Origin of the sequence: Sodalis praecaptivus, assembly GCF_000517425.1 — a bacterium.
GTDB lineage: Bacteria > Pseudomonadota > Gammaproteobacteria > Enterobacterales > Enterobacteriaceae > Sodalis_A > Sodalis_A praecaptivus.
On sequence record NZ_CP006569.1, the window covers coordinates 3,222,293 to 3,279,963 of the forward strand.

A 57,671-nucleotide genomic window follows, 5' to 3' on the forward strand; every position below is an offset into this window, starting at 1 on the left:
GATATTGACGACCCGGGCACCATTCAGTTTCTACTGAAATCGTTTGATCAGGGACAATGGCGTTTCGCTCTTGACAGCATCCAGCATAATTACGCCGACATTATCGGCTGGCGAACACTGCCCCCCTGGCCGGGGCCGATACTGTTTATCCGCGGCGGTAATTCCCCCTATCTGGATGATCGCTACCGCGAGACTCTCCGCCGGCAATTTCCCCGCGCCCGCGCCCATGTGGTGGCCGGCGCCGGCCATTGGGTGCATGCCGAAAAACCGCAGGCGGTAGTGCGCGCTGTCGCGCGTTTTCTGACGGAAGCATCAGCCGGACGCGGCAGTTAGCCATTGTCGCCACCCGCTTCACTGGGGTAAGATGACGGGTTTTTGGATGCCGGCTACCTCCAGGGACCGGTGAAACTAACGCTACGGAGGACGCCGGCCAGGGCTCAGGCCAGCCGCCGGCGACCCCGCCGCTTACGGTTGCATATTCCCTTCATCAACTATGGCAAAAGAACAAACGGACCGCACTACGCTGGATTTATTTACGGATGAACGCCGCCCGGGAAGGCCGAAAACCAGTCCTCTTTCTCGGGATGAGCAGCTCAGAATCAATAAGCGTAACCAGCTGCGGCGTGACAAAGTGCGCGGGCTGCGTCGAGTGGAGTTGAAAATCAATGCGCAGGCGGTGGATGCGCTGAATAAACTGGCCGATCAGCGGGATATATCCCGCAGTGAGCTTATCGAACTTATCCTGCTGGCGGAGCTTGAACGCCAGCGGCCCGCCGGCTGAAGGAGGGGTCCCGCGGCGGCAGAGCGTCATTTGTGGCACAGGCCTTAAACAGACCGATCGCTGGCCGTAAAGCAGGCCGCGCGTCTGCCTGCCGCTAAACCGTGGCACAGGCATTAGGCCGGCACGCCTTTGCACCTGCGGCGTACACGTCACGGCGGGCGCAATTGACGCAAAAAGCCCCCGCCGGCAGGTATCTCCTTAAGTGAGGGTCTGCTATCATTGCCCTTATCAGCTTAAGGTTGACGATTGGGCATACCCTTAATTTTTATGAGGTTTTGATATTCATGGCGAGTGTAGGCATTTTCTTTGGCAGTGATACCGGCAATACCGAAAATATTGCCAAGATGATCCAAAAGCAACTGGGTACCGATGTTGCTGATGTTTTTGACATCGCCAAAAGCAGCAAAGAAGATCTGGAACAGTATGACCGGCTGCTGCTGGGTATCCCGACCTGGTATTACGGCGAAGCGCAGTGCGACTGGGATGATTTTTTCCCGACGTTGGAAGAGGTCGATTTCAGCGGCAAGATAGTTGCGCTATTCGGCTGCGGCGATCAGGAAGATTACGCGGAGTATTTCTGCGATGCGATGGGCACCCTGCGGGACATTATTGAACCCCACGGCGCCACGCTGGTCGGCCATTGGCCTACCGCCGGCTATCATTTCGAGGCGTCCAAAGGGCTGGCGGACGACGACCACTTTATTGGTCTGGCCATTGATGAGGACCGCCAGCCCGAGCTTACCGCCGAACGCGTCGACGGCTGGGTCAAACAGGTTCGCGAAGAGATGAATTTGGCTTAACGCCTTACCGCCGTCCGGCCTCCCCGGACGGCATGATGCCGCATTGTATGCTTGATAAATAATTCCTTTCAAATTGATAGCTACAATTTTGTAACTTTTTCCGCCAAAGCAGTACAATGGCACCACACTTTGTGTGATTTTTTAAACCTAAAGAGGTAACATAGTCCTTACTCGCTGAGTGGGCTATAATGAAAATGAGTCTCTTTTTCATTTCTGACCGCGAGTTCTATAATGAGACAGTGATACATTTTTCGGGCCGACGATTGTTATAGGCTGTGTTAGCTTATAACTTGATTATCAAGTAACAGGACCAAACCCGCATGACTGACAATAACATCGCATTAAAGAAGGCCGGCCTGAAAGTGACCCTTCCCAGGCTCAAAATCCTGGAAGTGTTGCAAGACCCGGAATGCCACCACGTCAGTGCGGAAGATCTGTATAAAAAGCTGATCGATATGGGTGAGGAAATCGGGCTGGCCACCGTTTACCGCGTACTCAATCAGTTCGATGACGCCGGCATTGTCACCCGCCACAACTTTGAGGGCGGCAAATCGGTTTTCGAGCTCACCCAGCAACACCATCACGATCACCTGATTTGCCTGGATTGCGGCAAGGTCATCGAATTTCGCGATGAGTTTATCGAGGCGCGCCAGCGCGACATCGCGAAAAAGCACAATATCAAACTGACCAACCACAGCCTCTATCTTTATGGCCATTGCGCGGAAGGCGACTGCCGTGAAGATGAAACCTTGCATGATATAGATGATCCGCACGTCGTAAAATTCTGACACCCGTCCTACGCCGTCACGTTACCGCCATACAATCACGACCGTATAAAGAGAAACCGCCGCCGGCGGTTTTTTCTCGCCTTGCTTTTACACTTCATAACGCCCCTTTTTTCTTACTTGCCGCCATCCCGCTATTCTCCCGTACTGAATCAGCCTTTCACCCGATGACGGCGGGGAAGTTAACTTCTTAGGCTATTGGGCAGTGGGCTTATAGGCCGATAAATTATTATCAGCCCCTAGCCCGGCCCTGCCCCCAAAAAAACAGGGGAGCAGGGATCCGTTCACAGCGCTTACCCACCGAGCCCTCCCTGGAAGCGGTAACGCTGTCTCCTAACGTCTTTGGTCGACCTACAGGTATCCCGATGATGAAACCTATCCTGCAAGACACCCCTGTGCCGCCCGCGGCTGTGGCATCGCTGGCAGCGCCTCCCGCCACGCGAACGCCGCTCACGTCTGAACCCAACGGCGTAAGGCAAGCAAAATGGTTACGCCCAGCCACCGCGGCGAGGAGCACACCCCCGGCATCCCCGCGCCCCGTGCGTATTGATGCGGCGCTTGCCAACGTCACCACCCTGCTTACTCCCGTACCGTCGCGCCCCAGCAAAAACGCCCAACGCGACGCCGCGACCGGTTGGCAGCCGGCCACGCCATCTGGCTCCCTGCCGCGACGGTTACACAACCCGCAACGCGATACCGCGGCCGGTGCATACCCGTCTAGACAATCGCCCTCATCGCCGGTGACCCTCAGACGTCCGCGGGATCCCGTCGCGGCAGTGGCGAGCCAGGCTCCGCCGCGGCCGCCGAAACCTTCGCCGTTGACGGCAGGCACCTGCGGCGATAGTTCCCGCATGTATGCGCAAATCGATCATGAGGCCCTGCCCACGTTTCGCTCAACGGGTATCACGTTCGTTCCCTACGACAAAACCGTTTACGCCACTCTGCACGGCCCTGAGCCCCTCATCTCTGACGCCCACGGGGCCCCAGAGGGGAGGGTGCATTCCTGGATCGATTTTAGCGTCGAGAGAAAAAAGCATGCGGCGTTCGCGGCGTTGACATCCCGCGTTAAGCAACTGGTGGGTGACAAGGTGATCCCGTGCAAATATGCGCCGCCGGCCGATGCGTTAGATAACAGCTACATCTGGGCCGACAGGCCCAACCATTATCAGCTACGCCTCAGGCACCATCCGCACGCCTATAGCTTGGATAAGCTTGAAAACTTGCCGCAAGCGTTGCAGCGCGGGCAGCAAGAGGAATAAGCGGCGCAGCGTAACCGCTTCCCCCTGCGCCAGAAACGGAAAGATCACGGCGCGGGGGGCAAGATCACATCCCGGCTTTCGCGGCCCAGGTGTCGCGCAGCCCCACGGTGCGGTTGAACACCGGATGGGAGGGGCTGGAGTAGCGGCTGTCGGCGCAAAAATAGCCTTCGCGCTCAAACTGGAAAGGTTCATCCGCATTGGCTGCCGGTACGCCGGCTTCGACAAAGCCCTGCCGGATAACCAGCGAATCCGGGTTCAGCGTAGAGAGAAAATCTTCCGCCGCCGCCGGATTGGCCTCGCTAAACAACCGGTCATACAGACGAAACTCCGCTGCGACGCCGCGGGTGGCCGATACCCAGTGGATCACGCCTTTCACCTTGCGCCCGTCGGCGGGATCTTTACTGAGCGTATCGGCATCGTGGCGGCAGATGATGGTGGTGATCTGCCCCTGGGCATCTTTTTCCACGCGCTCAGCCTTAATCACATAGGCATTGCGCAGACGGACTTCCTTACCCAGCACTAAACGCTTGTATTGCTTATTGGCTTCTTCACGAAAGTCGGCGCGATCAATATAGATTTCGCGGCTGAACGCAACCTGGCGGGTCCCCATCTCCGGTTTATTGGGATGGTTTGGCATCGTGATATCCTGTTCATGCCCCGCCGGCAGGCTTTCGATGACCACCCGTACGGGGTCGATCACCGCCATGGCGCGCGGCGCGCGCTCGTTCAAATCTTCGCGAATACAGGCTTCCAGCGCGGCCATCTCCACATTATTGTCCTGCTTCGTCACGCCGATGCGGCGGCAGAATTCGCGAATCGAAGCCGCCGTATAGCCGCGGCGGCGCAGGCCGGAAATGGTCGGCATACGCGGATCGTCCCAGCCCTCGACAATTTTTTCCGTCACCAGTAGATTCAGCTTACGCTTGGACATGATGGCGTATTCGAGATTCAGCCGGGAGAATTCATACTGCCGGGGATGCACATCAAGGGTGATATTATCCAGCACCCAGTCATACAGCCGGCGATTATCCTGAAACTCCAGGGTGCATAACGAATGGGTTATCCCTTCCAGCGCATCGGAGATGCAGTGGGTAAAGTCATACATCGGATAAATGCACCACGCGTTGCCGGTCTGATGGTGATCGGCGAATTTAATGCGGTACAGCACCGGGTCGCGCATCACCATAAACGGCGACGCCATATCGATTTTCGCCCGCAGGCAGGCGCTGCCCTCGGCAAATTCGCCGTTGCGCATTTTGGCGAAGAGCGCGCGGTTTTCTTCCACGCTACGATCCCGATAGGGGCTATCTTTACCCGGGCGCGTCAGCGTGCCGCGATGTTCACGAATTTCGTCCGGCGACAGTTGGTCGACGTAGGCCAGCCCTTTGTCGATAAGCTCCAACGCATAGTCATGCAGCTGGTCGAAATAATCGGAGGAGTAGTGAATGTCACCGCTCCAGTTGAAACCCAACCACTGCACGTCGTACTTAATGGAATCGACATATTCCCTATCCTCTTTCACGGGATTGGTATCGTCGAAACGCAAGTTGCATTGGCCCTGATAATCCTGGGCGATGCCGAAATTAAGGCAAATGGACTTTGCATGGCCGATATGCAAATAGCCATTGGGCTCCGGCGGGAAACGGGTATGCACCGATGTATGCTTCCCCGAAGCCAGATCTTCGTCGATAATTTGACGAATAAAATTAGTTGGGCGGGCTTCAGCCTCACTCATGTTGATATTCCTCTACACAACAGCACGACATTCATTGCTCTTATGTTCCAACATGCCACGCCAGGACACAACCGTTTGTTAGAGAAATTCTCCATTACGGTTTACCGGCACGGCCGGTGGGTGCGGTTAAGGCATCGCGCGCGGCGAGGGAAAGACAGAACGGAAAACGCCTGGCCCCCTAACGGCAGCACAGGCGCTTGAGCAAATGATTGCGGATAACGCCGCGGCCGCGGGCGTTGCGCCGCGTGGCCGCGCACCGGGCGCGATTACTTGCCGGTGAGGTCCAAAAGCCGGCTTTGACCGGCCACTACCGTGGTATTGGCGGTGGCGGTCAGGGTGCCGAACTCCTCCATGTTGCTCACGACCACCGGGCTTATCATCGAGCGCGCGTTAGCGTTCAAGTAGGCCAGGTCCAGCTCCAGAATAGGCTGTCCTTGTGTCACCTTACTGCCCTCTTCCACCAGGCAAGTAAAACCCTGCCCGTTAAGGGCCACGGTATCGATACCGATATGCACCACCACTTCAGCGCCGCCGTCGGTTTCCAGGCAGAAAGCGTGATGCGTATTGAATACTTTTACCAGCGTGCCGTTCGCCGGCGATAGCACCAGTTTATCGGTGGGGCGTACGGCAATACCCTCACCCACGGCACGGCTGGCGAACGCTTCATCCGGCACCTGGTCCAGCGGAACCACTTCACCGGTTATCGGCGATATCAGCGATACCACCACCGGCTTCACCGCGGCGGGGGCCGATTCCACGCGGGGCGCGGGGGCCGCGACCGGCGCGGGCGATACCGCGCGCGCAGCGCTGACCGGGCCGCTCGCCAGCACGGTACGCATGGCGCCGGCGATAATTTCCGCGCGGGTGCCGACGATGATTTGCAGACTTTCTTTATTCAGTCGGATCACACCCTGAGCGCCAAGATTTTTCGCGACCGCATCATTGACCAGCGAGCTATCTTTCACGCTAAGACGCAGACGGGTTATACAGGCATCAATGCCGGTCAGATTATCCGAGCCGCCAATGGCGCTGATATACCGACGCGCCAGAATTTGCGTCTCATCCCCTTTGCCCTCGCCGGCGGCATCAATGTTCACGTCGTAGCCATCGGCCTCATCGCCGGCCATTTGCAACTCGCGGCCCGGGGTGAGCAAATTGAAGCGTTTGATGGTGAAACGAAACACCAGATAGTACACAACGAAGAACACCAGCCCTTGCGGGATAAGCATATACCACTGCACCGCCAGCGGGTTGCGGCTTGAGAGCACCATATCCACCAGGCCGGCGCTAAAGCCGAATCCGGCAATCCAATGCATACTGGCGGCAATAAATACCGACAAACCGGTCAGCAGCGCGTGCAGGAAATACAGCACCGGCGCAACGAACATAAAGGAGAATTCCAGCGGTTCGGTGATGCCGGTAAAGAACGAGGCGAAAGCCGCGGCAAGCATAATCCCCGCGACTTTACTGCGGTTCTCTGGCCGGGCGCAGTGGTAAATCGCCAGCGCCGCGCCGGGCAGACCGAACATCATGATGGGGAAGAAGCCCGCCTGATAGCGGCCGGTAATACCGATAATACCGGTACCGGCTTCGATGGACTGCTGGCCGCCGAGGAATTTGGGAATATCGTTAATACCGGCAACGTCGAACCAGAATACCGAATTCAGCGCGTGGTGCAGGCCGACCGGAATCAAGAGCCGGTTAAAGAAGGCGTAGATACCGGCTCCCACCGAACCCAACTGTTGGATATGCTCGCCGAACGCCACCAGCGCGTTGAAGATCAACGGCCAAATGTACATCAGGATAAAGGCGATGAAGATCATCACGAACGACACCAGGATCGGCACCAGGCGGCGTCCGCTGAAAAACGACAACGCTTTGGTGAGCTCGACATGGCTGAAACGGTTGTAAAGCTCGGCGGAAATGATCCCCACCAGGATGCCGACGAACTGGTTATTGATTTTGCCGAACGCCGCCGGGACGTGATCCAAGGGAATTTTCTGTATCATTGACACCGAGGCCGGCGCGCACAAGGTGGTGACCACCAAGAAGCCAACGAAACCGGTAAGCGCCGCGGCGCCATCTTTGTCTTTCGACATGCCATAGGCAACGCCGATGGCGAACAGCACCGACATATTTTCAATAATCGCCGAGCCGGATTTAATGAAAAAGGCCGCCAACGCATTGCTGCCCCCCCAGCCAACCGGGTCGATCCAATAGCCCACCCCCATCAGGATAGCGGCGGCGGGCAGTGTCGCCACCGGGACCATCAGCGCCCGGCCTATTTTCTGCAAGTAACTGAGTATATTCACCTTTTCCCCCTATTAGCATGACTTTTTTTACCGGCAGGTCTGCTGGCACCCCGCCTTTGTTGTGGCAATCGTCGGCAGCGCGTTTGCACCGCCGGCGAAAGATTTAATTCTCTTCGCAAAATAATAGCCGTTTTCCTACTAAAATTTCATCTTGAATCGCTCTATTTTGTGACTTATTCTATTATTTAGCGCAAACTTATTTTGCAATACAAAAAATCAATGTGCAGTTGCCCCGAAGAGAGGGACGATACGTCGGATATCGGCGTCGGCGCCCAGCGGTTATACTCCCCGGTCATACACTGCCCCGCAACATTTTACGAGGTAAAACATGAGACTGATTCCATTACATACCGCCGCTCACGTTGGCCAATGGGCCGCCCGTCACATTGTCAACCGTATCAAGGCGTTCAATCCCAGCGCCGATCGTCCGTTTATTCTCGGCCTGCCCACCGGCAGCACGCCGTTGGAGGCCTATAAAAGCCTGATTGAGATGCATAAAGCGGGCCAGGTCAGTTTCAAGCATGTGGTGACATTCAACATGGATGAATATGTCGGTCTGCCCGCCGAACATCCCGAAAGCTATCATTCCTTCATGTATAATAATTTCTTTAATTATATCGACATTCCACGGGAAAACATCAATCTCCTGAACGGCAACGCGCCGGATATTGACGCCGAATGCCGCCGTTATGAAGAGAAGATCAAATCCTATGGCAAAATCCACCTGTTCATGGGCGGCGTCGGCAATGACGGTCACATCGCCTTCAACGAACCCGGTTCTTCCCTGGCGTCGCGCACGCGCATCAAAACCCTGACCCAGGAGACCCGCCGGGCCAACTCGCGCTTCTTTGATAACGACATTGAGCAAGTTCCCCGCTACGCACTGACGGTGGGTGTCGGTACGCTGCTGGATGCGGAAGAAGTGATGATTCTGGTGATAGGGCATAATAAGGCCCAGGCGCTACAGGCCGCGGTAGAGGGGAACGTCAATCATATGTGGACCATTACCTGCCTACAGTTGCATGCTAAAGCCGTGATGGTGTGCGATGAACCGTCCACTCAGGAATTAAAGGTGAAAACGGTCAACTACTTCCGTGAACTGGAACAAGACAATCTGAACACCGCCGACTAACCCCGGAGCTGACTATGTATGCTTTAACCAATGGCCGCATTTATACCGGCAGCGAGATTCTCGATCACCACGCCCTGGTGGTCGCGGACGGCGTTATCGACGCCATTTGCCCCGCCGACAGCCTGCCTGCCGGCATTGAACGCCGCGATCTGGCCGGTGCCGCGCTGGCGCCCGGTTTCATCGATCTGCAGCTAAACGGCTGCGGCGGCGTGCAGTTCAACGACAGCCTGGCGGCGTTGTCTGTCGAAACGTTGGAAACGATGCAGGCCGCCAACCAGCGCTCCGGCTGCACCAGTTTCCTGCCGACCCTGATTACCAGTACCGATGAATTTATGCGTCGAGCGGTGGAAGTGATGCGCGCTTTTTTGGCGCAGCATAAACATCAGGCGCTGGGACTGCATCTGGAAGGCCCGTACCTCAGCCCGGCCAAGAAAGGTACCCATGATCCGGCATTAATGCGCGCGCCAACGGAAGAGATGGTGGAATTTCTTTGCGCGAACAGCGATGTGATCAGCAAAATGACCCTGGCCCCCGAGCAGGTGGACCCCCAGGTGATCCGTCGGATCAGCGCTGCCGGTATCCGCGTTTCCATCGGCCATTCCAACGCCACCTATGATCAGGCCAAGGCGGGTTTCGCCGCCGGCGTCAGCTTCGCCACCCATCTGTTTAACGCTATGCCGCCGCTGGTCGGACGCGAACCGGGGGTCATCGGCGCCCTGTTCGACGCCCCCGAAATTTACTGCGGCATTATCGCCGATGGCCTGCACGTGAACTGGGCCAACGTACGCAACGCCAAACGCATCAAGGGCGATCGCCTGGTGCTGGTCACCGATGCCACCGCCCCGGCCGGCGCCGAGAATATTGATCGGTTCATTTTTGCCGGCAAAACAATATACTATCGCGATGGCCTGTGCGTGGATGAGCACGGTACCCTCAGCGGCTCGGCGCTTACCATGATTGAAGCAGTGCGCAATAGTGTCGAATACGCCGGTATCGCGCTGGATGAGGCGTTGCGCATGGCCACCCTTTACCCGGCACGGGCAATGGGCGCGGACGCGAGGTTAGGGACGCTGACGGTGGGCAAAATCGCCAATTTAACCGCCTTCACCCGCGATTATAAAATCAGTAAAACTATCGTTAACGGCAACGAAGTTTGACCATAAGCGAGTAAGCGATGACACCAGGCGGACAGACCCCGATAGGCAATATTGACCTTGTTAAACAGTTGAATAGCGCGGCGGTCTACCGTCTCATCGATCAAATGGGGCCCATTTCCCGCATCCAGATAGCCGAACAGAGTCAGCTCGCGCCCGCCAGTATCACCAAGATTACCCGCCAATTGCTGGAACGCGGCTTGATTCGCGAAGTGGATCAGCAAGCGTCCACCGGCGGCAGGCGGGCGATCTCTATCGTGGCCGAGACCCGCGCCTTCCAGGCCATCGGCGTGCGCCTCGGCCGGCACGATGCGACGATCATGCTCTATGATCTGAGCGGCAAGGCCCTAATGGAGGCGTACTTCCCGCTTCCGCAGCGGACACAGCAGACCTTGGAGCTGGCGCTCATGGAGGCTATCGCCGACTTCCTCGAACAGGCGCAACGTAAAATCCGCGAACTTATCGCTATCTCGGTGATTTTACCGGGGCTGGTCGATCCTTTCTCCGGCATTGTCCGCTACATGCCCCACATACAGGTTCACCATTGGCCCCTGGTCGAGCAGTTAGAACAGCGCTTCAATCTTACCGCGTTTGTAGGCCACGACATACGCAGTTTGGCGCTGGCGGAGCACTATTTTGGTGCAACCCAGGACTGCGCCGATTCTATTTTAGTACGTCTGCACCGCGGTACCGGCGCGGGGATTTTGATTAATGGCCAGATATTCCTTGGCAGCAACGGCAACGTCGGTGAAATGGGCCATATTCAGGTCGACCCGCTGGGAGAGCGCTGCCACTGCGGCAATTTTGGCTGTCTGGAAACCATTGCCGCCAATGCCGCGATAGAGCAACGGGTGCGTCTGTTGCTCAGCCAGGGTTATGCCAGCAAACTGACGGCGGACGACTGTCGGATAGACACCATTTGCCAGGCCGCCAACCGCGGCGACGGGCTGGCGGTGGAAGTCATCGAACAAGTGGGGCGCCAATTGGGCAAGGTCATTGCTCTGAGCATCAACCTGTTCAATCCGCAAAAAGTGGTGCTGGCGGGTGAAATCACCGAAGCCCACAAAATTTTGCTACCGGCCGTGCAGCGCTGTATCGACAATCAGGTGCTGAAAGCCTTCCGGCAAAATTTACCGGTCGTCATCTCGGCGCTGGACCACAGTTCGGCCATCGGCGCGTTTGCCCTGGTCAAACGCGCTATGCTTAACGGCGTGCTGTTACAGCGGCTATTGGAAAACGATTCGCCCGCGCACCGCTGATCGACCCAAGCGCGGCACGTGGCGCGGTGCGGACATCGCCTCTTGGCCAAGAGTGTAATACCGCTGCGCCTTACCTTAAGGACCGCCCGGCGAAGCAACCCGTAGCCGGTTTTTCCTATGCTTTCCCGGCGCTGCCCGGCTGGGAGGCCCCTGCCCGGCGAACGCGGCCCTGACCGGTTTGCTCCGTGATGCTTTCTTTATTCCCTCGTTCAGAGGCCCGTTTGGCCTGCCGGATCGGCAAGGCGGTCACGTGCTGCACCCGGCTCATGACCGCCGGCGGTAAAAAACCCATTATCGAATTCGCAATGAACGCGCCTTTTTATTCCGCTTTGCTGCTTTTTATGTAATTTATTGCCCATTTTATTAGATATTATTTGGCTGTTAGGGTTTATTTCTGCATGGATATTGAATTGTTAGGCCGTTTTGGTGCTAAATCGTTGCTAACGTGACGGCGCAAGCGGCGACCGCCGGGATTAATCATGAGGGAAAAGCTATGTGTTCTATTTTTGGGGTGCTGGATCTGAAGACCGATCCGGTCGAACTGCGTAAACAGGCGTTGGAATGCTCCCGCTTGATGCGTCATCGCGGCCCCGACTGGTCCGGTGTCTATGCGGGCGATAAAGCGATACTGGCCCATGAGCGTCTGTCTATCGTCGACGTCAATACCGGCGCCCAACCCCTTTATAACGCGGCGCACACCCATGTGCTGGCGGTCAATGGCGAGATCTATAACCATCAGCTTATCCGCGAACAGCTAGGCGATCGCTACGCTTTTCAAACCGGTTCCGATTGTGAGGTGATCCTGGCCCTGTATCAGGAAAAAGGTCCAGAATTTTTGGATGAACTGCGCGGCATGTTCGCTTTTATCCTGTACGACACGGAAAAAGACGCCTATTTGATCGGCCGCGATCACATGGGCATCATTCCTCTGTATATGGGTCATGACGAGCACGGTAACCTGTACGTCGCATCGGAAATGAAAGCGCTGGTTCCGGTCTGCCGCACGCTACAGGAATTTCCTCCCGGCCACTATCTCTGGAGCCAGGACGGCGAAATGCGCCAGTACTATCAGCGTGACTGGTTCGACTATGATCGGGTGAAGGACAACGTTACCGATAAGGCGGCGCTGAAGGCGGCGCTTGAGGAGTCGGTGAAAAGCCATCTGATGTCCGACGTGCCTTACGGCGTACTCTTGTCCGGCGGGCTTGATTCTTCCATTATCTCCGCCATCACCAAAAAATACGCTGCCCGCCGGGTGGAAGACCAGGCCAAAAGCGAAGCCTGGTGGCCGCAGTTGCACTCCTTCGCCGTGGGCCTGGAAGGCTCGCCGGACCTGAGCGCCGCCAGTAAAGTGGCGGCAGCGCTGGGCACGGTGCATCATGAAATCCATTTCACGGTGCAAGAAGGGCTGGACGCGATTCGCGACGTGATTTACCACATCGAAACCTATGATGTCACCACCATTCGCGCTTCGACGCCAATGTATTTAATGTCGCGTAAGATCAAAGCGATGGGCATCAAAATGGTCCTGTCCGGCGAAGGCGCCGATGAAGTTTTCGGCGGCTACCTCTATTTCCACAAGGCGCCGAACGCGAAAGAGTTCCACGAAGAGCTGGTGCGTAAGCTACAGGCCCTGCATATGTATGATTGCGCCCGCGCCAACAAAGCGATGTCCGCCTGGGGCGTCGAAGCGCGTGTTCCCTTCCTGGATAAGCAATTCCTGGACGTGGCCATGCGCATCAACCCGCAGGATAAGATGTGCGGCAACGGCAAAATTGAAAAACACGTGTTGCGCGAGTGCTTCGCCGATTACCTGCCGGAGAGCGTCGCCTGGCGGCAAAAAGAGCAGTTCTCCGACGGCGTGGGCTACAGCTGGATCGATAGCCTGAAAGTCATCGCCGCAGAGCAAATCAGCGATCGGCAGTTGGCCAATGCGCATTTCCGTTTTCCATACAACACCCCCACCTCCAAAGAAGGTTATCTGTACCGGGAGATGTTTGAAGCGCTGTTCCCGCTGCCGAGCGCCGCAGAATGCGTCCCGGGCGGTCCGTCCGTGGCCTGCTCTTCCGCCAAGGCCATAGAATGGGATGAATCCTTCAAGAAAATGGACGATCCCTCCGGTCGCGCGGTGGGTGTACACGCTTCGGCCTATTGACGGGCAGCCGCCCGCCCCGCCGTTCTGCCGAACAGGCCGCGGGCAGCTATCCCCTGGGCCTTTGCCCCTCGACGCAGGTCGGCAGCCGAACGGAGCCCCAGCGCCGTAGGGCAGGCACGGCTTCCGCTGGCGTTTGCATGAGGTGAGGCGGGTGTCGCGCTGAGTTTCGTTCGCGGGTAATCACCCCCGCGAACAGGGGCTCTGCCGCCCGCGTTAATCCTCCTTGTTGCCCCGGTTAAATAGCCCCCATGCCGACCCGCGATTTACGCCCGGGAGCGTGGGAAAATCATTGCGTTAGCCGCTTTTATCGTCAGGTTGTTCATAAGCCAGACAAACGGCCCGCGCAATGCCGGTTTAGCGAAAAAAAGGGGTTGACTGAAGTTCGTCAACTCCGCATAATGCGCCCCGCAACGCCGAATGTAGGTCATGCGGAAAGTTGGCTACGTAGCTCAGCTGGTTAGAGCACAGCACTCATAATGCTGGGGTCACAGGTTCGAATCCCGTCGTAGCCACCATACTTTGCGGGAGTGGCGAAATTGGTAGACGCACCAGATTTAGGTTCTGGCGCCGCAAGGTGTGCGAGTTCAAGTCTCGCCTCCCGCACCATTGTTTCGGTTAGCAGCAAATGGGGTATAGCCAAGCGGTAAGGCAGCGGGTTTTGATCCCGCCACGCCCAGGTTCGAATCCTGGTACCCCAGCCATCTCGCTTAGTTTCACGGGCGAAAAGCGCTGCAATTGCGGCTTAGATGGGATATAGCCAAGCGGTAAGGCAGCGGGTTTTGATCCCGCCACCCCCAGGTTCGAATCCTGGTATCCCAGCCATGATCTGCCGAATTCAAGGTCTGTTGCTAAAAACGGTAATAAAACGGCTACGTAGCTCAGCTGGTTAGAGCACAGCACTCATAATGCTGGGGTCACAGGTTCGATTCCCGTCGTAGCCACCATATTTTTGGGGTATCGCCAAGCGGTAAGGCACCGGATTCTGATTCCGGCATCCCAGGTTCGAATCCTGGTACCCCAGCCAGAACATGACGTAAAAAATTGGGGTATCGCCAAGCGGTAAGGCACCGGATTCTGATTCCGGCATCCCCAGGTTCGAATCCTGGTACCCCAGCCATATCTAGCCCGCTCAGGCGGTAATAAGAGAACGCTCCTTCGGGAGCGTTTTTTTATGATTTAATATATTGAAATTAGAGGAATTTAATTTCATTGCGCCCCTATAATGTCCCTCTTTGACCACAAGCCCCGTTTTTCGAGGCGGCAATTTTTGAAAATCTCATAGACGCTTATGATTCTTAGGTGGGTCAATCAAATTGTAACAAGTTTTGACTGGTATGATCCGGAGGGGATGTGACGGGCTCAATCTGCTGGGGCACGCAAACAGAGCGTGTAAAAGTTTCATGTGAGCTGAAGGTGTGCCCACGATTGAGGTTGGCACATTGATTGTAACGCGCTTTCGTCGTGGTAATAAGGTAGGGGCTGGTTCGGGCGTGTGCGGACTGACCGCACAGAGGCTAATGCATCATGACGTGAGTACTCTCCATCACGCACCCAACGAGTGGCAGCGGTAGAATTCACTCTATCAATTCGTTATCCGTTATCTCATTTCAAGCTCATCGATTTTTAACGCCAACTCCAGCGCAGAAGTGAATCCGCTGCCGAGCGCAGTATGTGTCACCGTGACCAGCGTCCAGGCGGCCTGCTGTTTGGCTTTGACAAATTCTTGTCACTGCCCTGACTGCTTGGCCTGCTGCAGGTGGGTGATTTACACGTACTGGAGCCTGACCACGATAGCGAGAACCACTATGATGGCGAATATTGCGGTAGCAAGAAGCCTTTTCGCAAACATAAAACGTCTTGCCCCGCTAGTGATGACTAATTAATAGTTCACTAATTTCACTTCGCCGTTACAGCTTTAACCATGGGGAAGCCGAGGGAGGGGTAGTAACTTGGGGCTCTTGTCCGACATTCCACCATTTTGCTTCCCATTCGTTACTTTCCCAGCTTACCCTATCGCCAAGTTGATATTTGGTGTTCTTATCCCATACTGGATAGATTGAATTATTGACTTCAAAAGAGGTACTTTTTACATTTGAATCATCATTAAAGATGCTTGTAATTTTCAGTGTTACAAAGTATTTTCCAGGTATCAACTTGTGTGGGAGTTTAATATATGCCAATCTCTGATGTGGGATAATTTTTGATTCCTTCACTATAAGAGTGCCGTTAACCTCTTTCTCTCTCAATTCTATGGTGTAAGACAATTGTGGCGATAAACCATCATCAATGGTCCAGCTCACTTTCAAGGTGTCAGATAACAGCTCAGTAGAAATTACATCTATTTTTGGTGCTTTTGTTGGTTTCGGCCTGTCATCGAACTGATTAACTCTAAATTCTTTTTCTTCTTTGTCATTTTCAAAATCACCACCAGCAATAAGCTTGATATTGGTGTTGCTGTTGACAGACTCAGCATTCCATGTTCTCGGCGAACCACCCGCTGTTGCTTTATAATACAAAGGTTTTTCCCAAGAACCATCTGAATGCATTTTAAAATGTTGTCCATAAATACCGTGGTATCCCAGGGCATTACCCGCAAAACGTTCAAGGAAACCCACTACGGTTTGATTCTTTATAAGGACATCTTTATTTGGAATTATCACGGATGAAAAATGCACCCATTTCTTAGTTTCATAAGAATACATAAACATCCCGGCATGAGTAACATCTTCCCCTTGTATATACCACCGTCTGACTGCCGTTGCATACCACTGATTGGTTTTCCAGGGCATGGGATGTGACGTATGTAAGCCTGTTCCTTCCCCGCCAAAGCGATTTGTATATAATCCAGGGCATCCGTATTCTAACTTTACTTCTGTAGGCTCGCCAGGTGTGGTTTCTTTCATATCCCACACAGAGAATATGTTATTATAAACAAATTTAACCCCCTCTAATATTTTATTTTTTTGATGCTGAATACCTGCATAACTGCCTCTTTCCCCAAAGTAAGGATTGCATGTAGACCAATATATATGTTCAGCATCGCCTTCAGAAGGGACATATTGTTCCGTGTAAATCAGTTCTGCATAGGTTGATTTAAATATTGATCTAATACTAGGCCCAGAGGTAGGTACTGACTTGTAAGGAAATTCTGACAAAAAGTTTTTGCTTTCTTCCATTATTTATTACTCTTATTAATGTTACCGACTATTTTGGTAAAGCGCTCGCTCTACCCTCCACTGACTGACCCGCTGTTTAGAGACGACGGCACTAATAGACTTCCTGTGCCGTATCTCATCACAGGTACGGGTCAATTCATTTACTCTCCTGGCTTAAACAACGCTTTCTCTTCCTGTCGGCGCTTAATCAGGCCCGGTAACGGCGCGTGTTTACTGTCGATGCTCGCATAGCACCATTTGGGAAATTCTGCCGCTGCGCCAGTCGCATCACCCTCATTGATGATGTTAAGCAACGTCGAAGCGGTAAACTCCCCAATGCCGATAGTGAAAACCAGTGAACATAATGCATCGAACTGATTTTGCGTCACCGGCACCGTTATCAGAACATTCAGCCGTATAACCACAGCGTCGATATCGTCACGCTTCAAAGTTTCCGCTTGTGCTGGCGCGAAGACTTCCTTTTTCAGGTAACGCCTAAAAAGGGGGCGGTGGACGGCGCGTGTTGGCAGAGCCTCTGGCTCGCCTCGGCGCCCCGTGCCGCCCTCGCCGGGGGCGATTCTGTTGTTAATGGTGGTTAGTTGCTGGGTCAAGTCGCTGTTCCAGCTGTTTATTGTTGATTTTCACGCCACTGGCCTCATCTGGGCCAACGCCGGCCTAAACCGTCCAGGGCTTGCTCTTCTTCCCCTCCTGGCGCAGCGCGTTGCCCACTACTTTTAGCAAACAAGCCTTAATCTTGTCCGGCATATCCTGCCCGGCCAGTAACGACCGGGCGCGTAGACGCTGCTCAGTATCGAGCAGACACCCGCCATTCAGGTTGTGCTGGGCGCTGGCGGTAGGCTGTTCCGCGATGAGGCAGGCGGTAGCGCGCTCAAGGCCGTCCAGAGCTGGCCGGCCGTGACGCAAGGCATAGTCGCCGGTATCCAACGCCGCTTTAATGTCGCTCACGTCCACTAGCCTGACCAGCATCCGCACCCTTCGCTCCAGCGTCACTTGCCAGCACGCCCGCTAGCCACGGCTGATAGACGGGCAACCTCTCTCGCTTGAGTTGTGCCTTGCGGTGGTGGGATTCAATACCTTAGCCGGTCCAAAGCCTGCTTGAGCTTAAACAGCAGCAGCTCGTAATGGCTCAGATGGCTCATTTGTGCTGATGCCTCCGACGAGGCCGCCAACTGGGCGGCCATGTAGGCACGATGATTTTAGGCGTGGTCGCTCATCAGTTTGCCCCCAGCTTTTTGGCCGGCTTGTTCTCCGGCGCCAGGATTGGGATATTTCCAATCAGCGCAGTGCATTGATGATCCTCACCACATACGCTGGGTTGACGGATTCGGTAATGACTTCTCTTAGTAGAACATGTGTTTTTCGATGAAGGCGCCGATGACCTTTTCGGGGATCTCGACGGAGCGCGAAAAGCAAATCGTTATACGCGCCAGTCGTTTACTGCGGGTAGGGAGCGTCAGGTTATTGCGCTCTATGCGTTGCGTGAAGATCTTGTCAGTCAGAGGTTTCTGCTTCGGTACCTCTCTTGCATAGCGGCCCCAGTTGTCACTGGTCATCATGCCGATGTTGAACGGCGTCAACCAAGCCAGCGATTCACGGCGGGTCTCATCGTTTCGGCGGCCTAAATGCAGGCCAGAACGCCGCCCGTTTCGGTATTGTAATCATTTCAGAGCCAGTGCCGTAGCGCCTTACTGCCAACGAAGCTCGATTGCTCATCAAGTTCACAGATAAGGGCGACATCGGTGTGAGCAACGGGAGGAGACGTTATCCGGCGGAGCGAGAGCTTTTTTAAAAGTCCGGATGACCGTATTGATGCCGATTTTCAACGCTCTGGCGTTAGCGTGAACACCGGCACCGTTAAAGGCCATATCACCGATCTGCTCTTTCACTCCCGGCTTTCGCGCTTCATAGCGGTAGGTAAGCTGGAATACGCGGCGACAGCGCTGACACCGGAAGCGTTCGCGCCGAGGTAGATTAAGGCCATGTCGATAAATCTATCTGAACGGCAGCGAGGATAAAGAACAGAAATTATAACCTCGTGGTAACCTCAAATAGCGGCAGCCTATTACAAAAGCCAACTAATTGACGGCATTACCCAATATCGCTGGAGAAACCACAAATTGGTCATAGGCATTATCCCCTTCGTTTTGGCGCCATTTAGGCGCTCAAACTGAGCTATGCCGTGGGGGGCGTCGCCAGCTCGCACACCCGTGGCAATGCTGTTATTTACAGACAGCATTTTCACCAGATGGCGTTTTTGCAGAATGATGAACGGTTTTCAGTGTGTGAGGCGAGCATGGTCGTTTACCCAAGACAACGGTCGCGGCCGCGCGGCATACCGTCCAGGCGCTGGCGCGGGATAGCCGCTCCCCGATGCCGGCGGCCGACACTGCCGGGCGTCACTCCTGACAGGGGTTTACAGACCCAACGCGTAGCGCAACACCCGCTGCTTAATGCCGCCGGCGCGCTCAGCCAGCATCAGGCCGAGGTTGCGCGCCAGCATCAGCGGCGGCAGATCGTTGCTGAACGCCGTATAGAACGCATCCATTCCCGCCTGCATCAGCAGGTTATCGCCGCGCCGGCGGCGCTGGTAACGTTGCAATACCGCCAGCGTATCCCAGGGTTCATCACGACGGCGAGCCTCGATCAACACCTCCGCCAACGCCTCGGCATCGCGAAAGCCGAGATTGGCCCCCTGCCCCGCCAGCGGATTAATGGTATGCGCGGCATCGCCGACCAGCGCCAGCCCCGGCTTGACGTAGTCGCGGGCGTGCTGACGCGTCAGGGGAAACGATGCCGCGCCATGCAGGGTGAACGTGCCGAGCCGCGCGGGGAAGGCCGCCTGCACTTCCCGCGCCAGCGCCGGCAGCGAGAGTTTTTCCAGTTGGCGGATACGCGCCGCGCCGTCATACCATACCAGCGACGCCCACCGGCCGTAGAGCGGTAAGAACGCCCGCGGACCGGAGGGATGGAACGCCTGCCAGGTCACATCCTGTTGCTCGCCCTCGGTTTCCACGCTGAGCAGCAGGCAGGATTGTCGGTACTGCCAGCCGCTGACCGCGATGCCCGCCTGTCGCCGCACCCAGGATTGCGCGCCGTCGGCCCCGACCACGACCCGGCTCGTGACGGTACTGCCGTCACTCAGCGTCAGCCGCCAGCGGCCGCCCTCATGGACCATGGCGTCGAGCGAGGCCGGGCAGCGCAGCGTCAATGGGCCGCAGTCGGCGAATCCCTGCCACAGCGCCTGCTGCAGCCGGCGGTTCTCCACCATAAAGCCCAGCTCCGGCAGGCTCAGGGAGGCGGCATCGAACGCCACCTTCGATGACGGCCACTCCCAGGTTTCCAGGCGGCGGTACGGTACGCAAAAACGGTCGTCGATGCGCTGCCAGGCCTGGATGCGACGCAGCAGCGCCACCGAGGCGCAACTGATGGCCGACACCCGTAAATCCGGCGGCGCGTCGTCGGCCACGGACGTGGGCAGCGCCGGGTCGACAACCAGCACCCGAAATTCCGCCTGCGCCAGCGCCAGCGCCAGCGCCCCGCCCACCATGCCGCCGCCGGCCACCACTACGTCATAGCACGCTTCGTTCGTCTTCATTTCGGCCAATGCCTACGCTATTATTTTTCAGATTCCGGTAGTGTACCGCAAAATTGGCCCTTCAGAGCGGCGTCGTGCGCGCTAGACTGGTCACAACACCGGCAAAGGATTACAATACGCGCCCTGCGCAAGCCTGCGGGCTTTTTAATACTGCATTGAGTAATAGCAAGCTGATGACCAAAAAACTCCATATCAAAACCTGGGGCTGTCAGATGAATGAATACGATTCATCCAAGATGGCCGACTTACTGGACAGCACCCACGGCTACCAGTTGACGGACAACCCCGAAGAGGCGGATGTCCTGCTGCTCAATACCTGCTCCATCCGGGAAAAAGCGCAGGAGAAGGTGTTTCATCAGCTGGGCCGCTGGCGGATGCTGAAGGAAGCCCGGCCGGATTTGATTATCGGCGTCGGCGGCTGCGTGGCGTCTCAGGAAGGCGCCCATATCCGCGAACGGGCCAACTATGTGGATATCATTTTCGGGCCGCAGACCCTGCATCGCCTGCCGGAAATGATTAATCACGTCAACGGCACCCGCAGCCCGGTGGTGGATATCAGCTTCCCGGAAATTGAAAAATTTGACCGGCTGCCGGAGCCGCGCGCGGAAGGGCCGACCGCCTTTGTCTCGATCATGGAAGGCTGCAACAAATACTGCAGTTTCTGCGTCGTACCCTACACCCGCGGCGAGGAAGTGAGCCGTCCGTGCGACGATATTCTGTTCGAGATTGCCCAGTTGGCGGATCAGGGCGTGCGCGAAGTCAACCTGCTGGGGCAAAACGTCAACGCCTATCGCGGCGCCAGCTATGACGGCGGTATCTGCACCTTCGCTGAACTGCTGCGGCTGGTGGCGGCCATCGACGGAATCGACCGTATCCGGTATATCACTAGTCATCCCATCGAGTTCACCGACGATATTATCGATGTCTACCGCGATACCCCGGAGCTGGTCAGCTTCGTGCATCTGCCGGTGCAAAGCGGCTCCGATCGCATTCTGACCATGATGAAACGCGCCCATACCGCGCTGGAATATAAATCAATCATCCGCCGGCTGCGCCAGGCGCGCCCGGATATCCAGATAAGCTCGGACTTCATCATCGGCTTCCCGGGCGAAACCCAGCACGATTTTGAGCAAACGATGAAGCTTATCGCCGACGTGAATTTCGACATGAGCTTCAGCTTTATCTACTCCGCCCGTCCCGGTACGCCCGCCGCCGATATGGTGGACGACGTCAGCGAAGAAGAGAAGAAGCAGCGGCTGCATATTTTGCAGGAACGCATCACGCAACAAGCCATGCAGTTCAGCCGCCGCATGCAGGGCACGGTGCAGCGTATCCTCGTGGAAGGCACATCGCGCAAAAATGTGATGGAACTGTCGGGACGCACCGAGAACAATCGGGTCGTCAATTTTGAGGGCGCGCCGTCCATGATAGGCAAATTCGTCGATGTGGAAATTGTGGATGTCTATCCCAATTCGCTGCGCGGCGTGCTGTTGCGCACCGAAGATCAAATGGCATTGCGCAGCCATGAAAGCCCGGCGTCGGTCATTGCCCGCACCCGTAAAGAGAACGAACTGGGCGTGGGCATTTACCAGCCGTGAGCCCCCTGCCCGCCATCACGCCGGGGCGGCTCGCCGCTCTGGCGCCTCGCCGTTGCCCTGGTTGCATTGCACTAATTGTGCCCCAATATACATATAATGGTCTTTGCCCTTGACGCATGGGCGGGGATGCTTCATTTATTAGCCATGTGCCCCGGTGCCGGCCCGCCGGCTCCCGGCCTGTGGTTCACCCTGTAATGGCTTTTGTGCCGAGAGGAAAGATTTGAACGTCGAAACCAAAGAAATCATGCTGGAACCCGCAGACAACAACCGTCTATTGAGCCTCTGTGGGCCGTTTGATGACAACATCAAGCAACTTGAGCGCCGGTTGGGCATTGAGATCAATCGGCGTGACAATATTTTTAAGCTGGTGGGCAAGCCGCTGTGCGTCGACGCCGCCGCGTCCATTCTCACCTCGCTGTACGTCGACACGGCGCCGCTACGGGGCATCATTGCCGATATTGAGCCGGAACAAATCCATCTGGCCATCAAACAGAGCCGGGTATTGGAACAAACGGCGGATAGCGTGCCCGATTATGGCCGCGCGGTGAATATACAAACTAAACGCGGCATCATTAAACCGCGTACGCCGAACCAGGCGCAATATATCGCCCACATTCTCGATCATGACATTACTTTCGGCGTCGGCCCGGCCGGGACCGGTAAAACCTATCTGGCGGTGGCGGCGGCGGTAGATGCGCTGGAGCGGCAAGAGATCCGCCGTATTCTCCTGACCCGTCCGGCGGTGGAAGCCGGTGAGAAGCTGGGTTTCCTGCCCGGCGATCTCAGTCAAAAAGTCGACCCTTATCTGCGCCCGCTTTACGACGCGCTGTTTGAGATGCTGGGTTTCGAGCGGGTGGAAAAACTGATTGAGCGCAATGTCATCGAGGTCGCGCCGCTGGCCTACATGCGCGGGCGTACGCTGAACGACGCCTTCATTATTCTTGACGAGAGCCAGAACACCACCATTGAACAGATGAAGATGTTCCTGACCCGCATCGGTTTCAATTCCAAAGCGGTGATAACCGGCGACGTCACGCAGATAGACTTACCGCGCAACCAGAAATCAGGGCTGCGTCACGCGGTGGAAGTGCTGGCGGAAGTCGAGGAAATCAGCTTCAATTTCTTCCACAGCGAAGACGTGGTGCGCCACCCGGTGGTGGCGCGTATCGTCAATGCCTATGAAGCCTGGGAAAGCGCTGACCAGAAACGCAAAGACCAGCTGGCTGCCGAGCGCAAACGCGAGTCCTTAGGCCAGAGTAACGGCGCAGCCCAGGGCGGTTCAGGTTCACCGTCCGCCGGGGAGCATAACGCATGAGCGAGGTGATACTGGACCTGCAACTGGCCTGCGACGACGCGCGCGATCTGCCCGCCGAAGCGGATTTCCTGCGCTGGTTGCAGGGCGTGTTGCCGCTGTTTCGCGACTGCGCGGAAGTCACCGTGCGCCTGGTGGACGAAGCGGAAAGCCATGAACTCAACCTCACCTACCGCGGCAAAGACAGGCCCACCAACGTGCTCTCCTTTCCCTTTGAAGCCCCGCCGGAAGTGGAACTGCCCCTGCTGGGGGATTTGGTTATCTGCCGCCAGGTGGTGGAACGCGAAGCGCAGCAGCAGGAGAAAGCGTTAGAGGCGCATTGGGCGCATATGGTTGTTCACGGTTCGCTGCATCTGTTAGGGTATGATCATATCCTGGATGAGGAAGCCCTGGAGATGGAATCGCTGGAAACGGAGATTATGCAAAAGCTCGGTTACCCGGATCCCTATCTTGCGGAAAAAGACGCGTAATCTCCCGTTCCCTTTAATTATTAGAGAGTGAAACTAACTTAACGCTATGAGCGACGACCATTCGCAGAGCAACGACAGCCCCAGTCCCAAAAAGGGCTTTTTTACCCTGATGCTAAATCAGCTGTTTCACGGTGAACCGAAAAACCGTGACGATCTTTTGGAACTTATCAGGGATTCCGAACAGAACGAACTTATCGACCCCGATACCCGCGATATGCTGGAAGGCGTCATGGATATCGCCGAACAGCGGGTGCGGGATATCATGATCCCCCGCTCGCAGATCATCACGCTGATGAAAAACCAATCCCTTCAGGAGTGCCTTGACGTTATCGTCGAATCGGCCCATTCCCGCTTTCCGGTCATCAGCGAAGATAAAGATCATGTGGAAGGGATCCTGCTGGCCAAGGATTTGCTGCCGTTCATGCTCAGCCACGACGAACCCTTCAGCATCGAGAAGATCTTGCGGCCGGCGGTCGTGGTGCCGGAAAGCAAGCGGGTAGACCGCATGCTCAAGGAGTTCCGCTCCCAGCGCTATCACATGGCCATCGTCATAGATGAATTCGGCGGCGTGTCCGGTCTGGTGACCATCGAGGATATCCTGGAGCTTATCGTCGGCGAAATCGAGGATGAATACGACGATGAAGAGGATCGGGATATTCGCCAACTGAATCGCCACACCTTCACCATCCGCGCGTTAACCCCCATTGAGGATTTTAACGACGTCTTCAATACGCACTTCAGCGACGAGGAAGTGGATACCATCGGCGGCTTGGTGATGCAGGCCTTTGGTCATTTGCCGGCGCGCGGCGAGGCCATTGACATCGATGGCTACAATTTCAAAGTGGCGATGGCCGACAGCCGGCGCATTATTCAGGTGCATGTCAAAATACCCGAGAATTCACCGCAACCCACCATGGAAGATTAAATTCCCAATGGCCATCCCCCCACTGTTTGCACGTCAGCGGCTCCGCGCGCTGCTGGCGCTCGTTACCGGCGCCTGCGGCACCCTGGCATTTTCCCCGTACGATTTCTGGCCCGCGGCCATTCTCTCGCTCGGCGGCCTGCTGGCGGTCACGCTCAACCGCAGCGGCCGCCAGGCCGGCTGGCTGGGCTTTGTCTGGGGCTTTGGCCTGTTCGGCACCGGCGTTAACTGGGTCTACGTCAGCATCGCGCAATTCGGCGGTCTGCCTGGCCCGGTAAACGTGGCGCTGGTGGTGGTGCTGGCCGCCTATCTGGCGCTCTATCCCATGCTGTTTGCCGCTCTGCTGGCACGGCTGTGGCCGCGTACCAGCCTGTGGCGGCTGGCGCTCGGCGCGCCGGTGCTGTGGTCGGTCACCGAATTTCTGCGCGGCTGGGTATTGAGCGGTTTCCCCTGGCTGGAATTTGGCTACAGTCAAATCGATGGACCGTTGAAAGGGATCGCGCCGCTGTTGGGCGTACAGGCTATCACCTTCATGCTAATGATGATAAGCGGCCTGGCGGTCTTGGCGCTGGCGCGGCGGCGATGGCTGCCGGCGCTGGGCGCGCTGGCGCTGCTGCTGCTGCCCTGGCCGCTGCGCTCGTTACAGTGGTACCAGCCTCAGCCGGCGCGGGCCATTGACGTGGCGCTGGTGCAGGGCAATATTGCCCAGTCGATGAAATGGGAGGCCAGTCAGGTCGGCCCGACGCTGGATATCTACCTGCAGCGTACCCTGCCGGCCCTCGGCAAGGCGCAGATGGTCATTTGGCCGGAGTCGGCCATCCCCGACGACGAGATTGCCCAGAACGCGTTCCTGACCCGGCTCGATGAACAATTGCGGCAGGGGCATACCCGTTTAATCACCGGCATCATCGACGCACGGCCTACGCCGCACGGCTATGATTATTACAATAGCATCGTGGTGTTGGGCGAAGACACGCCTTACCGTTATCCCTCGAAGGATCGCTACAACAAGCATCATCTGGTGCCCTTCGGCGAAACCGTGCCGTTTGAGCGTCTCCTGCGGCCGCTGGCGCCGCTGTTCAATCTGCCGATGTCCTCCCTCAGCCAGGGAGAGTATTTGCAGCCGCAGCTGCAGGTGGCCGGCATGAAACTTACCGCCACCGTCTGCTACGAGATTATCCTGGGCGGCCAAGTGCGGGATAATTTCCGTCCCGATACCGACTTCCTGCTGACCGTGTCCAACGACGCCTGGTTTGGCCATTCTATCGGCCCGTGGCAGCATTTCCAAATGGCGCGCATGCGCTCGCTGGAGCTGGGGCGGCCGCTGCTGCGCAGCACCAATAACGGCATCACCGCGGTTATCAACGCCGACGGGACGCCGCTGGCGCAATTGCCGCAATTCACCCGTGATGTGCTCAACGTCCACGTCACCCCGACGCGGGGGCTGACCCCCTACGCCCGTGCCGGCTCCTGGCCGCTATGGATTGTTACGCTGCTGGCCGGATTGACCGCGCTGGTGTTTGATCGCCGCCGACCCGCCTGAGGACATGGCATGCTGCTTGATGAACGCTATATTTTGCAGGACAGCGCGCAGTTGCGCGACTATTACGCCGCCCCTCATCCCGGCGTGCTGCATAAACAGATTGATCATTTAGATGATTATGCGCGACGGCTTATCGCCCTGTCGCCGTTTGTGGTGTTGGGTACCCAAGGTCCCCGTGGGTTCGACTGCTCGCCCAAGGGCGGTGAACCGGGATTTATCCAGGTAGAGAACGACAAAACGCTGCTGCTGCCGGATCGGGGGGGCAATAATCGTCTGGATGGCTTGACCAATCTGCTGCATCACCCGTTTGCCGGCCTGCTGTTTTTGATTCCGGGCTGGTCGGAGTGTTTTCGCGTGAATGGCCGGGCGCAGATTTCCGTGGACCCAGCTCTGTGCGCGCGGTTTGCCCAGAACGGGGTGCCGGCGAAGAGCGTGGTGGTCATCCGGGTGGATGAAGCCTTTATCCATTGCGGTCGCGCTATTGGCTTCGCCGGTCTGTGGGAAAGCGGTAGACAGCACGATCCGGCGCAGTTGCCTAAGGCGCTGGAGGTGTTCAAGGCGCACGTTGCCCTGCATAAGGCGGCGCAATAGCAAAAGCGCCCTCAGCGCGCGACGCGGGAAGCGTACGAGACAAACGGCCTCGGTTGCCATAACGCACCCGTGACCGTGCTGGCTCGGGCCTCATCGCCGTGAAACCGTCACTGCCAATCTGAGGGCTTACTGCCCGAACGCCGCCGGCCCGTCACCGCCCCGCTCCCCTGTCGTCAGCGCCGTCAAGGGGGCTTACCTTGCCTCTCCTCGCCGGCCCCGCCGATAACCCCAGCAGCAAAATTGGCCGCGCCTGGCGCCTAGCCGCGTCAGCCGGCCAGGTCATGAACTGCCCCGTTCTTATTCTGGAAAGCCATTTCCATGCCGGTGGATCCCCCGCCACCGCTGGCAGATAACCTGTTTGCGCCATCAACGACCGTGCTCCATAGCGGGGCAATAGTTTCACCTGGCATGAATATTGCTGCCAATTATTTGGTTGAGGGTACCGATGCGGCGACGTGATGCGTGGGCGTAAACCGTCGCGCCGTCACGGTGCAGGCCCTGCACCGATAATGGGCATGACGCCGCCGTACGCCGCATTTTAGTGCGCAACGGTTCTCAAAACGGTAACATTTTTGTGTCGTTTTATTTACATTACGCTATTTTAACGGTAATTCGCTTGACGAATCCGTCCCTAAAGCGGGTCTCTCCTCAGGCCGGCTTGCCGCCTCAGGGCACCGGACGCTGAAATGTCAGATACCGTAATCACAGCAAAGGAGCAGGAAGATGCACATGCGCAAATTGGCGTTATCGTTAGTGATGATCGGCATTGCCGCCAGCCAGGCTCATGCCGAGGAATTAACGGGCACGCTGAAAAAAATCAAAGACAACGGCGTCATCGTGGTGGGCCACCGCGAATCGTCCGTTCCTTTCTCCTATTATGACAACCAGCAGAAAGTGGTGGGCTATTCGCAGGACTACTCCAACGCCATCGTTGATGCCATTAAAAAGAAAATCGACGCACCGAATCTGCAGGTGAAATATTTGCCTATCACCTCCTCCAACCGCATCCCGCTGCTGCAAAACGGCACCTATGATTTTGAATGCGGCTCCACTACCAATAACCTGGAGCGCCAGAAGCAGGTGGACTTCTCCGATACGCTGTTCATTATCGGTACCCGCCTGGCGGTGAAAAAAGGCGGCCCCATCAAAGATTTTAGCGACTTGGCCGGCAAGACCGTCGTCGTCACCGCCGGAACCACCTCTGAGGTGCTGCTCAACAAGCTCAACGATGAGAAGCAGATGAAGATGCGCATCATCAGCACCAAGGATCACGGCGACTCGTTCCGTACCCTGGAAAGCGGCCGCGCGGTGGCCTTTATGATGGATGATGCCCTGCTGGCCGGCGAGCGGGCCAAATCGCGTAAACCCGATCAATGGGATATCGTCGGCACGCCGCAATCGAAAGAAGCCTACGGCTGCATGCTGCGCAAAGATGACGCGCCGTTCAAAACGCTGATGGACGACACTATTGCCCATATCCAGACCTCCGGCGAAGCGGAGAAATGGTACGACAAGTGGTTTAAACAGCCTATTCCGCCGAAGGATCTGAACATGAACTTTTCCATGTCGGACGATATGAAAGCCCTGTTCAAAGCGCCTAACGATAAAGCCGTAAACTAATAACGATAATAAGGGCGGGATTGCCCGCCCTACTGATTGCTGACCAAAGGCCCGGACAGACAGACGCGCTAAGGCCGTTCCCCGAAGCGCGGCAACAGGGGGCCATTCATCAATCTTCAGGGTAGCGCTCGCTACCCTTTTTTACCGGAGTTTTTATGTCAACAAATTGGAACTGGGGAATCTTTTTTGAAGCGGCCCCGTTCGGCAACACCACCTATTTAGGCTGGCTATGGTCGGGATTCCAGGTCACCATCGCCGTGTCGTTCTGCGCCTGGATTATTGCCTTCGTCGTGGGTTCTCTGTTCGGTATCTTGCGCACCCTGCCCAATCGGTTTCTGGCGGGGATAGGCACCTGTTATGTAGAGTTGTTCCGTAATATTCCCCTGATAGTGCAGCTGTTTATCTGGTATCTGGTGGTGCCGGAGCTACTGCCGGCGTCCATTGGTACCTGGTTTAAAGCCGAATTGGACCCCACCATTCAGTTTTTTGTCTCCTCGATGCTGTGCCTGGGGCTGTTCACCGCCGCGCGCCTGTGCGAGCAGGTACGCTCGGGCATTCAGTCGCTGTCCAAGGGGCAGCTGAACGCCGCGCTGGCGATGGGACTCACGCTGGGGCAGGCCTATCGCTATGTCTTGCTGCCTAATGCCTATCGGATCATCGTGCCGCCGATGACTTCGGAAATGCTCAACCTGGTTAAGAATTCGTCGGTTGCCTCCACCATCGGCCTGGTGGAGATGGCGGCGCAGGCCAGCAAATTGCTGGACTATTCCGCCCACGCCTATGAATCTTTTACCGCCATTACCCTGGGCTATCTGCTCATCAACGCCGTGATTATGCTGGTTATGCATTTTGTCGAACGAAAAGTGCGCCTGCCGGGCAATCTTGGGAGCAAATAATGTACGAATTCGACTGGAGTTCCATACAGCCGGGCCTGCCTTATATGCTGCAGGGGATGGCCATTACGTTAAAAATTACCCTTACCGCGGTGGTAGTGGGCATTATCTGGGGCACCCTTTTGGCGGTGATGCGTCTCTCGCCGGTAAAACCCATCAGTTGGTTCGCCAAAATCTACGTCAATCTTTTCCGCTCGGTGCCGCTGTTAATGGTGCTGCTGTGGTTCTATCTGGTCGTGCCAAGCCTGCTGCAAAAGGGACTGGGCCTATCGCCGCAGACCGATATCCGGCTTATTTCCGCCATGATTGCGTTTTCGCTGTTTGAGGCGGCCTATTATTCGGAAATCATCCGCGCCGGCATTGTCAGTATCGCCCGTGGGCAATCCTCCGCCGCGTTGGCGCTCGGCATGACGCACTGGCAATCCATGCAGCTGATAATTTTGCCGCAGGCCTTCCGCGCGATGGTGCCGCTGCTGCTGACGCAGGGCATCGTGCTGTTTCAGGATACCTCGTTGGTTTATGTATTAAGCCTGGCCGACTTCTTCCGTACCGCCTCGTCTATCGGCGAGCGTGACGGGACGCAGGTGGAAATGGTGCTGTTTGCCGGTTTGGTTTATTTTGTCATCAGCCTGAGCGCCTCCACGCTGGTGAACTATTTGAAAAAAAGGACGGTTAGATGATTTCCCTGAAAAATATTTCCAAGTGGTATGGTCACTTTCAGGTGCTGACCGACTGCACCACCGAGGTCAATAAAGGCGAAGTGGTGGTGGTATGCGGCCCTTCCGGCTCCGGTAAATCGACGTTAATCAAAACCGTCAACGGCCTTGAACCCATTCAAGAGGGGGAGATTCGCGTTAATGGCATCAGCGTCAGCGATAAACGCACCAATTTGGCACAGCTGCGCAGCAAAGTGGGGATGGTGTTCCAACACTTTGAGCTCTTTCCCCATTTGTCGATTATTGACAATTTGACGCTGGCGCAGGTCAAAGTTCTGAAACGCGAGAAAGGCGCGGCGCGCGCTAAAGGCCTTGCCCTGCTGGAACGGGTTGGCCTGGCGGCGCACGCTAATAAGTTCCCCGGTCAGCTGTCCGGCGGCCAGCAGCAGCGCGTGGCGATCGCCCGCGCGCTGTGCATGGATCCGGTGGCGATGCTGTTCGACGAACCCACCTCCGCGCTGGATCCGGAGATGATAAACGAAGTATTGGATGTCATGGTGGAGCTGGCTCAGGAAGGGATGACCATGATGGTGGTCACCCATGAAATGGGCTTTGCCCGTAAAGTGGCCAACCGGGTGATTTTCATGGATGAGGGACGCATTATCGAGGACTCGCCCAAAGAAGCGTTCTTTGCCCATCCCCAATCGGACCGCGCCCGCGACTTCCTGGCGAAAATCCTGCATTAAGGCTGCCGCAGGTCGGACAGGGTGCCCATTGCCCCTGTCCGGCGGCGCTCGCCTCCCCTGCCCGGCGCACGGCAGCGCCAAAGGCTTATGCCTTGGGGGTATTTCCCCCGTGCCTTAAGCGGCAGCTAGCCGCTGCTTGTCCCACGGCGCCGTCTCAATCCCCCGATGACCTCCCTTGTCCCAGGGTGCCCTCCCTGAGGCTTAATGGCAGAGCGGGTCTTCGGTTGGCGTCCCTGACTACTCCCTATTGCCGCCGAAATCGTTAATGGAAAGGTTGGCGATGGAATTCATCGAAACCGCAATCCGGGCAGAGCGGTAACGTCTCCGGGGTATAAAACGCCAGGGTATGATGACAGCGCTCGCATACCAGATTGCCCAAACCGACCACCTCGCCGCTGTGGTAAACGCCATGATGGCTAACGTCCTTAAACACCTCTTTCCACTCCAGCTGTGTCCGGTCGGTAATCTCCGCCAGCCGTTGCCACAGGCTCTCTTTAATGACCCGTAGAAAAACGCTTTCGTCATCGTGCTCACGGCTTTCATCGTAACTGCGGGCGAACTCTTCCAAATCGCGCCGCACCGCGCGGGTGACATTTTCCACTTCAATGGGGGTAAGATCACCGCTGGCCAGCAGGCGCCGGCGGGCATCCGCCTCAAGCGCGTCGATATCCCGTTCTCCCTGTTCCAGCCGCTGGGTCAGCGAAGTAAGCAATTGATGGTAATGATGCGCGACCTTGTCCATTCTTCTCTCCTTGACCGGCGGCGCTGCCGGCATGTTGATACTATCCTCATAATGTTAGTCCAAATCTGTCTGCCCGCGGGGCGCCGAGGCCGTTTACGAAGCGGATTTGCCGCGCGCGCCGCGAATATTGTTAGAAAAACGGCCCAGCCGGGCGCTGGGTGTTGTTGCCGCTATCGCTTATCAGCTATGCTAGGCGGATCCTAGCATTATGCTTTAATACGCTCCCTGCGCGAGCGTCGCCGTATTTCACTTAAGGACCACTGGCTGCCATGCAAGAGCTTTATCGCCCGGAAGAGATAGAATCCACCGTCCAGCAACACTGGCATGAAAATGATACGTTCAAGGTCACCGAAGACCCTGGCAAGGAAAAATACTACTGCCTATCCATGCTGCCCTATCCTTCCGGCCGCCTGCATATGGGGCATGTGCGCAACTACACCATCGGCGACGTGATAGCCCGCTATCAGCGCATGCTGGGCAAAAATGTCCTCCAGCCTATCGGCTGGGACGCGTTTGGCCTGCCCGCCGAAGGGGCCGCGGTAAAAAACAATACCGCGCCGGCGCCGTGGACCTATGCCAATATCGATTATATGAAGAGCCAGCTAAAACTGTTGGGCTTCGGCTACGACTGGCATCGTGAACTCGCCACCTGCCGCCCGGAATATTACCGTTGGGAGCAGTGGTTTTTTACCCGCCTGTATGAAAAGGGCCTGGTATATAAAAAGACCTCGGCGGTCAACTGGTGCCCGCAGGACCAGACGGTGCTGGCCAACGAGCAGGTCATCGATGGCTGCTGCTGGCGCTGCGACACCAAGGTCGAGCGCAAGGAAATCCCGCAGTGGTTCGTGAAAATTACCGCATACGCCGACGAACTGCTGTACGATCTGGATAAGCTGGAGAGCTGGCCTGAGCAGGTGAAAACCATGCAGCGCAACTGGATCGGCCGTTCGGAAGGGGTGGAAATCACCTTCCAGGTCGTCGACAGCGAAGAGACGCTTACGGTCTACACCACCCGCCCGGATACCTTTATGGGCGCCACCTACGTCGCGGTCGCGGCGGGTCACCCGCTTTCCCTGCAGGCGGCGGCGTCCAATCCGGCGCTGGCCGATTTCATCCAGGAATGCCGCACCACCAAAGTGGCGGAAGCGGACATGGCCACGATGGAAAAAAAGGGAATGGATACCGGCCTGCACGCGCTGCATCCGCTAACCGGCGAGACGTTGCCGGTTTGGGTGGCCAATTTCGTGCTGATGGATTACGGCACCGGCGCGGTGATGGCGGTACCGGGTCACGACCAGCGCGATTTTGAGTTTGCCCGCAAATATGACTTGCCCGTCAAGCCGGTCATCCGCAACCCCGACGGCAGCGAGCCGGATATCAGCGCTCAGGCAATGACCGACAAAGGGGTGCTGTTCAATTCCGGCGAATTCGACGGTCTGGATTTCCAGGCCGGCTTCAATGCTATTGCCGATGCGCTGGTGGCGCGCGGCGTCGGTGAGCGCAAGGTGAACTATCGCCTGCGCGACTGGGGGGTTTCCCGCCAGCGCTATTGGGGGGCGCCGATCCCGATGATGACCCTCGAAGACGGCACCGTAGTGCCGACGCCGGAAGATCAACTGCCGGTCGTGCTGCCGGAAGACGTGGTAATGGACGGTATTACCAGTCCGCTGAAGGCCGATCCCGAGTGGGCCAAAACCATCTACCGCGGCCAGCCGGCGCTGCGTGAAACCGATACCTTCGATACCTTCATGGAATCCTCCTGGTATTACGCGCGCTATACTTGCCCGGATTATGACCGCGGCATGCTTGATCCCGCCGCCGCCAACTATTGGCTGCCGGTGGATCAGTACATTGGCGGTATCGAACACGCCATCATGCACCTGATGTATTTCCGTTTCTATCACAAGCTGCTGCGCGACGCCGGCCTGGTCACCTCCGACGAGCCGGCCAAGCGCCTGCTGTGTCAGGGTATGGTGCTGGCCGACGCCTTCTACTACCTTCGGGACAGCGGCGAACGCATTTGGGTCTCGCCGGTGGACGTCAGCGTGGAGCGCGATGAGAAAGGCCGCATCGTCAAAGCCACCGATGCCACGGGCCGCGAGCTGGCCTACGCCGGCATGAGCAAGATGTCGAAATCGAAAAACAACGGTATCGACCCGCAAGAGATGGTGGAGAAATACGGCGCCGATACCGTGCGCCTGTTTATGATGTTCGCCTCGCCCGCGGAAATGACGCTCGAATGGCAGGAATCCGGCGTGGAAGGCGCCAATCGGTTTTTGAAACGCGTATGGAAACTGGCGTATGAGCATACCCAGCTGGGCCCGGTGGGTACGCTGGATATCGCCGCCTTGAACGACGAGCAAAAAGCGCTGCGTCGCGAAGTGCACAAAACCATTGCCAAGGTCACCGACGATATCGGCCGCCGCCAGACGTTCAACACCGCCATCGCCGCCATTATGGAACTGATGAACAAGTTGGCGCGCGCGCCGCAGCAGACCGAGCAGGATCGCGCGCTGCTGCAGGAGGCCCTGGTGGCGGTGGTGCGGATGCTTTATCCGTTCACTCCCCATGCCTGCTTCACACTTTGGCGGGCGCTGGGGGGCGAAGGGGATATCGATAACGCCCCGTGGCCTGTCGCTGACGACGCCGCTAGGGTGGAAGATGCCAAACTGGTGGTCATTCAGGTCAACGGCAAGCTGCGCGGCAGAATTACCGTGCCCGCAGACGCCGACGAAGCCTTGGTACGTGAGCGCGCCTCTCAGGAACATCTGGTGGCGAAACATCTGGAAGGGACCACGGTACGCAAGGTGATTTATGTACCGGGTAAACTGCTTAACCTGGTCGTGGGTTAACAGAAGGAGACGTTGTGCGATATCGGACTTTAGCACTGATCTTGGGCTTGGCGGTGATGACCACCGCCGGCTGTGGTTATCACCTGCGCGGCACCACCGCCCAGGTGCCGACCGAAATGAAAACCATGACATTGAACAGTTATGATCCTTACGGCCCGCTGACCCGTGCCGTGCGCGCTGAACTGCGTCTGAACGATGTGACGCTGCTTGACGACGCCAAGGACAAAAACGCGACGCTGCCGTCGCTTAGGATTGTCAATTCGTCGGAAAGTCAGGTGACCGCGTCGGTATTCCAGGATGGGAAAACCGCCGAATACCAGATGACGCTGAGCGTACAGGCACAGGTGTTGATGCCCGGCAAAGATTACTACCCCATCGATGTGAAAGTTTATCGTTCGTTCTTTGATAACCCGCTGACGGCGCTGGCGAAAGATGCCGAAGGGGACATCATCCGTCAAGAATTGCGTCAGCAGGCGGCGCAACAGCTGGTGCGTAAACTGCTGACGGTGCATGCCGCCGAGGAGGCGGATAATGCGCTGGACGCGAAATTGAAGCAGCAGCAACCGCGGCCGACGGCGGCGCCGGCGTCCTGATGAACCGGTGCTCTGTGTCACGGCGGGCGGCACTATGATCCGGCTGTATGCCGAGCAGTTGGGCGCGCAGTTGCAAGAGTCGCTGCGCCCCTGTTATCTGCTGTTCGGCAACGATCCGCTGCTGCTACAGGAAAGCCAGGATGGTATTCGCGATCGGGCCCAGGAGCAGCAGTTCGACGAACATTTCAGCGTTACGCTGGACGCCGGCACCGACTGGGACGCGATTTTCAGCCTGTGCCAGGCGCGCAGCCTGTTCGCCAGTCGCCAGACGCTGTTGCTTGTCCTGCCGGACGGTGGCGTTCAGGCCGCCATGGGGGAAAAGCTACTTCAGCTGGCGTCGCTGCTCCATGAGGATCTGCTGCTGATCCTGCGCGGCAGCAAGCTGACCCGCGCCTTGGAGAACACCGCCTGGTTTAAAGCGCTTAGCCCGCGTGCGGTGCTGGTGAGCTGCGCCACGCCGGAGCAGGGGCAATTGCCGCGCTGGGTGGCGAGGCGCGCCAAAAGCATGAAGCTGACGCTGGATGACGCCGCCTGCCAACTGCTGTGCTATTGCTACGAGGGCAATCTGCTGGCGCTGGCCCAGGCGCTGGAGCGACTGTCGCTTATCTACCCGGACGGCAGTCTGACGCTGCCGCGGGTCGATGCGGCGGTAAACGACGCCGCGCATTTTACCCCGTTTCACTGGGTCGATGCCGCGCTGGCGGGTAAGAGCAAACGCGCCGCGCACATTCTGCGTCAGCTGCGGCTGGAAGCCGCGGAGCCGGTGATCCTGCTGCGCAGCATTCAGCGCGAAGTTCTGCAATTGCTGACGCTGAAACGGCAAATGGCCGCCGCGCCGATGCGCACGCTCTTCGACCGCCATAAAGTGTGGCAGAACCGCCGGCCGCTGCTGACACAGGCGTTGGGGCGGCTTACCCTGCCGCAGCTGCGGGACGCGGTGGCGTTAATGACCCACATTGAATTGGCGCTTAAGCAGGATTATGGCTATCCCGTATGGTCTGATCTGAACGCGTTGGCGCTGCTCTTGTGCGGCAAAACGCTGCCCGCGGCGATGCTTAATGGCTGATCGCGCTCTGAGGGCCTTTTACGGCGGCACCTTCGACCCTATCCACTACGGGCATCTGCGGCCCGTTATTGCGCTGGCGCGCCTTGTCAACCTGCAGCAAGTGATCCTCCTACCGAACAATGTCCCGCCGCACCGGCCGCAGCCGGTAGCGTCGGCGCAGCAGCGGCTGGCGATGGCGCGCCTGGCGATCGCCGAGGTGCCGGACGCGCTGTTCACCCTTGATGATCGTGAACTTCGCCGCTCAACGCCCTCCTGGACGGTCGATACCTTTGAAGAACTGCGCCGCGAATATGGTCCCGACGCGCCGCTGGGCTTCATCATTGGCCAGGATTCGCTGCTCACTCTGCCGCAATGGCACCGCGGCCTGGCGCTGCTGGACCTTTGCCATCTGCTGGTGTGCGCCCGTCCCGGCTATGGCGACGGGCTGGACGGCAAGAGCGACAACCGCTGGCTCACCCGCCGGTTAACCCGGGATCCGCAGGCGCTGCATCGGCAGCCGGCGGGGCTTATCTATTGCGCGGATACGCCGCAACTTGCCATTTCCGCCAGCGACATCCGGGCACGTTACCGTGAAGGCCGCGCCTGCGATGGCCTGCTCCCCCCCGCGGTGCAAGGTTATATTGACGAACAGGGCTTATACCGTTAGTGTGCGCGCCATGCTATGCTATGCGCCTTATCTCGCCGGCCAGGCCGGCGCTGTGATGCCAAGTTCATTCCGCGGTCAACCGGCGCCTGGCAGCTATCCCATTGACTATTGCGCCACCCGTTTCCCGCGTGGCGCGCGCGAAGCATACCGGAGGGGGAACCTTTGCTAGATACCATGCTCAAAGATTTTGTTGTTGACAAGATAGACGATTTGAAAGGGCAAGACATTATTACCCTCGACGTGCGCGGCAAGTCGAGCATAACGGATTGCATGGTTATCTGCACCGGGACATCCAGCCGCCACGTCATGTCCATCGCCGATCATGTGGTGCAGGCGTCGCGCGCCGCCGGCCTGATGCCGCTGGGCGTGGAGGGGGAAAACGCCGCCGACTGGATCGTCGTCGATCTGGGCGACGTGATTGTGCATGTGATGCAGGAAGAAAGTCGCCGCCTGTACGAGCTGGAAAAACTCTGGAGCTGAGGTTTGAAACTGCAGCTTATCGCCGTCGGGACCAAAATGCCGGGTTGGGTGCACACCGGGTTTACCGACTATCTCAAGCGTTTTCCCAAAGAGCTGCCCTTCGAGCTGACGGAAATTGCGGCCGGTAAGCGCGGCAAGAATGCGGATATCGCGCGCATTCTGGAAAAGGAAGGGGAACTGATGCTGGCTGCGGTAGCAAAAGGCAATCGCATCGTCACGCTGGATATCCCCGGCGCACGCTGGGAGACGCCGCAGCTGGCGCAGCAGCTTGAACGCTGGAAGCATGACGGGCGCGACGTCAGTCTCCTTGTCGGCGGGCCCGAGGGGCTGGCCCCCGCCTGCAAGGCAGCCGCCGAGCAAAGCTGGTCGCTGTCCCCGTTAACTTTGCCGCATCCGCTGGTGCGGGTGCTGGTCGCGGAGAGCCTGTATCGTGCGTGGAGCATTACTACCAATCACCCTTATCACCGCGAGTGAAGCGGTGAAGATGGTTAACGTGAAATAATTCCGCTGAATGAAAATAGAACGTAACCCCTTCCGCGACTATTCAGCCGAGTCGGCGCTGTTCGTGCGCCGCGCCCTGGTAGCGTTCGCCGGTATATTGCTGCTGACCGGCATACTTATCGTCAATCTGTACCATTTGCAAATCGTCCGCTTCGAGGATTACCGCACCCGCTCCAATGAAAACCGCATCAAACTGGTTCCCATCGCGCCCAGCCGCGGCATCATCTACGACCGCAACGGCACCCCGCTGGCGCTGAATCGCACCATTTATCAGTTGGAGCTGGTGCCGGAAAAGGTGGACGATTTAGCCCAAACCATCGCCGCTCTGCGCCCGATTGTCGATTTAACCGATGACGATATTGCCAATTTTGAAAAAGAGCGTAAACGTTCCCGCCGCTTTACCTCGCTACCGCTTAAAGTGGGTTTGACCGACGTGCAACAGGCCCGTTTCGCCGTTAACCAGTACCGTTTTCCCGGCGTCGAAGTCAAGGGCTACCAGCGCCGCTACTACCCCTACGGCTCCGCGCTTACCCACGTTATCGGTTATGTGTCGAAAATCAATGACCGCGACGTGGAACGCCTGGATAAAGAGGGCATCTTGCCGAACTATGCCGCCACCCACGATATCGGTAAGTTGGGTATCGAACGTTACTATGAAAGTACGCTGCACGGTAAAACCGGTTACGAAGAGGTCGAGGTCAATAACCGCGGGCGGGTGATCCGCCAGTTGCACGAGCAGCCACCGCAGGCGGGTAAGGATATTACCCTGACGCTGGATCTCAGCCTGCAACAATATATTGAGAAACTGCTGGCCGGCAGCCGCGCCGCGGTGGTGGTGGTCGATCCCCGCGACGGCGGCATCCGCGCGCTGGTGTCCAACCCAAGCTACGACCCGAACCTGTTTGTCGACGGTATTTCCAGCAAGGATTACCACGCGCTGCTGGAAGACGAAAACCGCCCGCTTATCAATCGCGCCACCCAGGGGGTGTACCCGCCCGCCTCTACCGTAAAACCCTATATCTCGGTTTCGGCGCTGACCCTGGGTGTTATCAATAAAAATTTCTCGCTGTTTGATCCGGGCTGGTGGCAATTACCCGGTTCGGAAAAACGTTACCGCGACTGGAAGCGCTGGGGACACGGGCGGTTGAACGTCACTCGAGCGCTGGAGGAGTCGGCGGATACCTTCTTTTATCAGGTGGCCTATGATATGGGCATCGACAGGCTTTCCGAATGGATGACCAAATTTGGCTACGGCCAGTATACCGGCATCGATTTGTCCGAGGAGCGCGCCGGCGTGATGCCGACCCGCGATTGGAAGATCGCGCGGTTCAAAAAACCCTGGTATCAAGGTGACACCATCCCCGTTGGCATCGGTCAGGGCTATTGGACCGCCACGCCGGTGCAAATGTCTAAAGCGTTAATGACGTTGATTAATGACGGCGCGGTACGCACGCCGCATCTGCTCTACGGTACGCGGGAAAACGGCCGCCAGGTCCCCTATCGACAACCGGAACAGGCGCAAATCGGCGATCCTCATTCCGGTTATTGGGAGATCGCCAAAGACGGTATGTATGGCGTCGCCAACCGGCCGAACGGCACGGCGCGCAAAAGTTTTGCCGACGCCCCTTACAAGGCGGCGGCCAAATCCGGTACCGCCCAAGTGTATGGCCTGAAGGCCAACGAAACCTACAATGCGCATAAAATCGCCGAACGTTTGCGTGATCATAAGCTGATGACCGCTTTTGCCCCCTATGACAAGCCAACGGTGGGGGTGGTGGTGATACTGGAAAACGGCGGCGTCGGCCCGGCGGTGGGTACCATTACCCGCCAGATTTTGGATCATATCCTCCTGGGCGATAACACCACGGACTTACCGGCGGAGCCGCCCGCCCCGCCCGGCAGCGAGAGTGATTAACCGATCATGACTGATAATCCGCAACAAACCTCCCTGTGGAACAAGCTGCACATTGACGTAATGCTGCTGTTTTTCGTCACCCTGCTGCTGGTCTACAGCGCCCTGGTGGTGTGGAGCGCCAGCGGCCAAGATGTGGGCATGATGGAACGTAAGATTGCCCAGATTGTTATGGGCCTGCTGGTGATGCTGGTGATGGCGCAGGTGCCGCCCCGCGTCTATGAGGCCTGGGCGCCCTATTTGTATATTTTCTGCGTGTTTCTGCTGGTGCTGGTGGATGCCTTCGGGCAAATCAGTAAAGGCGCGCAGCGCTGGCTGGACCTGGGTTTTATCCGCTTTCAACCCTCGGAAATCGCCAAAATCGCCGTACCGCTGATGGTTGCGCGCTTTATCAACCGCGACAGCTGTCCGCCGTCGCTGAAAAATACCGCTATCGCGCTGGTGCTGATTTTCGTGCCCACGCTGCTGGTGGCGGCGCAGCCCGATCTGGGCACCGCCATCCTTATCGCCGCGTCGGGCCTGTTCGTGCTGTTTTTGTCCGGCATGAGCTGGAAACTGATCGCCGTGGCGGCGCTGCTGGTGGCGGCGTTTATCCCCGTGCTGTGGTTCTTTTTGATGCATGATTACCAGCGCGACCGGGTCATGATGCTGCTGGATCCTGAAACCGACCCCCTCGGCGCCGGCTACCATATCATCCAGTCGAAAATCGCCATCGGCTCCGGTGGCCTGTCCGGCAAAGGCTGGCTGCACGGCACCCAGTCGCAGTTGGAGTTCTTGCCCGAGCGCCACACCGACTTTATTTTCGCGGTGCTGGGGGAGGAGTTGGGGCTTATTGGCGTCCTGGTGCTGCTGGCCCTTTACCTGGGGGTCATCATGCGCGGTCTGGTCATCGCGGCGCGGGCGCAGAACACGTTCGGACGGGTCATGGCCGGCGGTTTAATGCTGATTTTGTTCGTTTATGTGTTCGTGAATATCGGTATGGTTAGTGGTATCTTACCGGTGGTTGGCGTGCCGCTGCCGCTGGTGAGCTACGGCGGCTCGGCGCTGATCGTGCTAATGGCGGGGTTTGGTATCGTCATGTCGATACATACTCATCGAAAAATGTTGTCTAAAAGTTTATAGAGGTGAGCAATGCGAAAGCTTTGGTGCATTATCGGCATGATGGGATTAGCGCTCAGCGCCTGTACCACCCAGCAGGAGACCCAACCCTCGACGCAGGCACAGCCCGCCTACACCGGGCCCGTTGTGGAAATCAGCGGCGCTGAACCACGTTATGAGCCTTATAATCCGGGCAACATGCAGGATTACGAGGTCAACGGCAAGCGCTACAGCATCGTTAAAAACCCGCAAAATTTTAGCCAAACGGGCCTTGCCGCCTGGTATGACAGCGAAAGCAGCGGCAATTCCCGCACCGCCAGCGGCGAGCCATTCGATGCCTACGCGCTGGCGGCCGCCCATCCGACGCTACCGCTGCCCAGCTACGTGCGGGTGACCAACCTGAGCAACGGCCGCCAACTGGTGGTGCGCGTTAACGACCGCGGCCCATACACGCCGGGACGCATCATCGATCTGACCCGCGCCGCCGCCGACCGACTGAATATTTCCAACAATACCAAGGTACGGGTCGACTTCATTCAGGTGGCGCCGGACGGCACGCTGACCGGCCCGGGCACCGTCGGCACCGTGGTGGCGAAACAGAGCTTCGCCCTACCGCCGCGGCCGGATCTGAGCGTCACGGGCGCCTCTGGCGATAGCGGCGCGGCACTCTCCTCCGGCAACGGCGCGACCATGGTCGGCAATAGCGGTGCGGCGGTGCCCGCGGCGACGGGAAGCCGTGCCGGCGCTAACGGCGCGCTGCTCAGCGCCGACGGCGGCGCGGTCGACCAAGGTGGCGCCGGCGCGCAGTCCGCCGGCCAACAAACGACGGCACCGCTCGCTGCCACCGGTCAACGCAGCGGGTTCCTCGGCGCGCCGTCGGCCTTACCGGCGGGCGTCGTGGAAACTCAAAACGCTGAAACCGCGGCCAGCGCCGTGCCCCCCGCCGCGGACGCCGCACCGCCGGCCGCCGCCGGCCGTTTCATGGTGCAGGTAGGCGCCATCGGCGATGCCCAGCGCGCCGCCAATTGGCAAAAAGACCTCAGTAATCGCTTCAGCGTGCCGGGTAGAGTCTCGGCCAACGGCAATTTATTCCGCGTGCAGTTAGGCCCGTTCCCGAGTCGTCAGCAGGCGCAGGCGCTGGTGCAGCGATTGCAGAGCGAAGCCCAGCAACAGGCCTTTATCACGGCGCTATAGCCGCCGCGATCGACAATGTCACAACCGACGCCGCTTGACCGTTCCCGACCGGCGGCGTCCGTTTCCCGGCAACCACCGTCTACCGCTTCCGACCGGCGCCCTCTACCTGTTCCCGGCCGGCGGCGTTTGATGGTCTTTGGCCAGCGCGCTCTGACCGGGGTCGCCGGCCGTTTGTCAATAAGTCGATGCACCGTGTAAACCCCTGAAACAAAATTATTTGCCTCAGCCGCACGCGGTGCCGTTTTGCCTGATGCCGCCATTTTTGACATCTGGTATAGTGTGGCACGATTTTAACTTACCCCCATGGATGCCGTTATCCTGACATGAAGAATGTAACTACACCCCGCTTATTCAGTCGGTTAGCCTTGAGTACCGTTTTGGTCATGGGCGTTGTTTCCGCAAGCTTTGCCGACGATGTCAATCTGAAGACCATGATTCCGGGCGTACCGCAAATCGACGCCGAATCCTACATCCTCATCGATTACAATTCCGGTAAAGTGCTGGCGGAGATGAATGCCGACGCGCGCCGCGACCCCGCCAGCCTGACCAAAATGATGACCAGTTATGTCATCGGCCAAGCCATTAAAGCCGGCAAAATCACCCCGAATGATGTGGTTACGGTAAACAAAGACGCCTGGGCCACCGGCAATCCCGTGTTCAAAGGCTCCTCGCTGATGTTCCTGAAACCGGGCGATCGGGTACCGGTGTCGCAGCTCAACCGCGGCATTATTCTTCAGTCGGGCAATGACGCCTGCGTAGCGATGGCGGACTACGTTGCCGGCAGCCAGGATGCGTTCGTGGGGCTGATGAATAATTATGTCAGCGCGCTGGGGCTGCAAAATACCCATTTTGAAACCGTCCACGGTCTGGATGCCCCCGGACAGTTCAGCTCCGCCCGGGATATGGCCATGATCGGTAAAGCGCTGATCCGCGACGTGCCGGACGAGTACGCCACCTATAAAGAAAAAGAATTTACCTTTAACAACATTCGTCAGATGAACCGCAACGGCCTGCTGTGGGACAGCAATCTGAACGTCGACGGCATCAAAACCGGCCATACCGAATCCGCGGGCTACAATTTGGTCGCCTCGGCGACCGAAGGCCAGATGCGCCTTATTTCCGCGGTACTCGGCGGACATTCCATGAAAGGCCGTGAAAACGAAAGCCGCAAGCTGCTGACCTGGGGTTTCCGCTTTTTTGAAACCGTGGCGCCGCTGAAGGCCGGCAAAGAGTTCGCCGCCGAGCCGGTGTGGTTTGGCGATAGCGACAGCGTGAAGCTGGGGGTGGACAGCGATGCGTATCTGACTATCCCGCGCGGCCGGATGAAGGATCTCAAAGCCAGCTATGTGCTGGATAATCAGGAATTACACGCGCCGCTGGCGAAAAATCAGCGCGTCGGTACCATCAATTTCCAACTGGACGGTAAAACCATCGAACAACGCCCGCTGGTGGTGCTTAATGAAGTGAAAGAAGGCAATTTCTTCAGCCGCATGGTCGATTATGTCAAGTTGATGTTCCACCATTGGTTCGGTTAATCCGTTCATCCCTTGTCAGGGGCGGATCCGCGCCCCTATAATAACCCTATTCTATCTGCCCCCGCTGCGGCGGGAGCGCCGGCGCCTGCCGCCGCTGCGGTATATCCATGCCGGTCACCGGGAGTCCTTATGAAAACCAAACTGAATGAATTGCTCGAATTCCCCTGCCCGTTTACTTATAAAGTGATGGGTAGCGCCCAGCCGGAATTGGTGGATCAGGTGGTGGAAGTGGTGCAGCGCCACGCGCCGGGCGACTATTCGCCGCAGGTTAAACCCAGCAGCAAAGGCAATTACCACTCCGTTTCCATTACCATTACCGCCACCCATATCGAACAGGTCGAAACGCTGTACGAAGAGCTGGGTAAAATAGACATCGTACGTATGGTGCTGTAAGCCGGGAGATCATCGTGTCAGAGAGCCTGGTTATCCGCCAGCTGGGTCTGCAACCTTATGAGCGGGTGTCGCGGGCGATGCACCGCTTCACCGATGAGCGTAACGCCGCCAGCGCCGATGAGATCTGGCTGGTGCAGCATCCGCAGGTCTTTACCCAAGGCCAGGCCGGTAAGGCTGAGCATCTGTTGCAGCCGGGCGCTATCCCGGTCATCCAAAGCGATCGCGGGGGTCAGGTGACCTTTCACGGTCCGGGACAACAGGTGATGTATGTCCTGCTGGACCTGCGCCGCCGCCGGCTTGGGGTGCGCGATCTGGTTACCCTACTGGAGCAAACGGTCATCGCCACCCTGGCGCGCTTCGCTATTTCCGCCCACGCCCGCGCCGACGCGCCGGGCGTCTACGTCGGCGCCGATAAAATCTGTTCGCTCGGTTTACGTATCCGCAAAGGCTGCTCCTTCCACGGACTCGCGTTGAACGTGGCCATGGATCTCTCGCCTTTTCTGCGTATTAACCCCTGCGGCTATGCCGGTCTACGCATGACGCAGGTGAGCGATCTGTCCCCCGGCACCGGCATGGACGATGTGGCGCCGGTGCTCCTCGCAGAATGCCTGCGGCTGATGGACGCTACGGCCGGCGAAATACAGGGGTGGGATGCGGCGCACTACGGCGCTTGAACCGCGGCGTGATGCCCTGCACAAGCGCATTGGCCCCTCAGGCCACGTTTTGCATTCACCCGCTGTGAACAACATGTTATAATTTTTAAAATTTTTTTGATACTCGTTTAATATTCACGTAACAGGCTGATTTACCTACTCTTCAGGCTGTCGACTTCGGGACTGGACCTGCACCATTATGAGTAAACCGATACAGATGGAACGCGGCGTTAAATACCGTGACGCTGACAAAATGGCGTTAATTCCCATCAAAACCGTCGCGGTGGAACGTCAGGAAATCTTGCGCAAGCCCTCCTGGATGAAAATTAAACTGCCCGCCGACTCGAGTCGCATTCAGGGCATCAAGGCCGCGATGCGTAAAAACGGCCTGCACTCGGTGTGCGAGGAAGCGTCCTGCCCGAACCTGGCGGAGTGTTTCAACCACGGCACCGCGACTTTTATGATCCTGGGAGCTATCTGTACCCGACGTTGCCCGTTCTGCGATGTCGCGCACGGCCGCCCCGTCACCCCGGATGCCAACGAGCCGGAAAAACTGGCGCAAACTATCGCCGATATGGGGCTGCGCTACGTGGTGGTGACTTCCGTCGATCGTGACGATCTGCGCGACGGCGGCGCCCAGCATTTTGCCGATTGTATAAGCGCCATCCGCGCCAAAAATCCCAGCATCCGCATCGAGACGCTGGTGCCCGACTTCCGCGGCCGTATGGATCGCGCGCTGGATATCATCAATGCCGCGCCGCCCGATGTTTTCAACCACAATCTGGAAAACGTGCCGCGCCTGTATCGCCAGGTGCGCCCCGGCGCCGACTATCACTGGTCGCTCAAGCTGCTGGAGAATTTCAAGGCCGCGAACCCGCATCTGCCGACCAAATCGGGCCTGATGGTCGGACTGGGTGAAACCAACGCTGAAATCATTGAGGTGATGCGCGATCTACGCCGTCACGGCGTCACGATGCTTACGCTCGGCCAATATTTGCAGCCCAGCCGCCATCATCTGCCGGTTAAACGCTATGTAAGCCCGCAGGAATTTGACGAGATGAAACAAGAAGCGCTGGCGATGGGCTTTACCCATGCCGCCTGCGGGCCCTTCGTGCGCTCGTCCTACCACGCGGATTTGCAGGCCAAAGGCATCGAAGTCAAATAAAACGCCGGCGCGCGGGCAAAAAAAAGGGCGGGCGCCACCGGCGACCACCCTTCTTTGCCGCGAAGACTTATTCTTTGCGGTCAGCGATACGCGCCGCATCATCAGCCTGCGTCTGCTGCGCCGGCGCCGAGTCATCGTTCATGGCCTTTTTAAAGCCTTTGATGGCTGCACCCAGGTCGCCGCCCAGCGAGCGCAGCTTTTTAGTGCCGAACAACAACACGATCAGGGCGCCGACGACTAACAATTTGGTAATGCTTAAACCTTCCATAACCACCTTCCGGGTTAACGCTGGCTGATAACTTCAGCAGTGAATGAATATTACCTGCTTTTTACCGCTAATGCGGCTGCAATACAAGCGATATGTGTAACAGATTGCCACCCGTTACGCCTGTTGCCTCCCCTCGTCAACCGCTTTTCCGTGCCGCGAATTCTGTTATACTGACCCATCAGGAGATGACATTCCTCCTTATAACCGCCGTTCTGGCTGATGATGTCTACGTTCGCCCGCAGGTATTGGGGAACGTGGCGTCACGTTTTCCTTTCCGGGGTTTTACCCACTCTCATTGTGAAAGGTTGCTATGTTTGCCTTATTTTCGGCCGTCTTCATCGGCGGCGGTATCGGTAGTGTTCTGCGCTGGTATGTTAGCATCAAATTAACCCACTCGGGTCTGCCCTTTCCCGCCGGCACACTGCTCGTCAATCTTGTCGGCGCGTTCATCATTGGTTTGGCGCTGGCGCTCTTCCCCCGGATGCCGCAGTTGGATCCGGCCTGGAAGTTGCTGCTGACCACCGGTTTCTGCGGGGGCCTAACCACCTTTTCCACCTTTTCCGCCGAAGCGGTGGCGCTGATGGCCGGCGGGCAAATCTTTTGGGCCGCAGGGAATATCCTGCTCAACCTGCTCGGCTCGCTGCTGATGACGGCAGTGGCGATGGGCGTGGTAAACTGGCTGGCGCCGCCGCTGCCGATTTAACTCGGCGGCCCGCCACAGGCCACCGGGCTTTGTCGGCCATGTCCGCACGCCGTGATCCCCTACGCTACGCTGAAAGCAAGGCGAAAAAAAACCCGCACCAGGGCGGGTTTTTCAAGAAACTGGCTAATTAAATAGCAGTAACGTCAGCAGCCGAAGGGCCTTTGGCGCCATTGGTGATTTCAAACTCTACGCGCTGACCTTCAGCCAGGGTTTTGAAACCGTTGCTCTGGATGGCGGAGAAGTGTACGAACACGTCTTTGCTGCCATCTTCAGGCGTAATGAAACCGAATCCTTTGGACTCATTAAACCACTTAACGTTACCTTTAATCTTAGACATCAAACTTACCTTTAAATAAATGATAGACACAAACTCTGTGTCGTCGAGTAGTACAGCAATTGGCAAGCTTTTTGTCCAGCATTAGATCAGTAATCCGTGATAAATATTGCTAAAAAAACATTTTAACCTGCGGATCACGCTGACAGCGTGGGGCATCTGCTGACGTCAAGGCCGTTTCCCCCCGCGTGAACAGCCAAAGCGGCGCGCGCTGCCCCTCTGCGCATTATCTCGCGTTCGCCGGTCGGCCACTGAAAGAATCTGCTCCGCATTCGGAAAACACCGCCATGGACGGTGCGCAATCGCAACAACAGTTAGTTGAAACGCGGCGACGGGCGGTGCGCAATCGCAACAACGGCGGCAGCCGAAAAGCGACGAGGGACGGCGCGGGAAATGCGGTGGCGGAGGGTGCATAAAAAAAGGCGCCGTGGCGCCTACATGACATCGAACATCGGTCACGACCGACGGGTAACGCTTATCCGGCAGCGCCGGTAAGCCATCACTGCATTTTATAGACCAGCGAGACCGACGTTTTCGTATCGGTATGCTTCGGCGCGCTATCCGGCGGATTTTGGTTCCAGGTCACGTTGTAAGCGACTTTCAGCGCAAAATGATCGTTGATATCGACATTCAGCCCGGTTTCCGAGTTCACCGTGGTGTCATCGTTGGCGAGCAGCGACAGCCCCTGAATAAATTTGGTGTTGTCGGTCAACTGGTAGCTGTACGAGGCCGCCGCATAACCCAGCGCTTTGGTGGAATTGCCGCCGCCCTGGTATTCATCATGGCGCACGCCAGGACCCGCTTCGACGCGCAGGGTGTGGATAGGCCCGGTCAGCACTTGGCGACCGTAGCCGGCGACCAGCGTATCGCGCGAACGGTAGCCGTTATAGCGATCGCTCAACCAGCTCCCCTGAGCAAACAGAAAGTTTTGCGTGCTGAGGTTATGGCGGGCACGGGCGCCGGCCTGATATTTCTCCGAGCTGCGCTGATCGTCGGACGAGTTGTTGGCGGCTTCCCCCCAAAGGCTATAGGCATTCGACTGCTGGAACCAGGTCATGGTGGTGCTGGCGGCCAGATTGGAATTGCGGGTATTGCCGCTTTGGGCGTTGTAGCTTGCCTGAGCATCACCATCAAAGCTTTTTTTGGCGGTGGAAGGATCATCGAGTGCGGTAAAGATATCGGTGTCGGCGAAAGTGTTGAAACTGGCTAGCGACATGCCAAGGGTGGTCAACAGAGAGAGTGCCCGGAAGCGCTTATTGCGTAACATAAGATACCTGTCAAATTGGCGAAAAAGGGTAATGCGCATTTAAAGTTCATCAGTGTAGCCAAACGAAGCCGCCGCTGTACTAGTAATTTTTTGTAATATTGGTAACAAAATTTGAGAGAAAAGCCGAAAAGTTGAAGAAACAGGAGCGGGGAGGAAACGTGTTAGGACACATTAGCAGGAATAATTAGATTAATAAATAACTTAGCGGTATCTCTGTTCTCTTTCATCGCCCCAGTTATCCACAGGGCGGCCGTGTTCGGATAATTCTGGAACCGCGATACTTGCCCCCCTGGCCCTCTCGATTAAGCCATCAGCCGGGCCGGCAGCATGTCTACACATACAGCGACAGCTCGCCACGCGGCCGGGTTTTGAAACGGCGATGCAGCCAAAGATATTGATCCGGCGCGCGCAGTATCTCCTGCTCCACAATCCGATTCATATAGCAGGTGGCCGCCATTTCATCGTTCTGCGGGTAGTCCCTTAGCTGCGGCTGAATCAACAGCTGGTAGCCGCGCCCATCTTGCTTGCGGATAAGCACCACCGGGACCAGCTGCGGCTGAGCCAGCCGGACCAGCGTGTAGGTGCCGCGGGTGGTGGCCGCCTGGGGAACAGCGAAGAACGGCGCAAAAATACTACCCCGCGGACCGTAGTCCTGGTCCGGCGCAAACCACACCGTTTCGCCCTGCTTCAAGGCGTGGACCATACCGCGCAGGTCTTTTCTATCCAGCATGGCTTTATTGGAGCGCATACGGCCCCAGGTCTGAATGAGCTCCATCACCTTATTGTTATGGGGCCGATACATGGCCATCATCGGCTGGCATAGCCCCATCGCCCGCCCACCGAGCTCCAGCGACATGAAATGGATGCCGATGACCATCACGCCACTGCCGTGGCGGCTGGCCTGTTGCAGGTGCTGCAAGCCGGAAACGTCAAACCAGCGTTTGACGCGCGCATCGGACCAGAACCAGGCCATCCCCGTTTCCATTAGGCCCATGCCCAGGGAGGTAAAGTTATTGTTGACCGTGTCTTCCAGACGCTCTCTGTCCATATCGGGGAAGCACAATTCAAGATTGCGCCGGGCAATGCGCACCCGACGTTGCAAAAAAGGCTTGGACATACGGCCGAGGAGGCCGCCCAACCGTCGCAGCAGCGGATAGGGCAACTGCACCAACAGCCAGAGCACGCCCAAACCGAACCAGGTGAGCCAATAGCGCGGGTGCAGTAGAGCAAGGGTAAACTTCTGTGGTTGCGGCATCAATTTTTCCTAATGATGAGTTGCATTACGTAACGCATCAATCAGAAAAAACATCAATAGCGATACAGGTTGCAACTATGACACTTTCCGGCGTGAGTTATTCGCTGAAAAGTTGTAATCTTTCATTTCTTTACATGAATCAGCGGTTCAATTAACCGGCATCTCTGCCTGACGGCCGGCCTCAGTTTCGGGCTTCACGATTCAACCAGCCCATAGCATGAAAGGCTATGAGTCCGGCAACGGCGAGAGACGGGACTAGGGAGAGCGGATCGCTTCAAGCGCGAAGGGAGCATATCAGAATGCGGGCGCGGATACCCGTAAAGACAGGTAAATTATTTTTACCAATACCTACGTCAGCCACCGCCAGCGCGCGGCCGGCAGCCTGACGTAGACGGCCGCGGTCGCGGCTTAACCCGATAAGCTCTGATGGGGAAGGCGAAAGCGCAGAGCATCGGGTGCGGCGTTAAGGCCGGCGATGGACGGCATCGGTCTTAGCCGGGTTATCTCACCACGCCGGTCTTTTTATGCGCCCCGCTGCCGGGGGCTTTTGCCGTCGGCGCCGCGGCGCTAAATACCCAATTATCCCCTTGCCCGGAGATGAACGGCTGGCATTGTGCGGTGGGTGACGCGCTGCGCTGCAAAGTGAGATTGCCGTAATGTAAAACATCACGGTCCAGTCTCAGCGCGCTCAATTCGTTTTTCTCGTTGATGTTATACAGCCGGGCATCGCGCGCGGTCAGTTTACCCGGCCTGATGATCGTCCGCTGCCAGCTTCTGCAATCCAGCGTGGTCCCCGACCGACTGATTATCAAGCTAGCCACCGCCTCGGGGCTAATCAGCGCCTTCTGCGGCGTGGTGCTGGTCCAGATGCCGGCATAGCCCGGCGGTGCCGGAGCCGCCACGACCTGGGTATATTCCGGCGCGCCGGCGCATCCGCTCAGGGCCGCCGCCAGTAGTAACAGGACGGGAGTTCGCTTCATATTCAGATCCTTGTGAAAGAGAGCCGAAATGTTAGCATTAAATACCCCGTCGGTTTAGCCCCTTTTTTGGCCGCCTGGCCATCGCCCTCTCGCTTGGCCCCGGCAACCGTGGCCGGCGCACGGGCACGCCCCTCCCGGAGCAGACGGCAACCTGCGGTCATCATCACGTCGGGAAGACGGTGGTATCGAGGTTATAAAAAGGGAGGGTGCGTTAGCGAAGGGAGCTCTACCGCGCCGGGGGGTATCACGACATACTGACTATCCGATCGGCGATGAGGGAATACCCGCCGTTCCACTCCATGCGCCCGGTCACCGTTAGGCGTTCGCCGCGCAAATGCGCCATGAGTTCCAGCGCCATAATATCAAAGCCCACCACGGTCAGAGGGTACGCACTGCGTTTTTTGCTCTCCGCCAAAATGGTCGCTTTCACCATCGGCCGACCGGCGGTATTTTTGATTCGGCTAGGTGATTTGGTGATCACGCCTGACAACGTCGTAACGGATTGTTCAGCGCTTTCAGAAGGGGATGAAGTACCAGGATTCATGACAGGATAACCTCCATTAGTCTCTCTCTTTTGCCTGTAACGAACCTCAATTTTATCAAATTGTGCGTCTGGCGTCTGAACAATTGCGCAAATTACAACCAAAAACCCGGCGTCAGCGCAAAGAAATAGCAAAAAAAAACCCTGTAAGCCTTACCACACGGCGCGACGGCCGCTATCGCCGCCGCGCCGGAGTAAACGCAATTTAAGCCGGATGATATGTAACCGGACGTGTCGTCATGGCCGGTTTCAGGTGGGATTGCAGTATTTTTCCACCAGCGCCCGGGCGATCGCTTCGGTTTCCTTATCCGCTACGCCCGTGAAATTGCTGGGGCGGAAATGCATCTGGAAGGCGCTGATGACGCGGAGTGTCTCTTTATCCAGCGTGCCCGTTTGCGGGATGGTGTAACCGTAGGCGGCCAGCGCCTGTTGGATGAGCGTGACATTGCCGGCGGACCAGCGATGTTTGCCCTGCAAATAGTTGTCCACCGTCGCCGCATCCGGCCAGGCCCCTATGCCCTGCTGCGCCATTTCCCGCCACGGAAACTGCGGACCGGGGTCGGTTTTCCTCAACGGTGCGATATCGCTATGCGCCAACACGTTCTGCGGCTTAATTTGATAACGGGCGATAATATCCCGTGCCAGGCGGGCCGCTAACACCGTCTGCTCTTTATGATAGGGGATCCACTGCTTCCCGGTAGGGCTCTCATGAAACCCGTCATTAACGATCTCAATACCAATGGAAGTATCGTTAATATTATTGCGCCCGGCCCAGCCGCTTACGCCCGCGTGCCAAGCTCGTTTATTTTCCGGCACCAATTGTAATACCACCGGTTTGCCGTGAATTTCGGTAGGATGGGAGGGAATAAGATAATGGGCGCTCACGCTGCCGTGCGTAAGCAGCCGCAGGGATTCATTATCATCGACGGCGGTATAATGGAATATGAGAAATCGAACGCGATCATCCTGTGATTGAGAGGGAGAGGACGTATCCACTGCATAATCGCCGTGATCAATCAAAGTGGTCGCCGGTTTTTCCGCGTAATGATGCCCCGCGCACCCCGCCAATCCTAGCACGCCCAAGAGCAATATTATTTTTTTCATAGGGACTTTTCCTAGCGTAAAGAGAACATCCTAGCAACGGCATAAATAACAAAAGCTCAACCAATGCGCGGCGGATTATGAATCTCACGATTTTTCCGATTGATATAACAGTCCAGGTTCTTTTTTATTTGCGTCACGTATTGCTCTCGGAAATTTATTTATTTCTAGAATAAATTCACGATAAATACATTATCCGGCACGCGCAAATTACCTGGACGGCGGCGACTCGAGGCCCGGGGGTCAATCAGCGGCCGATGCGCCACACAACGCGACGGTTCGACCGGCTGTCAATCGACCGCCCGCCGCCATAACAATGACGCCGCACCCTGTAAGCCATCCGCTCTGCCTGGCGGTGTTCCAGACTGATGGCAGCCCGCGGCGGGAGCCTCAGCCTTGCCGGGGTTCCATGCTGACCCGTTGCGCTCGCCGCCGCCGTGTAGCCGCCGTGCGCCCGCTGCCGACACCTCGACCCCATGCGTTCACAACGCCCCTTTGCATGGCCCTGGTAATCCCCCCGCGTCCCGCAGAGGTCAGGTGGTGCCGGCCATCCGCCCATGTTATAAAAATTTACCGCCTGACCGAGAAGGAAAAGGGTACCTCCGGCAACGCCCCACTACCGGCGGCTATTGCGCCGACGATTATCAAAGAGATTGCCAACCGCACGGCCTTGCACTGGCAACGCCTTTGCCGTGATGGCTCGTACCTATTACCCACGATAAGGATATCGCTATGCACCACCCTTTTGCAGCGCAGGTCGACCCCCGCACCGGCTTATTACACTTTCGCCTCCCCCTTGTTACCGCTATTGGTAATGACCATTTAGGGCCTGAGTTCGCGCTATCGTTGAGTTATTCTTTGCTGCATCTCCAGGACGTAGGTTATGGCAAAGGGTTCGACGATAATCTCAGCCGATATGATCCGGAGAGCCGCCTATTAACGCTCTCCAACGGTGAACAATATCGCCTTGAGGGCGAGGCATCCGAACCGGCATTTTGTCCGCCGGCCCCGCTTCATATCCGATTGAAAATGCTCAATGGCGCACTTTGGATTTATTACAAAAGCGGTGCCGTTGAACAGCTCATTATTCCTCAGGCAAAAGCCATTGCGCAAAAGTATTATTTGCTCAACCGGGTTTTTTCTCCCGCCGGCCATGAAATACTGTTCACCTACATTGTCGTCAACGGTCGTTTGCGTCTCGCGCAAATAAAAGATGCGCAGCAAAGCCTGGTAGAAATAAAATGGCCGTCTCTGCATCAGGTCGATGGCCAGCCGCCCGCGCCAAATCACGTTATTCTCACCGTTTGGCCCGGCTTAGCGCAAAGCTATAGCCTGTTGCTGCAAAAAGAGCAGGGAAAACTGACACGCGTTAGCCAGTGCGATAAGAACAGTATCGACAACGCGCGCTGCCGCGCCAGCGCACTTTGCGAGATAGGTTATGACAGCCGGGATCGCCTGACATCGCTGCGCCTGCCCGGCGGCATCAACGAGGACTTCGTCTACTGCGCGGACGGGGCCGTCAGACCTCTGCCCTGCATGGCAAGCCATACCACCCGCGTCACCGATAACCAGAGGGAGTTATATCGGCAGACGCAGACCTTTCAGTTTACCTGTGTGGATTTTCTCACCGCAAACGCCCCTCTAAGCCGGCCCGATATGCTCACGCCGGGGAAAATCTATTCATCGAAAATCACGATCCGCCGTGATAACCGCAGCCCACTGGGCCCGGCAGCGCCGGAGACCGGCAGCGAAATCATTACGCGCCGCTATGATAGTTATCACCGTCTGGTCAGCGAGAAGCACCAGACGAAAATCACGATGAATAATCAGCTTAAGGAAAGTGAGCACACCCTCATTCTAAGCTATCGCGCCCCCGTCGACGCCGCGACGACTACGCCGCTGGCGCAATTAGCCCGCACCTATTGTTTACCGACAAGAAAAGAAGAACACTGGCGCATCCCGCCTATCGTCAACACCCCGCAACGCCCCGATCAGCAACCGCAGAAAAAGACGATTACCCACTACAATTACGATGCTGATGGCAATTTAACCCTCTGCGTGTATCCCGATGGGAGTCAGTTCACCGTTAATTATTTTAACGCTGATGGCAGTGATAGCGACTGTCCTGCCGATCCGCTGGGTTTTCGTCGCTTTGCCGCCGAAGTCAGTTATGAAATTCCCCCAGGGGATATCCCGACGACGCAGATTCGTCGCATCTACTACCACTATGACGCCCTTTCCTGTCATCGCCCGTCGGTGCTGCCGCATGACACCCTGGTGCTTTGCCATAAGGTCACCTATGTCATCTATAACTTTCCCTTAAAAGCCCCCGCCGCCGACGCTGGACGGGCGCCAGCACAAGACACCGCCATTAAAAACGTGCGTGATGTGCCGTCTCGGGTGGACGTGAAAACGTTGGAAGTAAGCTACTATGATGAACCGGAAGCCACCTTCGGTTCGCGCCACGGCCGGCTGAAGTCCCAGCGTATGACCTATACCGGCGAGCCGGAAAAGACGGTGGTCAGCAAAGATTATTTTTGGGAAAAACGCTCCGCCAGGGACAATACTCCCACCGACTATGAACTGGTCTGCACCTGCCATTTCAGCGTCAGCCATACCCGTCCAGAGCCCAAGGCGGCGCCGGAGACGGCCGCGGCCGTGCCGCAAGGGTCGACACCGGAAGATGACGCCCCTCAGATGACGCCTGCACGGACGGCCAACGAGGCACAGCAGACGCTTACCACCACCTCTATTTGGTCTTTGCCCGATTATCACCTGATAACCACTATTGATGCCCAGGGCAACCAGACCGACTACCGCTATCAAAATAACGATCTGGATTTTTTCCTTACCCGCCACGCCCAGACGCCCTGCGCCGCCATACAGTGCCGCACTATCCGCTATGATCTGCAACAGAACTCACTGGTACATATCAGTGAAACCGATTCTCTCGGCAATGGCGTTCATCGTTATATTGACGGTTTCGGCCGCCTGCACAGAAAAACCTATTGCAGCGCCCGACGGGCGGATAATCCGGTCACGCTGGAAGAACGACGCTATGACGGCGCCGGCAGGTTAATCGAGGCGACGCTGAATGATTGGCACATTGCGGCGAACACGCTGGCGCCCTCGCAACAAATCGCGCAACACCGAGGTGAATATTACTACGATGAGTGGGGGCAGCTTAACGTCATCTTGCATCATGACGGCGAGCGGGGGCAATATCACCTCATCGATAATGCTATTTTTGACGACAGGCAAACCCGCGAACAGTTTCCTTACGATGTTACATCACGTTCGGTCGATCTCCGCGCCTGTGCCTCGGGCGTGATTGAAGAGCATTACGACATAGTAAACAGACCGCTAAAGCTATTGCGTGAAACGCGCAGTGCCATAACCTTAGAGGGATTCCGCTCTGTCAACAAAAGACCGCCAGCGGGGGAGGAGGCGTCTGCACTGCCCGACCTAGCCGTGCCATTAGACGAGGCGGCATGCGAAATAGACAACCTCGGCAAGCTTATCAGCGCCGCTGAGTTTATCCGCGACGATATGCAGCGCATTATCGCCGTCACCGAAACGCTATCCCAGCATTACGTTAATTATCAATATGATTATCAGGATCGCTTATGCCTGATGAGTATTGGCGACACCGGTAATTTTCGCTATGTCTATGACCGTCAGGATGGCCCGCCAACCCAGATTCGCTTTTCCCCCCCGTTGTCGTCGCGCCAACCTTTACCGGCTCCTGCCGCGGACCATTATCAGCTCTATGTACGCAGCCTCGATGGCTGGGGGCGGATACTGAGCGAAAAACAGCTCGGACAAGGCGCTAACGCCTGGCGCTATGAGGGTGCCCACCCCCGCCCGATCGGCTATACCGATGCCGGCCATAATACTTTCCACTTTCGCTACCATCGTCATTTGAAGCATGCGTTGATTGAAATGAAGTATGCCGATGGCCTACGGCGGTTTCACTATGATAATGCCGGTCGAGTGACGGCGGTACAGGATCATTTCCTCGACGATCTGGCCGGCCCTTGTCTACGCTACCAATATAATTCTGAAGGCCAAGTGATCCGCGAAACGGTTTGTGGGCCGGAGGACGAAAAGGGGTTTTGGACCGAGTATGACTACAGTCTGGCCGGTCGACTGCTGCAATCCCGCGATAGCCTTGGCCAGACGCATCTCTATCGTTATGACCGCGCGGGACGGCTGATAACATTGACCGGCAGCGAAGTCGAGCTATCGCTGGACTATGATGCCTTCGGGCGCCTGGCGCAACATACCGTCACCGAGCGCGCCACGGGCAAAGGCGTCAGGCGCGAACTGCGCTACGGTTTTTTTAATCGGGTGACCAAAATCGCTATCACGCCCTGCGGGCCGCATACGGCCGACGCCAAAACGCTACAGATAGCGCTCAAGTATGATGGATTGGATAACATCATCGCCAAGACGGTAACGGAAACATCGGGGGGCGTAGGCCGCACGCGTCAGGAAACATTTTCCTATGACCGACGCGGCTATCTGACGAATTGCCATTATCACGGGAATTTGCCGCTGCTAGCTAACGATGGGCAAATGGATAGGCAAGTGCTCAGGCAGGAATTCAAGTACGACGATCTCGCCAATCTCACCGAGGTGAGAACCGAAACCGCGCCACTCGGCGACGGGACCGCGAGCGGCGCGGCCAAGACATTTCTCACCACCCGCTATTTCTATCATAACGGCGAAGCGCCCACCCGCCTCACCGACCTGTCGCATTCCGCGAAGCCTGCGCTAACAAACATGCTGCTTTACGACAGTTGCGGCAGGCTAGTTCAGGATCATCAGGGCCTTCGCTACTATTACGACCGCTTTGGCCATTTGATTTTAACCCTCACCCCGAATCACGACTATAAATTCTACCATTATGATCCCGCCGGCCGCCTTTTCGCCTGCGGCGATGAACGGGGTGAGACGGTTTATCTTTACAGCCAGAATCGCCTAACCCATGTCAAACGCTACACGCGCGACACGCCATTTCCGCCGCAGACGGTGCTTGACGCCATCAAAAAAGACGATGTGCCCAATGTGGCCGGCGCCATCAACGGGCTGACGGCGCATATCAACCTGGATAAGCGCAAGAACGGATTGACGCACGCAACGCTTTTTCACTACGGCAATACCCACGCGCTTATCACCCGCTGCGAGCGTCAACCGGGCTGGCCGTCAGTACTGTTGCTGGCCGCCGATCAGCAAGGAAATACCGTGCAGGCCGGCGGCACTGCGCGGATTGATTATCTTCCCTGGGGGCTGGCCAATGAGCCTATGGAGGGCGTCGCAACCGACGCTACCCTGCCTGAAGACATGCCCCGTTATCAGGGCTGCCTGCTCGATAGCGCCGTCAACGGCTACTTTATGGGCAGCGATCACCGGCTGTATCAGCCCGAGGTCCGGCGGTTCATTTCCCCCGCCGCTCTGCGTTTTCCCGGCGTGGCGGGACTGAACCCTTATACCTTCATGATGAACGATCCCGTTAACCAAACGTTTCCCAACGCGCGGGGCAACCGCAGGGGACGGATGACGCAGCCGTCGGGCAAAGAAGCGCCTCCGCTGACGCACCCCGCCTTCGATACGGTGTTGAGCGCCACCCCTCCTCTGCATATCATGCTAACCGCAACAGACTTTAGCTGGGCCGCCTCCGCTATTGCGTCGGGATCGCTGGAGTATAAAGACCCGATGGTCAGCTGCGCCCTGCTGTGGTCGTCAAAAATGCTGGCGCTGGCCGCCGGCTGCGACGAGCCGGTCGTGGGGGAACACCGCCGCCGGCAGTCACCGCTGGACGCGTTTCAAAGCCTATCCCTTTCATGTTTGAAACATGGCAACAACCAGGTAAATCATTTCAGCCACTATCGGTAC

49 protein-coding genes, 7 tRNA genes, 1 pseudogene and 1 riboswitch (2 of these 58 running past the window's edge) are annotated in these 57,671 nt (G+C 57.2%); of the genes and pseudogenes, 41 read left to right on the forward strand and 16 right to left on the reverse strand.

Annotated features, from left to right (window positions below):
* From ybfF to SANT_RS14235, 5 genes are all read left to right on the forward strand, one after another.
* Nucleotides 1–333: the 3' end of an esterase gene (gene ybfF / locus SANT_RS14215; protein ID WP_025422952.1), read on the forward strand. Its footprint begins 453 nt before the window's first position; only the last 333 of its 786 coding nucleotides appear in the window; the start codon falls outside the window, past its left edge; the stop codon is at nucleotides 331–333.
* Between the two features lie 160 nt (nucleotides 334–493).
* Nucleotides 494–781, forward strand: a complete 288-nt coding sequence (gene ybfE, locus SANT_RS14220) for a LexA regulated protein (protein WP_025422953.1) — start codon at nucleotides 494–496, stop codon at nucleotides 779–781.
* A 284-nt stretch (nucleotides 782–1,065) separates the two neighbouring features.
* The gene (gene fldA, locus SANT_RS14225; RefSeq protein ID WP_051440239.1) at nucleotides 1,066–1,581 is read left to right on the forward strand and encodes a flavodoxin FldA; all 516 of its coding nucleotides are present in this window, start codon (nucleotides 1,066–1,068) and stop codon (nucleotides 1,579–1,581) included.
* A gap of 320 nt (nucleotides 1,582–1,901) precedes the next feature.
* Complete coding sequence (fur, locus tag SANT_RS14230; protein ID WP_025422954.1) at nucleotides 1,902–2,369, forward strand: ferric iron uptake transcriptional regulator; 468 nt, start codon at nucleotides 1,902–1,904, stop codon at nucleotides 2,367–2,369.
* 362 nt (nucleotides 2,370–2,731) lie between these two features.
* Entirely contained in the window at nucleotides 2,732–3,625 is an 894-nt protein-coding gene (locus tag SANT_RS14235; RefSeq protein ID WP_038668605.1) for a hypothetical protein, read from the forward strand.
* A gap of 64 nt (nucleotides 3,626–3,689) precedes the next feature.
* Here SANT_RS14235 and glnS read toward each other — a convergent pair whose 3' ends face one another.
* Nucleotides 3,690–5,360, reverse strand: a complete 1,671-nt coding sequence (glnS, locus tag SANT_RS14240) for a glutamine--tRNA ligase (RefSeq protein WP_025422956.1) — start codon at nucleotides 5,358–5,360, stop codon at nucleotides 3,690–3,692.
* A 266-nt stretch (nucleotides 5,361–5,626) separates the two neighbouring features.
* Nucleotides 5,627–7,672, reverse strand: coding sequence for an N-acetylglucosamine-specific PTS transporter subunit IIBC (gene nagE / locus SANT_RS14245; RefSeq protein WP_025422957.1), 2,046 nt, complete (start codon nucleotides 7,670–7,672; stop codon nucleotides 5,627–5,629).
* Nucleotides 7,673–8,000: 328 nt separating this feature from the next.
* On the opposite strand from nagE, the gene nagB reads away from it, so the two are divergent.
* The 11 genes from nagB to SANT_RS14300 all read left to right on the forward strand — a co-directional run bounded on the left by nagB (nucleotide 8,001) and on the right by SANT_RS14300 (nucleotide 14,489).
* Complete coding sequence (gene nagB, locus SANT_RS14250) at nucleotides 8,001–8,804, forward strand: glucosamine-6-phosphate deaminase (RefSeq protein WP_025422958.1); 804 nt, start codon at nucleotides 8,001–8,003, stop codon at nucleotides 8,802–8,804.
* A 14-nt stretch (nucleotides 8,805–8,818) separates the two neighbouring features.
* On the forward strand, nucleotides 8,819–9,961 hold the full coding sequence (nagA, locus tag SANT_RS14255) for an N-acetylglucosamine-6-phosphate deacetylase (protein ID WP_025422959.1): 1,143 nt from the start codon (nucleotides 8,819–8,821) through the stop codon (nucleotides 9,959–9,961).
* A 17-nt stretch (nucleotides 9,962–9,978) separates the two neighbouring features.
* Entirely contained in the window at nucleotides 9,979–11,217 is a 1,239-nt protein-coding gene (gene nagC / locus SANT_RS14260) for a DNA-binding transcriptional regulator NagC (RefSeq protein WP_025422960.1), read from the forward strand.
* Nucleotides 11,218–11,710: 493 nt separating this feature from the next.
* Nucleotides 11,711–13,372, forward strand: a complete 1,662-nt coding sequence (gene asnB, locus SANT_RS14265; RefSeq protein ID WP_025422961.1) for an asparagine synthase B — start codon at nucleotides 11,711–11,713, stop codon at nucleotides 13,370–13,372.
* 438 nt (nucleotides 13,373–13,810) lie between these two features.
* Nucleotides 13,811–13,887 (forward strand) — tRNA-Met (locus SANT_RS14270).
* Between the two features lie 6 nt (nucleotides 13,888–13,893).
* Nucleotides 13,894–13,978 (forward strand) — tRNA-Leu (locus tag SANT_RS14275).
* Between the two features lie 20 nt (nucleotides 13,979–13,998).
* A tRNA-Gln gene (locus tag SANT_RS14280) sits at nucleotides 13,999–14,073 on the forward strand.
* 46 nt (nucleotides 14,074–14,119) lie between these two features.
* Nucleotides 14,120–14,194: transfer RNA gene (locus tag SANT_RS14285), tRNA-Gln, on the forward strand.
* Between the two features lie 45 nt (nucleotides 14,195–14,239).
* Nucleotides 14,240–14,316: transfer RNA gene (locus SANT_RS14290), tRNA-Met, on the forward strand.
* A 6-nt stretch (nucleotides 14,317–14,322) separates the two neighbouring features.
* Nucleotides 14,323–14,396: transfer RNA gene (locus tag SANT_RS14295), tRNA-Gln, on the forward strand.
* A gap of 18 nt (nucleotides 14,397–14,414) precedes the next feature.
* Nucleotides 14,415–14,489: transfer RNA gene (locus SANT_RS14300), tRNA-Gln, on the forward strand.
* A 187-nt stretch (nucleotides 14,490–14,676) separates the two neighbouring features.
* Here SANT_RS14300 and SANT_RS23435 read toward each other — a convergent pair.
* From SANT_RS23435 to ubiF, 6 genes and pseudogenes are all read right to left on the reverse strand, one after another.
* Nucleotides 14,677–14,883 (reverse strand): ogr/Delta-like zinc finger family protein, encoded by a 207-nt coding sequence (locus tag SANT_RS23435; RefSeq protein ID WP_237234692.1) that lies wholly within the window; start codon nucleotides 14,881–14,883, stop codon nucleotides 14,677–14,679.
* A 396-nt stretch (nucleotides 14,884–15,279) separates the two neighbouring features.
* Nucleotides 15,280–16,548, reverse strand: a complete 1,269-nt coding sequence (locus tag SANT_RS24505) for a DUF3472 domain-containing protein (RefSeq protein ID WP_158500160.1) — start codon at nucleotides 16,546–16,548, stop codon at nucleotides 15,280–15,282.
* A 140-nt stretch (nucleotides 16,549–16,688) separates the two neighbouring features.
* On the reverse strand, nucleotides 16,689–17,138 hold the full coding sequence (locus tag SANT_RS14310) for a lysozyme (protein WP_025422963.1): 450 nt from the start codon (nucleotides 17,136–17,138) through the stop codon (nucleotides 16,689–16,691).
* A 64-nt stretch (nucleotides 17,139–17,202) separates the two neighbouring features.
* Nucleotides 17,203–17,493: a hypothetical protein gene (locus SANT_RS23850; RefSeq protein ID WP_158500161.1), complete on the reverse strand. Its 291-nt coding sequence runs from the start codon at nucleotides 17,491–17,493 to the stop codon at nucleotides 17,203–17,205.
* A 395-nt stretch (nucleotides 17,494–17,888) separates the two neighbouring features.
* Nucleotides 17,889–18,577: pseudogene (locus tag SANT_RS23855) on the reverse strand (IS1 family transposase).
* Between the two features lie 384 nt (nucleotides 18,578–18,961).
* A complete protein-coding gene (gene ubiF / locus SANT_RS14325; protein ID WP_025422965.1) occupies nucleotides 18,962–20,143 on the reverse strand; it encodes a 3-demethoxyubiquinol 3-hydroxylase in 1,182 nt (393 codons plus the stop codon).
* 173 nt (nucleotides 20,144–20,316) lie between these two features.
* Between ubiF and miaB the strand changes: the two genes are divergently transcribed.
* From miaB to SANT_RS14380, 10 genes are all read left to right on the forward strand, one after another.
* Complete coding sequence (miaB, locus tag SANT_RS14330; protein ID WP_038668609.1) at nucleotides 20,317–21,741, forward strand: tRNA (N6-isopentenyl adenosine(37)-C2)-methylthiotransferase MiaB; 1,425 nt, start codon at nucleotides 20,317–20,319, stop codon at nucleotides 21,739–21,741.
* Between the two features lie 220 nt (nucleotides 21,742–21,961).
* Nucleotides 21,962–23,056 (forward strand): PhoH family protein, encoded by a 1,095-nt coding sequence (locus SANT_RS14335; RefSeq protein WP_025422967.1) that lies wholly within the window; start codon nucleotides 21,962–21,964, stop codon nucleotides 23,054–23,056.
* On the forward strand, nucleotides 23,053–23,523 hold the full coding sequence (ybeY, locus tag SANT_RS14340; RefSeq protein WP_025422968.1) for an rRNA maturation RNase YbeY: 471 nt from the start codon (nucleotides 23,053–23,055) through the stop codon (nucleotides 23,521–23,523). Before SANT_RS14335 ends, ybeY begins: the two co-directional genes overlap by 4 nt.
* Nucleotides 23,524–23,569: 46 nt before the next feature.
* Complete coding sequence (corC, locus tag SANT_RS14345; RefSeq protein WP_025422969.1) at nucleotides 23,570–24,448, forward strand: CNNM family magnesium/cobalt transport protein CorC; 879 nt, start codon at nucleotides 23,570–23,572, stop codon at nucleotides 24,446–24,448.
* A gap of 7 nt (nucleotides 24,449–24,455) precedes the next feature.
* Entirely contained in the window at nucleotides 24,456–25,988 is a 1,533-nt protein-coding gene (gene lnt / locus SANT_RS14350) for an apolipoprotein N-acyltransferase (RefSeq protein ID WP_025422970.1), read from the forward strand.
* Nucleotides 25,989–25,997: 9 nt separating this feature from the next.
* On the forward strand, nucleotides 25,998–26,579 hold the full coding sequence (locus tag SANT_RS14355; protein ID WP_025422971.1) for an MSMEG_1061 family FMN-dependent PPOX-type flavoprotein: 582 nt from the start codon (nucleotides 25,998–26,000) through the stop codon (nucleotides 26,577–26,579).
* A 723-nt stretch (nucleotides 26,580–27,302) separates the two neighbouring features.
* Nucleotides 27,303–28,199 carry an amino acid ABC transporter substrate-binding protein gene (locus SANT_RS14365; protein ID WP_025422973.1) on the forward strand — a complete coding sequence of 299 codons (897 nt, stop codon included), beginning with the start codon at nucleotides 27,303–27,305 and terminating at the stop codon, nucleotides 28,197–28,199.
* A 155-nt stretch (nucleotides 28,200–28,354) separates the two neighbouring features.
* Complete coding sequence (locus SANT_RS14370) at nucleotides 28,355–29,095, forward strand: amino acid ABC transporter permease (protein ID WP_025422974.1); 741 nt, start codon at nucleotides 28,355–28,357, stop codon at nucleotides 29,093–29,095.
* Entirely contained in the window at nucleotides 29,095–29,772 is a 678-nt protein-coding gene (gene gltK, locus SANT_RS14375; protein ID WP_025422975.1) for a glutamate/aspartate ABC transporter permease GltK, read from the forward strand. The genes SANT_RS14370 and gltK overlap by 1 nt, the downstream gene beginning before the upstream one ends.
* Nucleotides 29,769–30,494, forward strand: coding sequence for an amino acid ABC transporter ATP-binding protein (locus SANT_RS14380; protein ID WP_025422976.1), 726 nt, complete (start codon nucleotides 29,769–29,771; stop codon nucleotides 30,492–30,494). Before gltK ends, SANT_RS14380 begins: the two co-directional genes overlap by 4 nt.
* 262 nt (nucleotides 30,495–30,756) lie before the next feature.
* Here the strand turns inward: SANT_RS14380 and SANT_RS14385 are convergent, their stop codons facing one another.
* Entirely contained in the window at nucleotides 30,757–31,236 is a 480-nt protein-coding gene (locus tag SANT_RS14385) for a zinc ribbon-containing protein (RefSeq protein ID WP_025422977.1), read from the reverse strand.
* A 269-nt stretch (nucleotides 31,237–31,505) separates the two neighbouring features.
* Here SANT_RS14385 and leuS point away from each other — a divergent pair, with 269 nt between their 5' ends.
* From leuS to lipA, 13 genes are all read left to right on the forward strand, one after another.
* Nucleotides 31,506–34,088 carry a leucine--tRNA ligase gene (gene leuS, locus SANT_RS14390; RefSeq protein ID WP_025422978.1) on the forward strand — a complete coding sequence of 861 codons (2,583 nt, stop codon included), beginning with the start codon at nucleotides 31,506–31,508 and terminating at the stop codon, nucleotides 34,086–34,088.
* Nucleotides 34,089–34,102: 14 nt separating this feature from the next.
* A complete protein-coding gene (gene lptE / locus SANT_RS14395) occupies nucleotides 34,103–34,681 on the forward strand; it encodes an LPS assembly lipoprotein LptE (protein ID WP_025422979.1) in 579 nt (192 codons plus the stop codon).
* A 34-nt stretch (nucleotides 34,682–34,715) separates the two neighbouring features.
* Nucleotides 34,716–35,747, forward strand: coding sequence for a DNA polymerase III subunit delta (gene holA / locus SANT_RS14400; RefSeq protein WP_025422980.1), 1,032 nt, complete (start codon nucleotides 34,716–34,718; stop codon nucleotides 35,745–35,747).
* A complete protein-coding gene (gene nadD, locus SANT_RS14405) occupies nucleotides 35,740–36,393 on the forward strand; it encodes a nicotinate-nucleotide adenylyltransferase (RefSeq protein ID WP_025422981.1) in 654 nt (217 codons plus the stop codon). Before holA ends, nadD begins: the two co-directional genes overlap by 8 nt.
* Nucleotides 36,394–36,567: 174 nt before the next feature.
* A complete protein-coding gene (gene rsfS, locus SANT_RS14410) occupies nucleotides 36,568–36,873 on the forward strand; it encodes a ribosome silencing factor (protein ID WP_038668612.1) in 306 nt (101 codons plus the stop codon).
* A 3-nt stretch (nucleotides 36,874–36,876) separates the two neighbouring features.
* A complete protein-coding gene (rlmH, locus tag SANT_RS14415) occupies nucleotides 36,877–37,347 on the forward strand; it encodes a 23S rRNA (pseudouridine(1915)-N(3))-methyltransferase RlmH (protein ID WP_025422983.1) in 471 nt (156 codons plus the stop codon).
* Between the two features lie 37 nt (nucleotides 37,348–37,384).
* A complete protein-coding gene (gene mrdA, locus SANT_RS14420) occupies nucleotides 37,385–39,289 on the forward strand; it encodes a peptidoglycan DD-transpeptidase MrdA (RefSeq protein ID WP_025422984.1) in 1,905 nt (634 codons plus the stop codon).
* A gap of 6 nt (nucleotides 39,290–39,295) precedes the next feature.
* Nucleotides 39,296–40,408, forward strand: coding sequence for a peptidoglycan glycosyltransferase MrdB (gene mrdB, locus SANT_RS14425; RefSeq protein ID WP_025422985.1), 1,113 nt, complete (start codon nucleotides 39,296–39,298; stop codon nucleotides 40,406–40,408).
* A gap of 9 nt (nucleotides 40,409–40,417) precedes the next feature.
* A complete protein-coding gene (rlpA, locus tag SANT_RS14430) occupies nucleotides 40,418–41,578 on the forward strand; it encodes an endolytic peptidoglycan transglycosylase RlpA (RefSeq protein ID WP_025422986.1) in 1,161 nt (386 codons plus the stop codon).
* Between the two features lie 323 nt (nucleotides 41,579–41,901).
* Nucleotides 41,902–43,113 carry a D-alanyl-D-alanine carboxypeptidase DacA gene (gene dacA, locus SANT_RS14435; protein WP_025422987.1) on the forward strand — a complete coding sequence of 404 codons (1,212 nt, stop codon included), beginning with the start codon at nucleotides 41,902–41,904 and terminating at the stop codon, nucleotides 43,111–43,113.
* A 129-nt stretch (nucleotides 43,114–43,242) separates the two neighbouring features.
* Entirely contained in the window at nucleotides 43,243–43,506 is a 264-nt protein-coding gene (gene ybeD, locus SANT_RS14440) for a DUF493 family protein YbeD (protein ID WP_025244668.1), read from the forward strand.
* Between the two features lie 14 nt (nucleotides 43,507–43,520).
* Nucleotides 43,521–44,180, forward strand: a complete 660-nt coding sequence (lipB, locus tag SANT_RS14445) for a lipoyl(octanoyl) transferase LipB (RefSeq protein ID WP_025422988.1) — start codon at nucleotides 43,521–43,523, stop codon at nucleotides 44,178–44,180.
* A gap of 178 nt (nucleotides 44,181–44,358) precedes the next feature.
* Nucleotides 44,359–45,324, forward strand: a complete 966-nt coding sequence (gene lipA / locus SANT_RS14450) for a lipoyl synthase (protein ID WP_025422989.1) — start codon at nucleotides 44,359–44,361, stop codon at nucleotides 45,322–45,324.
* A 67-nt stretch (nucleotides 45,325–45,391) separates the two neighbouring features.
* On the opposite strand, the gene tatE is transcribed toward lipA, so the two are convergent.
* On the reverse strand, nucleotides 45,392–45,592 hold the full coding sequence (gene tatE / locus SANT_RS14455; protein ID WP_025422990.1) for a twin-arginine translocase subunit TatE: 201 nt from the start codon (nucleotides 45,590–45,592) through the stop codon (nucleotides 45,392–45,394).
* A 172-nt stretch (nucleotides 45,593–45,764) separates the two neighbouring features.
* Nucleotides 45,765–45,828, forward strand: a riboswitch (Fluoride riboswitch).
* Nucleotides 45,829–45,902: 74 nt separating this feature from the next.
* On the opposite strand from tatE, the gene crcB reads away from it, so the two are divergent.
* Nucleotides 45,903–46,295, forward strand: a complete 393-nt coding sequence (crcB, locus tag SANT_RS14460) for a fluoride efflux transporter CrcB (protein WP_025422991.1) — start codon at nucleotides 45,903–45,905, stop codon at nucleotides 46,293–46,295.
* A gap of 127 nt (nucleotides 46,296–46,422) precedes the next feature.
* Here the strand turns inward: crcB and cspE are convergent, their stop codons facing one another.
* The 6 genes from cspE to SANT_RS14495 all read right to left on the reverse strand — a co-directional run bounded on the left by cspE (nucleotide 46,423) and on the right by SANT_RS14495 (nucleotide 51,776).
* A complete protein-coding gene (gene cspE, locus SANT_RS14465; protein WP_025244663.1) occupies nucleotides 46,423–46,632 on the reverse strand; it encodes a transcription antiterminator/RNA stability regulator CspE in 210 nt (69 codons plus the stop codon).
* Nucleotides 46,633–47,128: 496 nt separating this feature from the next.
* Nucleotides 47,129–47,896 (reverse strand): DUF481 domain-containing protein, encoded by a 768-nt coding sequence (locus tag SANT_RS14475; protein ID WP_025422993.1) that lies wholly within the window; start codon nucleotides 47,894–47,896, stop codon nucleotides 47,129–47,131.
* A gap of 331 nt (nucleotides 47,897–48,227) precedes the next feature.
* Nucleotides 48,228–49,151, reverse strand: coding sequence for a kdo(2)-lipid IV(A) palmitoleoyltransferase (gene lpxP, locus SANT_RS14480; protein WP_025422994.1), 924 nt, complete (start codon nucleotides 49,149–49,151; stop codon nucleotides 48,228–48,230).
* Nucleotides 49,152–49,651: 500 nt separating this feature from the next.
* Nucleotides 49,652–50,131 (reverse strand): lipoprotein YedD, encoded by a 480-nt coding sequence (gene yedD, locus SANT_RS14485; RefSeq protein WP_025422995.1) that lies wholly within the window; start codon nucleotides 50,129–50,131, stop codon nucleotides 49,652–49,654.
* 244 nt (nucleotides 50,132–50,375) lie between these two features.
* A complete protein-coding gene (locus tag SANT_RS24720; RefSeq protein WP_071882031.1) occupies nucleotides 50,376–50,675 on the reverse strand; it encodes a hypothetical protein in 300 nt (99 codons plus the stop codon).
* Nucleotides 50,676–50,921: 246 nt separating this feature from the next.
* Complete coding sequence (locus SANT_RS14495; RefSeq protein ID WP_025422996.1) at nucleotides 50,922–51,776, reverse strand: N-acetylmuramoyl-L-alanine amidase; 855 nt, start codon at nucleotides 51,774–51,776, stop codon at nucleotides 50,922–50,924.
* Nucleotides 51,777–52,505: 729 nt separating this feature from the next.
* Between SANT_RS14495 and SANT_RS14500 the strand changes: the two genes are divergently transcribed.
* Nucleotides 52,506–57,671, forward strand: the 5' portion of a protein-coding gene (locus SANT_RS14500) for an RHS repeat domain-containing protein (protein ID WP_025422997.1). The gene runs 495 nt beyond the window's last position; the window shows 5,166 of its 5,661 coding nt (coding positions 1–5,166); the start codon lies at nucleotides 52,506–52,508; its stop codon lies beyond the right edge, outside the window.

Coding starts and splice junctions, on each gene's coding strand:
- nagB (WP_025422958.1), top strand. CDS start 8,001: ATGAGACTGATTCCATTACATACCGCCGCTCACGTTGGCCAATGGGCC.
- crcB (WP_025422991.1), top strand. CDS start 45,903: ATGTTTGCCTTATTTTCGGCCGTCTTCATCGGCGGCGGTATCGGTAGT.
- ybeD (WP_025244668.1), top strand. CDS start 43,243: ATGAAAACCAAACTGAATGAATTGCTCGAATTCCCCTGCCCGTTTACT.
- asnB (WP_025422961.1), top strand. CDS start 11,711: ATGTGTTCTATTTTTGGGGTGCTGGATCTGAAGACCGATCCGGTCGAA.
- cspE (WP_025244663.1), bottom strand. CDS start 46,632: ATGTCTAAGATTAAAGGTAACGTTAAGTGGTTTAATGAGTCCAAAGGA.
- miaB (WP_038668609.1), top strand. CDS start 20,317: ATGACCAAAAAACTCCATATCAAAACCTGGGGCTGTCAGATGAATGAA.
- SANT_RS24720 (WP_071882031.1), bottom strand. CDS start 50,675: ATGAATCCTGGTACTTCATCCCCTTCTGAAAGCGCTGAACAATCCGTT.
- rsfS (WP_038668612.1), top strand. CDS start 36,568: ATGCTCAAAGATTTTGTTGTTGACAAGATAGACGATTTGAAAGGGCAA.
- corC (WP_025422969.1), top strand. CDS start 23,570: ATGAGCGACGACCATTCGCAGAGCAACGACAGCCCCAGTCCCAAAAAG.
- SANT_RS14385 (WP_025422977.1), bottom strand. CDS start 31,236: ATGGACAAGGTCGCGCATCATTACCATCAATTGCTTACTTCGCTGACC.
- nagA (WP_025422959.1), top strand. CDS start 8,819: ATGTATGCTTTAACCAATGGCCGCATTTATACCGGCAGCGAGATTCTC.
- lnt (WP_025422970.1), top strand. CDS start 24,456: ATGGCCATCCCCCCACTGTTTGCACGTCAGCGGCTCCGCGCGCTGCTG.
- rlpA (WP_025422986.1), top strand. CDS start 40,418: ATGCGAAAGCTTTGGTGCATTATCGGCATGATGGGATTAGCGCTCAGC.
- mrdA (WP_025422984.1), top strand. CDS start 37,385: ATGAAAATAGAACGTAACCCCTTCCGCGACTATTCAGCCGAGTCGGCG.
- glnS (WP_025422956.1), bottom strand. CDS start 5,360: ATGAGTGAGGCTGAAGCCCGCCCAACTAATTTTATTCGTCAAATTATC.
- SANT_RS14235 (WP_038668605.1), top strand. CDS start 2,732: ATGATGAAACCTATCCTGCAAGACACCCCTGTGCCGCCCGCGGCTGTG.
- mrdB (WP_025422985.1), top strand. CDS start 39,296: ATGACTGATAATCCGCAACAAACCTCCCTGTGGAACAAGCTGCACATT.
- SANT_RS14495 (WP_025422996.1), bottom strand. CDS start 51,776: ATGAAAAAAATAATATTGCTCTTGGGCGTGCTAGGATTGGCGGGGTGC.
- nagC (WP_025422960.1), top strand. CDS start 9,979: ATGACACCAGGCGGACAGACCCCGATAGGCAATATTGACCTTGTTAAA.
- SANT_RS14475 (WP_025422993.1), bottom strand. CDS start 47,896: ATGTTACGCAATAAGCGCTTCCGGGCACTCTCTCTGTTGACCACCCTT.
- ybfE (WP_025422953.1), top strand. CDS start 494: ATGGCAAAAGAACAAACGGACCGCACTACGCTGGATTTATTTACGGAT.
- nadD (WP_025422981.1), top strand. CDS start 35,740: ATGGCTGATCGCGCTCTGAGGGCCTTTTACGGCGGCACCTTCGACCCT.
- leuS (WP_025422978.1), top strand. CDS start 31,506: ATGCAAGAGCTTTATCGCCCGGAAGAGATAGAATCCACCGTCCAGCAA.
- ybeY (WP_025422968.1), top strand. CDS start 23,053: ATGAGCGAGGTGATACTGGACCTGCAACTGGCCTGCGACGACGCGCGC.
- lipA (WP_025422989.1), top strand. CDS start 44,359: ATGAGTAAACCGATACAGATGGAACGCGGCGTTAAATACCGTGACGCT.
- yedD (WP_025422995.1), bottom strand. CDS start 50,131: ATGAAGCGAACTCCCGTCCTGTTACTACTGGCGGCGGCCCTGAGCGGA.
- tatE (WP_025422990.1), bottom strand. CDS start 45,592: ATGGAAGGTTTAAGCATTACCAAATTGTTAGTCGTCGGCGCCCTGATC.
- SANT_RS14355 (WP_025422971.1), top strand. CDS start 25,998: ATGCTGCTTGATGAACGCTATATTTTGCAGGACAGCGCGCAGTTGCGC.
- SANT_RS14365 (WP_025422973.1), top strand. CDS start 27,303: ATGCACATGCGCAAATTGGCGTTATCGTTAGTGATGATCGGCATTGCC.
- SANT_RS14380 (WP_025422976.1), top strand. CDS start 29,769: ATGATTTCCCTGAAAAATATTTCCAAGTGGTATGGTCACTTTCAGGTG.
- lpxP (WP_025422994.1), bottom strand. CDS start 49,151: ATGCCGCAACCACAGAAGTTTACCCTTGCTCTACTGCACCCGCGCTAT.
- ubiF (WP_025422965.1), bottom strand. CDS start 20,143: ATGAAGACGAACGAAGCGTGCTATGACGTAGTGGTGGCCGGCGGCGGC.
- dacA (WP_025422987.1), top strand. CDS start 41,902: ATGAAGAATGTAACTACACCCCGCTTATTCAGTCGGTTAGCCTTGAGT.
- SANT_RS14370 (WP_025422974.1), top strand. CDS start 28,355: ATGTCAACAAATTGGAACTGGGGAATCTTTTTTGAAGCGGCCCCGTTC.
- gltK (WP_025422975.1), top strand. CDS start 29,095: ATGTACGAATTCGACTGGAGTTCCATACAGCCGGGCCTGCCTTATATG.
- holA (WP_025422980.1), top strand. CDS start 34,716: ATGATCCGGCTGTATGCCGAGCAGTTGGGCGCGCAGTTGCAAGAGTCG.
- fldA (WP_051440239.1), top strand. CDS start 1,066: ATGGCGAGTGTAGGCATTTTCTTTGGCAGTGATACCGGCAATACCGAA.
- fur (WP_025422954.1), top strand. CDS start 1,902: ATGACTGACAATAACATCGCATTAAAGAAGGCCGGCCTGAAAGTGACC.
- SANT_RS24505 (WP_158500160.1), bottom strand. CDS start 16,548: ATGGAAGAAAGCAAAAACTTTTTGTCAGAATTTCCTTACAAGTCAGTA.